At 68.1% G+C, this 41,779-nt stretch carries 36 protein-coding genes and 2 pseudogenes; 28 read left to right on the forward strand and 10 right to left on the reverse strand.

All coding sequences use genetic code 11. The features are described 5' to 3' along the window. From AX709_RS05685 to AX709_RS05695, 3 genes and pseudogenes are all read right to left on the reverse strand, one after another. A pseudogene (locus AX709_RS05685) lies at positions 1 to 204 on the reverse strand (hypothetical protein); the annotation flags it as partial. A gap of 31 nt (positions 205 to 235) precedes the next feature. Beyond that, positions 236 to 1,780, reverse strand: coding sequence for a class I adenylate-forming enzyme family protein (locus AX709_RS05690; RefSeq protein ID WP_082731645.1), 1,545 nt, complete (start codon positions 1,778 to 1,780; stop codon positions 236 to 238). Positions 1,781 to 1,912: 132 nt separating this feature from the next. Beyond that, the gene (locus AX709_RS05695) at positions 1,913 to 2,584 is read right to left on the reverse strand and encodes a Crp/Fnr family transcriptional regulator (RefSeq protein ID WP_066483159.1); all 672 of its coding nucleotides are present in this window, start codon (positions 2,582 to 2,584) and stop codon (positions 1,913 to 1,915) included. 296 nt (positions 2,585 to 2,880) lie between these two features. Between AX709_RS05695 and AX709_RS05700 the strand changes: the two genes are divergently transcribed. From AX709_RS05700 to AX709_RS05750, 11 genes are all read left to right on the forward strand, one after another. Beyond that, positions 2,881 to 3,498 (forward strand): TetR/AcrR family transcriptional regulator, encoded by a 618-nt coding sequence (locus tag AX709_RS05700; RefSeq protein ID WP_066547752.1) that lies wholly within the window; start codon positions 2,881 to 2,883, stop codon positions 3,496 to 3,498. 298 nt (positions 3,499 to 3,796) lie between these two features. Beyond that, positions 3,797 to 6,457 (forward strand): TonB-dependent receptor, encoded by a 2,661-nt coding sequence (locus AX709_RS05705; RefSeq protein ID WP_197432017.1) that lies wholly within the window; start codon positions 3,797 to 3,799, stop codon positions 6,455 to 6,457. A gap of 30 nt (positions 6,458 to 6,487) precedes the next feature. Further along, the gene (locus AX709_RS05710) at positions 6,488 to 7,945 is read left to right on the forward strand and encodes an aldehyde dehydrogenase (protein WP_066547762.1); all 1,458 of its coding nucleotides are present in this window, start codon (positions 6,488 to 6,490) and stop codon (positions 7,943 to 7,945) included. A gap of 18 nt (positions 7,946 to 7,963) precedes the next feature. Further along, positions 7,964 to 9,070, forward strand: a complete 1,107-nt coding sequence (locus AX709_RS05715; protein WP_066547765.1) for an NAD(P)-dependent alcohol dehydrogenase — start codon at positions 7,964 to 7,966, stop codon at positions 9,068 to 9,070. A 90-nt stretch (positions 9,071 to 9,160) separates the two neighbouring features. Next, on the forward strand, positions 9,161 to 9,622 hold the full coding sequence (locus AX709_RS05720) for a hypothetical protein (RefSeq protein WP_066483148.1): 462 nt from the start codon (positions 9,161 to 9,163) through the stop codon (positions 9,620 to 9,622). After that, positions 9,612 to 10,007 carry an MAPEG family protein gene (locus AX709_RS05725; protein WP_066547769.1) on the forward strand — a complete coding sequence of 132 codons (396 nt, stop codon included), beginning with the start codon at positions 9,612 to 9,614 and terminating at the stop codon, positions 10,005 to 10,007. The genes AX709_RS05720 and AX709_RS05725 overlap by 11 nt, the downstream gene beginning before the upstream one ends. A 133-nt stretch (positions 10,008 to 10,140) precedes the next feature. After that, on the forward strand, positions 10,141 to 10,947 hold the full coding sequence (locus tag AX709_RS05730) for an enoyl-CoA hydratase/isomerase family protein (protein WP_082731649.1): 807 nt from the start codon (positions 10,141 to 10,143) through the stop codon (positions 10,945 to 10,947). After that, positions 10,944 to 12,203: a thiolase family protein gene (locus AX709_RS05735; RefSeq protein ID WP_082731261.1), complete on the forward strand. Its 1,260-nt coding sequence runs from the start codon at positions 10,944 to 10,946 to the stop codon at positions 12,201 to 12,203. Before AX709_RS05730 ends, AX709_RS05735 begins: the two co-directional genes overlap by 4 nt. A 1-nt stretch (position 12,204) precedes the next feature. Further along, positions 12,205 to 12,975, forward strand: a complete 771-nt coding sequence (locus AX709_RS05740; protein WP_066547778.1) for an SDR family NAD(P)-dependent oxidoreductase — start codon at positions 12,205 to 12,207, stop codon at positions 12,973 to 12,975. Next, a complete protein-coding gene (locus tag AX709_RS05745; RefSeq protein ID WP_066547780.1) occupies positions 12,972 to 14,165 on the forward strand; it encodes an acyl-CoA dehydrogenase family protein in 1,194 nt (397 codons plus the stop codon). The genes AX709_RS05740 and AX709_RS05745 overlap by 4 nt, the downstream gene beginning before the upstream one ends. Further along, the gene (locus tag AX709_RS05750) at positions 14,149 to 15,744 is read left to right on the forward strand and encodes a class I adenylate-forming enzyme family protein (RefSeq protein WP_066547782.1); all 1,596 of its coding nucleotides are present in this window, start codon (positions 14,149 to 14,151) and stop codon (positions 15,742 to 15,744) included. Before AX709_RS05745 ends, AX709_RS05750 begins: the two co-directional genes overlap by 17 nt. 343 nt (positions 15,745 to 16,087) lie before the next feature. On the opposite strand, the gene AX709_RS05755 is transcribed toward AX709_RS05750, so the two are convergent. Next, a complete protein-coding gene (locus AX709_RS05755) occupies positions 16,088 to 18,763 on the reverse strand; it encodes a sensor histidine kinase (protein WP_066547784.1) in 2,676 nt (891 codons plus the stop codon). Positions 18,764 to 18,863: 100 nt separating this feature from the next. Between AX709_RS05755 and AX709_RS18545 the strand changes: the two genes are divergently transcribed. The 6 genes from AX709_RS18545 to AX709_RS05780 are packed head-to-tail and all read left to right on the forward strand — an operon-like array spanning position 18,864 to position 24,163. After that, positions 18,864 to 19,010 carry a hypothetical protein gene (locus AX709_RS18545; protein ID WP_156454170.1) on the forward strand — a complete coding sequence of 49 codons (147 nt, stop codon included), beginning with the start codon at positions 18,864 to 18,866 and terminating at the stop codon, positions 19,008 to 19,010. A gap of 3 nt (positions 19,011 to 19,013) precedes the next feature. Beyond that, positions 19,014 to 19,115, forward strand: a complete 102-nt coding sequence (kdpF, locus tag AX709_RS05760) for a K(+)-transporting ATPase subunit F (protein WP_066547786.1) — start codon at positions 19,014 to 19,016, stop codon at positions 19,113 to 19,115. A 10-nt stretch (positions 19,116 to 19,125) separates the two neighbouring features. Next, a complete protein-coding gene (gene kdpA / locus AX709_RS05765) occupies positions 19,126 to 20,829 on the forward strand; it encodes a potassium-transporting ATPase subunit KdpA (RefSeq protein WP_066547787.1) in 1,704 nt (567 codons plus the stop codon). Positions 20,830 to 20,839: 10 nt separating this feature from the next. After that, positions 20,840 to 22,864, forward strand: a complete 2,025-nt coding sequence (gene kdpB / locus AX709_RS05770) for a potassium-transporting ATPase subunit KdpB (RefSeq protein ID WP_066547789.1) — start codon at positions 20,840 to 20,842, stop codon at positions 22,862 to 22,864. An 11-nt stretch (positions 22,865 to 22,875) separates the two neighbouring features. After that, a complete protein-coding gene (gene kdpC, locus AX709_RS05775) occupies positions 22,876 to 23,457 on the forward strand; it encodes a potassium-transporting ATPase subunit KdpC (protein WP_066547791.1) in 582 nt (193 codons plus the stop codon). 10 nt (positions 23,458 to 23,467) lie between these two features. Continuing rightward, positions 23,468 to 24,163, forward strand: coding sequence for a response regulator (locus tag AX709_RS05780; RefSeq protein WP_066547793.1), 696 nt, complete (start codon positions 23,468 to 23,470; stop codon positions 24,161 to 24,163). A 69-nt stretch (positions 24,164 to 24,232) separates the two neighbouring features. Here the strand turns inward: AX709_RS05780 and AX709_RS05785 are convergent, their stop codons facing one another. After that, positions 24,233 to 25,396 carry an acyltransferase family protein gene (locus AX709_RS05785; RefSeq protein ID WP_066547794.1) on the reverse strand — a complete coding sequence of 388 codons (1,164 nt, stop codon included), beginning with the start codon at positions 25,394 to 25,396 and terminating at the stop codon, positions 24,233 to 24,235. 233 nt (positions 25,397 to 25,629) lie between these two features. On the opposite strand from AX709_RS05785, the gene AX709_RS05790 reads away from it, so the two are divergent. The 4 genes from AX709_RS05790 to AX709_RS05805 all read left to right on the forward strand — a co-directional run bounded on the left by AX709_RS05790 (position 25,630) and on the right by AX709_RS05805 (position 29,155). Beyond that, a complete protein-coding gene (locus tag AX709_RS05790) occupies positions 25,630 to 26,181 on the forward strand; it encodes a carboxymuconolactone decarboxylase family protein (RefSeq protein WP_066547795.1) in 552 nt (183 codons plus the stop codon). Positions 26,182 to 26,247: 66 nt separating this feature from the next. After that, positions 26,248 to 27,222, forward strand: a complete 975-nt coding sequence (locus AX709_RS05795; RefSeq protein WP_066547796.1) for a DMT family transporter — start codon at positions 26,248 to 26,250, stop codon at positions 27,220 to 27,222. A gap of 5 nt (positions 27,223 to 27,227) precedes the next feature. Beyond that, complete coding sequence (locus AX709_RS05800; RefSeq protein ID WP_066547799.1) at positions 27,228 to 28,310, forward strand: alkene reductase; 1,083 nt, start codon at positions 27,228 to 27,230, stop codon at positions 28,308 to 28,310. After that, the gene (locus AX709_RS05805; RefSeq protein WP_197418932.1) at positions 28,307 to 29,155 is read left to right on the forward strand and encodes a DMT family transporter; all 849 of its coding nucleotides are present in this window, start codon (positions 28,307 to 28,309) and stop codon (positions 29,153 to 29,155) included. Before AX709_RS05800 ends, AX709_RS05805 begins: the two co-directional genes overlap by 4 nt. An 11-nt stretch (positions 29,156 to 29,166) precedes the next feature. Here the strand turns inward: AX709_RS05805 and AX709_RS05810 are convergent, their stop codons facing one another. After that, on the reverse strand, positions 29,167 to 30,054 hold the full coding sequence (locus AX709_RS05810; protein WP_066547829.1) for a LysR family transcriptional regulator: 888 nt from the start codon (positions 30,052 to 30,054) through the stop codon (positions 29,167 to 29,169). A 272-nt stretch (positions 30,055 to 30,326) separates the two neighbouring features. On the opposite strand from AX709_RS05810, the gene AX709_RS05815 reads away from it, so the two are divergent. After that, positions 30,327 to 31,004 (forward strand): peroxiredoxin-like family protein, encoded by a 678-nt coding sequence (locus tag AX709_RS05815; protein ID WP_066547802.1) that lies wholly within the window; start codon positions 30,327 to 30,329, stop codon positions 31,002 to 31,004. A gap of 19 nt (positions 31,005 to 31,023) precedes the next feature. On the opposite strand, the gene pcaF is transcribed toward AX709_RS05815, so the two are convergent. Beyond that, entirely contained in the window at positions 31,024 to 32,226 is a 1,203-nt protein-coding gene (pcaF, locus tag AX709_RS05820) for a 3-oxoadipyl-CoA thiolase (protein WP_066547805.1), read from the reverse strand. Between the two features lie 85 nt (positions 32,227 to 32,311). Here pcaF and hisS point away from each other — a divergent pair, with 85 nt between their 5' ends. The 6 genes from hisS (at position 32,312) to AX709_RS05850 (ending at position 39,556) form a co-directional block, all read left to right on the forward strand. Then, positions 32,312 to 33,559, forward strand: a complete 1,248-nt coding sequence (hisS, locus tag AX709_RS05825) for a histidine--tRNA ligase (RefSeq protein ID WP_066547806.1) — start codon at positions 32,312 to 32,314, stop codon at positions 33,557 to 33,559. Beyond that, positions 33,556 to 34,632, forward strand: coding sequence for a peptide chain release factor 1 (prfA, locus tag AX709_RS05830; RefSeq protein WP_066477127.1), 1,077 nt, complete (start codon positions 33,556 to 33,558; stop codon positions 34,630 to 34,632). Before hisS ends, prfA begins: the two co-directional genes overlap by 4 nt. Continuing rightward, on the forward strand, positions 34,632 to 35,441 hold the full coding sequence (gene prmC / locus AX709_RS05835) for a peptide chain release factor N(5)-glutamine methyltransferase (protein ID WP_066547833.1): 810 nt from the start codon (positions 34,632 to 34,634) through the stop codon (positions 35,439 to 35,441). The genes prfA and prmC overlap by 1 nt, the downstream gene beginning before the upstream one ends. Before the next feature lie 266 nt (positions 35,442 to 35,707). After that, on the forward strand, positions 35,708 to 36,442 hold the full coding sequence (locus tag AX709_RS05840) for a DUF4167 domain-containing protein (RefSeq protein ID WP_443026158.1): 735 nt from the start codon (positions 35,708 to 35,710) through the stop codon (positions 36,440 to 36,442). A 158-nt stretch (positions 36,443 to 36,600) separates the two neighbouring features. Beyond that, positions 36,601 to 38,037: a DUF4139 domain-containing protein gene (locus tag AX709_RS05845; protein ID WP_231727437.1), complete on the forward strand. Its 1,437-nt coding sequence runs from the start codon at positions 36,601 to 36,603 to the stop codon at positions 38,035 to 38,037. Between the two features lie 13 nt (positions 38,038 to 38,050). Further along, positions 38,051 to 39,556: a DUF4139 domain-containing protein gene (locus AX709_RS05850; protein ID WP_066547816.1), complete on the forward strand. Its 1,506-nt coding sequence runs from the start codon at positions 38,051 to 38,053 to the stop codon at positions 39,554 to 39,556. Between the two features lie 168 nt (positions 39,557 to 39,724). Here AX709_RS05850 and AX709_RS05855 read toward each other — a convergent pair whose 3' ends face one another. The 3 genes and pseudogenes from AX709_RS05855 to AX709_RS18860 form a co-directional block, all read right to left on the reverse strand. Continuing rightward, positions 39,725 to 39,922, reverse strand: a complete 198-nt coding sequence (locus AX709_RS05855) for a DUF1289 domain-containing protein (protein WP_066547817.1) — start codon at positions 39,920 to 39,922, stop codon at positions 39,725 to 39,727. A gap of 8 nt (positions 39,923 to 39,930) precedes the next feature. Next, a complete protein-coding gene (locus AX709_RS05860; protein WP_066547818.1) occupies positions 39,931 to 41,376 on the reverse strand; it encodes a DEAD/DEAH box helicase in 1,446 nt (481 codons plus the stop codon). Between the two features lie 118 nt (positions 41,377 to 41,494). Next, positions 41,495 to 41,779, reverse strand: a pseudogene (locus tag AX709_RS18860) (hypothetical protein); the annotation flags it as partial.

The raw sequence follows: 41,779 nt of genomic DNA on the forward strand, positions 1-41,779 counted from the left end.
GCCGACGAAGTTTCGCACCACGTCGGCGCCGGCGCAGAAATGATCGCCTTCCGCCAGCGTCAGGAACGCGCGCGCCTTGGCATCCAGGGCCGAATTGATTGCGGCTTCAAACCCCTCCAGCCCTTCGAGTGCGAACAGGTTCATCGGCGGGTCGCTGAACGTGGCGATGGCGAGCGCACCGTCCATTTCGAACTTTACGGTCATCAGATTGCTCCTGGCGTTGAAGGGGACGACGTCATGAAACCTGCCGTTCCATCCCGCGCCAGAACGGCTCGCGGAGTTGGCGGCGGAGGATTTTGCCCGTCGGATTGCGTGGCAGGTCGGCGACGATGTCGATCGCCTTGGGCAGTTTGAAACCGGCCAGGCGCGGGCGGAGAAAGTCGATCAGGCCGTCGAACGTGATGCTGGCGCCTGGCCGTGTGACGATCGCGGCACGTACTGCTTCGCCCCAACGGGTGTCGGGGACGCCGAACACCGCCGCGTCGGCGATCGCGGGATGGTCGCGCAACACGTGCTCGATTTCGCCAGGATAGATGTTCTCGCCGCCCGAGATGATCATGTCGCGTTTGCGGTCGACGATGAAGAAATAGCCGCGTGCGTCGCGCAATCCGACATCGCCGGTGCGGAACCACCCATTGGTCAGGACAGCGGCGTTCTCGTCGTCGCGCCGCCAATAGCCGCGCATGACCTGGGCCGAACGGCACCAGAACTCGCCCACCACCCCGTCGGCGCACGGATCGCCGCGCGAGTCTGCGACGATCAGTTCCGCGCCCGGCACGGGTCGGCCGCACGAGCCAAGCAATGTCGGATCACGATGATCCTCCGGCCGCAGCCAGGTGATCGGTCCGCTCGTCTCCGTGAGACCATAGAGCTGGGTCAGTCGCAGATGGGGCAATTCCACGATCGTCCGGGCCAGCAGTTCGGCGGGGATCGGCGCACCGGCATAAGTGAGCGCGCGCAGGCACGCCGTGCGTCCGGGCGTCTCCGCTTCAAGCGCCAGCAGCAGCGGGATCATGGCCGGCACGACCAGGATGAAGTCGGGACGATGCACGTCGAGCGCGCGACCGACCTCGGCGGGGCTGAATTCGCGCAGGAGGATGTGGCAGGCCCCGCGTGCCAGCCCGAGCAGGACGAGGCCAAGCCCGGCGATATGGCCATGCGGCAGGGTCACGAGCGACACGGTGTCGCCGGTGACCGCGTCCCATGGCGAGTCGGCGTCGGCGGCGCCCGCAGCGCCGAAGGCAAACAGGTTGCGGTTGGTTAGCTGTACGCCCTTGGCGACGCCGCTGGTCCCGCTGGTATAAAGCTGAACGCAGACGGCGTCGGCATCGCCGCCGCCGCCTGGGTCAACCGGCGCGTGAGGTGCACGCCACGCCGCCAGCGCCGCGCCGGTTTCAATGACGCATGCAAAGCCGTGATCGGCCTGCAGTGCTGTCGCGATCGGCGCGAAGCGGGCATCGAAGAACAGGCAGCGCGCGTCGCAATCCGCGATGATCGCCGCCACCTCCGTCAGCGACAGCCGGGCATTGATCGGCACCGGCACCACCCCCGCCCGCGCCGCGCCGATACAGATTTCGTAGAATTGCGCCGAACTGTCGGCAAGGATGGCGATGCGATCGGCCGGCTGGACTCCGGCAGCGACGAGGGCGGCGGCGACCTGGTTGGCGCGCCGGTCAAGCTCGGCGTAGCTGAGGGCGCCGGCAGCATCGATCAGTGCGTTACGTGCAGGGTCCTGCTGCGCCTCGGCGCGACCCAACCCGGCAAGCGTTGCCTGTGCCATGATCCGTCTCCGGACCGCTTTTTGGCTCTGACGGCGCGGCCCGAACGGATGAGACCCTTTTTCCGGCGATACGACTGTCGGCCAGACGACAAAGTTGGAAAATTTCCGGAGCCCGCGGGGCAGCCCGGCACGTCAGCGTGACGTGGCGCGCCGATGACTTGCCCGGAATGCGACCAGCCCCGGCCGGTCGAGAATGGTCACGCGGCCGTATTGCGTGGCAATCAGGCCGCGTGCGCGAAGCGCGGCGACGATTTCATTGACGCTCGCCCGCGTCACGCCGGACATCATTGCGAGGTCGGCCTGGGAAACCTGCAGCCGCGTCTGCCCGCTTGCTTCAGCCAGCGCCAGGATGCGACCGGCGACCCGCGCCGGCATCGGCAACGTGCAAAGCTCCTCGATCAGCATCAGGAAGGCGCGCATCCGTTTCGACATTTGTCGTGCCAGCGCCGCGTCGATTTCGGGAAATGCGGCACGCAGCCGGGCGAGCGTGTCGACCGACCAGACCCGCAACACGGTTTCGCCGCGGGTTTCGATGAACACGGGATAGGGCTCACCGTCGAGCGCCGAGCTGTCCGCCACGACGTCGCCGGCGCGGTTGATGTAGAGCAGCACCTCGCGCCCATCCTCGTTCAGCAGGAACTGGCGGACTTCGCCCGAGACGATCTGGAAGAATTCGCGGGTGTGGTCGCCCTGCTGATACAGCATTGTCGCAGGCGCAAGCGTGCGGGTCTGGGCCGCGTCAGTGACCGCGCTTGCAGCCATCGGCGAAAGCTCGGATAGCCAGTTGAAGCCCGGTTTCATCATGGCCCCGCAATCACGCTCCCTTGTCCTGCGAAGGTCGGCCGCAGGCCACCGGCGCAAACCGATACGACATTCACGTCCCGCGTCCATCGCGCGAAAATGTCCTGGGTGGCCAGAGGATGGTTGGACACCGGTCGAACCGGCCGCCGCCGGACCGGACGTCGACCCAGGATTGAAAAGGGGTTGCACGCGTTGCACGCGGCGGCGCAAATGGCACAGTCTGCGCGGTCAGGCGCGGCGAAACGGCAGCACCGGGTAGTCGGACGGGGAAAACCAGCGTGCGTATGCAAAGCGGCGGGATGAGGGAGCGCAAGAAGGCGCAACGCCGCCAGGAAATCATGCGATGTGCGAAAAGCCTGTTTGTGCGCCACGGCTATGCGTCGGTGCTGTTCGACGATATCGCGCTTGCCGCCGATGTGTCGGTCGGCACCGTCTACAATTATTTTCCAACCAAGTCCGAGTTGCTTTTTTCGCTGTTTGAAGCCGAAGCCCGCGATCTGGCTGACACGGTCACGAAAATGCCGCTTCGCGGCACGCTCGAGGATCAGATCGTCGGCACGTTCGAACAGGCCTTTTCAGCCATCAGCCATATCGAGCCCGTGCTGTGGCGGCATGTCGTTGCCGAAGTGCTGCTGGCGCCTGAGACGTTCGTGAAGCGGTGGCTGGTGGTGGAGGATCACCTGACCGTGCGGATCGGCGAGATGATCGCGCGGGAACGCGGTGACATCGTGGCCGTCGGGCCCGCCCTGACGGCGACGCCGCACGAGCTGGGCAGAGCGTTCTACGCCATCGGAAAAGCGGGCTTTTACGCCTATATCGGCATCTCGCATCACGACAAGGAAGCCGCACTGGCCACGATGTTCCAGCAGCTTCGCTGGCTGGCATCCGCCCTGTTCGGTACCGCGCAGGCCGGCTGACGCCGGCCCCGCTGCCGCCCAATCACGTTCCAACCCGGATAAAGCGCGCGGCGCGCCACGCGCGTGGTGTGTTCACGCGTGCCGACTGACGGGCATCCGCGCGACAAAATATTGATAGCTTAAATAATAGAGCTGGGTTAAGCTTTATCTGCGCGGACGCACCGAGATGTGCCGCGCCAGGGAGGGAAAGCGCGACGACGGCAGGGGCCGATCCGCATGCAATTGCCGGAGGTGCCGATCCGCCATTCCTCAAAAACAGCAGCAAACAGAAAACGATATGCAAGAGGGGATTACGATCATGACCGCAGCAAGCCGCCGTCATTTCCATTTGGGCGACTCGCGTCGCCGTCGGTCGCGCACCTGGTTGCTTTCGACGCTCGGGCTGGCGGCACTGGGATGGTCGACCGGCGCGCTCGCCCAGGACACGCCGCCTGCTGCCGAAGACGAGGGTAACATCGAAGAGATCGTCGTCACTGCCACCGGCCGACAGCAAGCGGTGCAGGAAATTCCGGTCGCGGTGAACGTGGTCAGCGGCGATCAGATCGTCAATGCCGGCGTCGTCGACATCCGCGGCATCCAGCAGCTCGCGCCGTCGCTCAAGACGACCACCGGCCAGTCCTCGGCCACCGGCGTCGTCCTGACTATTCGCGGCATCGGCACCGCCGGGGACAATCCGGGGTTCGAGCCTGCGGTCGGCGTGTTCGTCGACGGCGTGTTTCGCGCGCGCGCCGGGTCGGCGCTTTCCGAACTGCCGCCGCTCGATCGTGTCGAGGTGCTGCGCGGGCCGCAAGGCACCCTGTTCGGGCGCAATACCTCGGCCGGCGCACTCAATATCGTCACGGCCGGTCCGGCCTTCGATCTGGGCGGCTATGTCGATGCCAGCTACGGCAATTTCGACGAGGTGGAAATCAAGGCGGGGGTCACCGGCCCGGTGTCGCAGCAGGTGGCGTTGCGGTTCGACGGCGGTTATCACCGCCGCGACGGCTTCATCACCGACGTCAACAGCGGCAACGACATCAACAATATCGACCGCTATTTCCTGCGTGCGCAGGCCCTGTATGACACCAGCGACGTCACCTTCAGGCTGATCGCCGACTATGCCGCCACCGACGAGCGATGCTGTGGCGCGATCAACACGCTCAGCGGCCTGAGCCTGCCGTTGGACAATACCAATGCGATCATCGGGCGTATCGCCACGTCATCGCTCAATCCCATAGCCAGCACGCCGGCGCTCAACGGGGTGCCGGGCCGCATCGGTCTGCCGGCCTATGAGCGCGGCAGCCGGCTGATGGCGGTCTCGCCCGGGCGCAGCCTGTTGGAACAGGTCGATGAATGGGGCGTGTCGGGTGAGTTGACCTGGGATCTTGGAAGCGTCGCGATCAGTTCGATCACCGCTTATCGCGACTGGGAAGCGCGGCGCGGTCAGGACATCGATTTCAGCGGCATCGACCGCGCCTATCGTGACGGTTACCAGACGGGCCTTTCGGATTTCACCCAGGAGGTCCGCCTGCGCGGGTCTGCGTTCGACGACAAGCTCGACTGGCTGGTCGGTGCGTTTTACCTGAACGAGCGGCTGTTCGTGAACGACCGCATTCAGCTCGGCGCGCAGGCCAACCAATATGTCGACACGATCATCAACGGCCTGACCCGCAATCCCGCGACCCTGCCCAACGGCCTGCAGCTGCACGGCACATTGGGCCCGACAGTGCCGCTGTTCGGGCAAGTCGCGCTGGCGTCCAACCCCGCGCTGCGCGCGCAGGCATTGGCCGATCCGGTGCTGTTCAACCTGTTCAACAGCCCGGTGCCGGGAAATCCATCGGGTTCGGGCCACCAAAGCGAAGCCTATCGCGTCAATACCGATGCCTTTGCGGTGTTCACCCACAATATCATCGAGTTGACCGACCGGCTGTCGCTGACCCTGGGCCTGCGCTACAATTACGAGCGCAAGACGCTGAACGCGAACCAGAACGCGGTGACGCCGACCTGCGATTTCCTGCAGCGCACCGACCCGCGCGGGGCGGCATACCGTGCCGCGCTGATTTCGGTCGCCCAGTCGGCGACCAATCCGCTCGGCCTGTTTGCGCCCGCCTATCTGCTTGGGTGCAATCCGGTCATCAACTCGGAATTCAACGGCGTGCGGTCGGACAGCCGGACGGAAAACGAGTTCACGGGAACCGCGAAGCTGTCGTTCAAGCTGACCGACGACGTGCTGCTCTATGGCGGCTATGACCGGGGCTACAAATCCGGCGGCTATAATCTCGATCGCGGCAGTTACGACTCGGTCTTTCTGGGCGGGAACGGACCGCAGGCCACGGATCTCGAGTTCGGCAATGAAACCGTCAACGCCTATGAAGTCGGGGTCAAGACGACGATCGGGCAGCGCGTCCGGCTGAACGCGACATTGTTCTACCAGGATTTTGCCGGTTATCAGTCGAACCGCTTTCTGGGCAGCAACTTCGTCGTGCTGAACTATGCGCAGTTCATCTCGCAGGGCATCGAGCTTGAGAGCTCGGTCCGGGTGACGCCGGACCTGAACATCGAGGCAGGCTACACCTATATCGACTCCGAGGTCACCGATCCCCGGGCGGGTCCCGACGACGGGCAGCAGGGGGCCAATACCCCCGAACACACGATCACAGGGTCGGTGACCTGGACGCCGCCGATCGCCGACGGCATCGACGGCCTCGCCCATATCGATGCGCGCTATCAAAGCGAGACGTTCCCGCTCAACGATCTGGCCGCGCGGCCCTTCACGCGCAACGGCGACTTCGTGATCGTCAATCTGCGCGCCGGGGTCAGCTTCAACGACGGCAAATACACCGTCGAGGGGTATGTCGAGAATCTCTTCGACACCTATTTCAACATCACCGCGCTGCCGGTTCCCGAACAAGGCTCCAGTTTCGCCAATTACCCGTCGCCGCCGCGTTTCTACGGCCTTCGCGTCGTGGCGAAAATGTGAGGTGGGACCGATGGGTCGGAGGGGCAGAGAATGACGCGCGATTGCACGCAGTTCTATGTTGACGGCGCGTGGGCGGATGCGGTCGAGACGAACTGTATTGACGTCATCAATCCGGCGACCGAAAGGCCGGTCGGATCGGTTGCGATCGGCGACGCGCGCGACGTGGATCGTGCCGTTGCCGCCGCCCGACGGAGCTTCGACAGTGGCGCGTGGCGGATGCTGCCGGCCGTCGAGCGTGCAGCCGCGCTTGACCGCGTCTGCGACGAATTGGTGGATCGGCGCGACGCCATCGCCGATCTGCTGATCGCCGAAACCGGGCTGCCACGACAGATCGTCCCCATCCTGCATGTCGATCACGCGATCGGGTTCATTCGCTATTACGCCGATCTGATCCGCACGACCGCCTTTGTCGAAGACCGCGCGATTCCGGGCGGAACCGCGACGGTGCAGCGGCTGCCGGTCGGGGTCGTCGCGGCGATCGCGCCGTGGAACGTGCCCTTGCTCGCCGCCTTCAGCAAGATCGGGCCCGCGCTGGCGGCGGGATGTTCGGTCGTGTTCAAGCCATCGCCGGAAACCCCGCTGCACGCATTTCTGGTTGCCGAAGCCTTTGCAGCCGCGGGCCTGCCGGCCGGCGTGTTCAACCTGGTGGTCGCCGACACCCCCGGCAGTGCGCATCTGTGCGCGCACCCGGATATCGACATGGTCGCGTTTACCGGCAGCACCCGGGTTGGGCAGTCGATCGCTGCCGCCTGTGCGCCGGCGATGCGGCGTTACGCACTTGAACTCGGCGGCAATGCCGCGGCGATCGTGCTCGATGACGCGCCCGCTGAGTTGCTGGCGGCGGGCCTGACCGTAACCGGGCTGGCGCTCAACAATGGCGAGGCGTGCATCGCGCAGCGCCGTGTCCTGGTACCCCGCCGTCGCCATGATGAAATCGTCGAGCTGCTGGTCGCCGGCGCGCGGGCGTTGCCGATCGGCGATCCCGACGATCCGGCGACGGCATTGGGGCCGATGATCAACGCCGCGCATCGCGACCGGGTGCTCGCGTACAGCGACATCGCGTCACGCGAAGGCGCGGTCGTCGCGACCGGCGGCGGCAGGGTTCGCGATCGCGACGTCGGTTATTTCGTCGAGCCGACCGTCTATGCCCGGGCGACCAACGCCATGCGGATCGCGCGTGAGGAGATTTTCGGCCCGGCCATTTGCGTGATCCCCTATGACAGCGAAGCCGAAGCAATCGCGATTGCGCAGGATACCGAATTTGGATTGTCGAGTTCGGTCTGGACCGCCGATCACGCGCGCGGCACCGCGCTCGCGCGCCGGCTTCGCGTCGGATCGGTATATGTCAACGCGTCGCTGGGGCTGCATGCGAACGTGCCGTTCGGCGGGTTCGGCCAATCGGGGGTCGGCCGCGAACTCGGGCCGGAAGGGCTCGACGAATATCTTGAAACGCAGGTGGTGATCTGTCCGCAGGTCGGCGCGCCCTGAGCGGGAAAGGTTCTTCACATGGAAATCACGGCCGCAGTCACCCGCGCGAAATCGGCCCCCTTCCAGATCGAGCAGGTCGAGCTGGAAGCGCCGCGGGCGAATGAAGTCCTGGTGCGCATGGTCGCATCGGGTATCTGCCATTCCGACATCGGCGCGCGCGATCAGATCCTGCCAATCCCGCTGCCGATCGTGCTGGGCCATGAGGGCGCCGGCGTGGTCGAGGCCGTCGGCACGGCGGTGACAAAGCTCAACGTCGGGGATCATGTCGTGCTCAGCCGGTTGAGCTGCGGCCAGTGCGGCGAATGCGCGGCCGGGCGATCGAACTTCTGCGTGCATATCACCGGGCTCAATCTGGGCGGATGCCGACCGGACGGGTCAACGGGGCTGTGCGCGGCGGGCGAACGGCTGAACGGGCGCTTCTTCGGGCAATCGAGCTTTGCCACGCACGCCCTGGCGCATGAGCGCAATGCGACGCCGATCGATCCCGGGTTCGACCTGCGGCTGGCTCCGGCATTTGCCTGCGGCACGCTGACCGGCGCGGGCGCGGTGCTCAACGGGCTCAAGCCCGAAATCGGCAGCTCGATCGCTATTTTCGGTGCCGGCGCAGTGGGACTTGCGGCGCTGCTGGCCGCGGTCGCGGTGGGTTGCACCACGATCATCGCCATCGATCGCAACGCGCAGCGACTGGCGCTCGCGCGCGAGCTGGGTGCGACCCATGTCGTCCAGGCGGGCGATGTGCCGCTGGCGCAGGCGGTTCGCGCCATCGTGCCGACGGGGGTCGATTTCAGCATCGAAGCAACGGGCGTTGCCGATGTCGCCCGGGCAGCCGCGGACTGCCTGTGCGCGGGCGGCACCTGCGGCTTGCTCGGCATCGGGCCGATGGGACAGGAAGTTCGCTTCGACCATCTGCAGCTCGCCCTGATGGGGGTGGCGGTACGCGGCTTTCCCACCGGCATCGCCGAACCCGACCTGCTGATCCCGCGCCTGATCGCGCTGCACGCGGCAGGACGCTTCCCGGTCGAACGGCTGGTCACGCATTTTCCGTTCCACGAAATCAATGCTGCCGCCACGGCATCGTGCGACGGCTCGGCGATCAAGCCGATCCTGTTGTTCGACACCGCCTGATCCGCGCGGTGAGATATCGCCCGAATGCATTGATGACCGCCGCCAGATGCTTTATGTAGCGTGTGCTACATTATTGGGGGGCGAGTTCAGATGCAGACGCAGGATAAGGAAACGACCGGCCGGGGCGGCGTTTGGGACGCGCGCGGCCTCGCGCTGACGCCTGTGGCGACTTGTGTGTTGCTGTTCCAGGGTGTGGTGGAATGGTATCTCGCCGCACTGTTCATCAAGCATCTCGGTCCGATGGGTGTGTTCGAGGGGGTGTGGCTGCCGCTCCTTTACGGCCTCGCGGTTCCGTTCATCCTGCCGGCGGTGCTGCTCGCGCGCTGGTCGGTCGGCTATCCGAAGGCCGCGACGGTCGTGCCGGTCGCGATCGTTTCCGCGACTGCCACCCTTTGCGACGGCATCGCCATCGCCTGGTTCCAGTCGGCGATCTACGGCCCGGACCCCGCAATCGTCGCGCTGGGTGGCGGCTGGCTGCTGTGGGGCATCGGCGTGGGCCTGTTCATCTCGGTCGCCATGTCGCTCCGGCCGAGCGTCAAGCGTGGCGACTGAGCTCAAAATGCTGGCGCTGGCCGGGCTGCTGACGCTCGGCCTGTCGCTGCTGACGATCGTCGCCTATTTCTTCAGGTTCGGCGGTGCGGCGTTGCGTGATAATCGTGAGGGCGACGGGCCGCTGCCCGGGCTGGTCGGTCGCACGGTGCGAACGCACCATAATCTGATCGAGGCGCTGGTTCCGTTCGCGGCCGTGGTGGTCGCCGCCCAGCTTGCCGGCATTTCCAATCCGGTCACGGTCGAGGCCTCGGCGATATTCCTCGCGGCGCGGATTGCCCATGCGGCCCTCTATCTGGCGGGCGTTCGCGTTTTGCGGTCGGCTGCCTTCTATGTCGGGGTCGGATCGACAATTGCCATCGCCATCCAGTTGCCGCTGGCCCCTTGATCCCGACACGCACCGCGCGCTGATCCGTCCGCAGAGGCTGAACCCGACACGCGCCGACAATATGCTTGTAGTGAACCATAATTATATGCTTAGGTAGATATAATGTGCTGATGTAGAGGAGGGAGGCGTGACCATGGCAGACGTTGCTCCCCCGGTGTTGGTGACCGAGTTTGACGGCGGCGTGCGCCTTACCCTCAACCGCCCGGGGCGGCGCAACGCCGTCGATGAAGCGATGCTCGACCTGCTCGACCAGGCGTTTCGCGCGGCAGCGACAGACCCCGCCGTCCGGGTGGTCACGATCACCGGCGCCGGAGCCGCATTTTGTGCGGGTGCCGACCTTCACCACGCGATGCAGGCGGGCCCGGAGGGCATCGCCGCGTTCGTTGACCGCGCGGGCCGGGTCTACAACGCCATCCGCAACTTTCCCAAGCCGGTGGTCGCGGCCTTGAACGGGCTGACGATCGCGGGGGGATTGGAACTGGCGCTTGCGTGCGACATCATCGTTGCGGTCGATGGCGTGATGATCGGCGATGGGCACGCCAATTTCGGTATGTTCCCGGGTGCCGGCGGCGCCGCGTTGCTGCCGACGCGGATCGGTTATCATGCCGCGATGCACCTGTTGTGCACGGGCGCGCTGGTGCCGGCGGCGCGCATGATGGAACTCGGCCTGATCCAGCAGATCGCCACGGCCGCCGATTTTCCCGAGCTGCTCGCACGCATCGAGCACGACGTCGCATCAAAAAGCGCAACGGCCCTCGCCGCGATCAAACGGTTGGCGCGCCACGCAAGCTGTGCGGGCGATGAGGCGATGCTGGACGCCGAATATGAGGCGTTCGCCGCGCATCTGGATTCGGACGATTTTGCCGAAGGCCTGCAAGCCTTTGCCGAGAAGCGCGCACCTCGGTTCAACGCCGCGGCAAATCGGCGAGTTGCGCGATGAACGCTGCGTCAAAGCCGATGATCATCGGAGTCGGCATGACCGAGTTCGGCCGGCACCTTACCCGCCCGGTGCGCGATCTAGCAGGCGAGGCGATCCGGCTGGCGCTGGCGGATGCGGCGCTGTCGATCGGTGACATCCAGATGGTCTATTTCGGCAACGCGACCCAGGGCGCGACCGAGGGCCAGGGCAGCATTCGCGGCCAGGTGGTGCTGCGCCATTTGGGCTTCGAGGGCATCGGCGTCGTCAATGTCGAAAACGCCTGTGCGACCGGGGCGACCGCGCTGATCGAAGCGGCCAAGGCCGTGCGTGCCGGCGCATGCGACATCGCGCTGGCGGTCGGGGTCGAGAAGATGGTGTTCGAGGACCGCGGCAAAATGGCCGGCGTGTTCGAAGGCGGCATGGACGTGACGCGCATCGACCAGACCATTGCCGATATGGCCGCGCTGGGCGATGGCGTGACGGTGCCGGACGACTTCACCGGCATGGCGCAATACAGCCCGTTCATGGATGTCTATGCCGGGTTGGGCCGGATGCACATGCGCGAATATGGCACCACGATCGAACAGATCGCCGCCGTCGCCGCGAAGAACCACCAGAACAGCGTGCTGAACCCGCACGCTCAGTACCGGCGAGGCATGACCGTCGAGGAGGTGCTGAACGCGCGCGGTGTCACCTATCCGTTGACGGTGGCGATGTGCGCGCCGGTCAGCGACGGGGCGGCCGCGGCGATCGTCTGTTCCCCCGCCGTCGCACGGCGGCGGGGGCTTTGCGGCCGGGCGCTGGCGATTGAGGGGACGGCGCTGCGCAGCGGCGTGGATCGCGATCCGCGCGACCTCGACCGGCATATCTCCGCGCTGACCGCGCATGACGCCTACGCCGCCGCCGGCATGGGGCCGGGCGACATGTCGCTTGCGGAGGTGCATGATGCGACCGCGGTCGGCGAAATCATGCAGATCGAGCATCTCGGCTTTTGCCCGCGCGGCGAGGGCGGGCCATATTCGGCGCGCGGCGCGACACGGATTGACGGCCGCATCCCGGTCAATCCCTCTGGCGGGCTCGAGGCAAAGGGGCATCCGATCGGGGCCACCGGATTGGGCCAGATTTATGAGCTGGCAACGCAGCTACGCGGTGAGGCGGGCGCACGCCAGGTTGCTCAGGCGCGGTTCGGCATCGCCGAAAATGGCGGCGGCGTCCTGGGTGCCGAAGAAGCGGTGTGTGCCGTCACCATCCTTTCCGCACCAACCAAGGGGCTTTGACATGGATATCGCCGGACGCGTGGCAGTGGTCAGCGGCGGCGCATCGGGCCTTGGCCTGGCGACGGCGACGGCGCTCGCCCGGGCGGGGGCTAAGGTGGCGTTGCTCGATCGCGATGGTCGTGCTGCAGAGGCCGCCGCGGCGGGTATTGGTGGCGATGCGATCGGTATCGCCTGCAATGTCGCTGATGAGGCCGAGGTCGCGGCCGCGCTCGCGCTCAGTCTCGACCGGCTCGGCCCCTGTTCGGCGGTCGTTACCTGCGCCGGCGTCGGCGATTCGGCAAAGACGCTGAGCAAGGGGGTGGCGCATCCGATCGATCGCTGGCAACGCGTGATCGACGTCAACCTGACCGGCACGTTCAACGTCCTGCGGCTTGCCGCCGAACAGATGGCAGCGCATTCGCCGGATGCGAATGGCGAGCGCGGCGTCATCGTCTGCTGCGCGTCCGGCGCGGCGTTCGAAGGGCAGATCGGTCAGGCCGCCTATGCCGCCAGCAAGGCGGGCGTGGTCGGCATGGTGCTGCCGATCGCGCGCGACCTGCATGACATCGGCATCCGCTGTGTCGCGATCGCGCCCGGCCTGTTCGACACGCCGATGGTCGCGGGGCTGCCCGATCCGGTGCGCCAGGCGATGATCGACCGCATGATCGTGTTCCCCAAGCGCATGGGCCATGCCGAGGAATTTGCGCGGCTGGCCTGTCACGTGATCGACAACCCCTACATCAACGGCACCACGCTTCGCGTCGATGCCGCGGCCCGCCTGACGCCGCGATGATCGACGCCCCGGCCGCGCCGCTGTCCCATGTGACCGGTGACGGGATCGGCTTTGCGCCAAATGCGGAGCAGCGGCTTGCCGTCGACAGTTTCCGGCGGTTCCTGAGCAGCGAATTCGCGGCGTTCGTGACGGATGCCGGCGACCGGCTGGTCACGCGCGACGCGCTCGCGCACTGGCTCGGTGCCTGTTCGGCCTTTGGCATGTGCGGCGGCAAGGTGCGGCCCGATCATGGGGGCGACGGTCTCGACTGGCTGAGTTTCGGCTTGCTGTTCGAGGAACTGGCGGCGGTGTCGATGGATTTTGCGGGAGCCGCGTTCATCCAGTCGATGGCGGCGAACCTGATCGATGCGATCGCACCCGAGCCCTTACGGCGCGCCTATCTGCCTGACCTGATCACCGCGCGCCGGATCGCGTCGATCGGCATCAGCGAACCCGGTGCGGGATCGAACATCGCCGAGATCGCGTGTCGGGCCGAGCCCTGCGCCGGCGGCTATCGCCTGACGGGCGAAAAAATCTGGATCACCAACGGCGGCCATGCCGATCTGAACCTGTGCCTCGCCCGGGTCGGGCCGGCGGCGAACGATCTCGACCTGTTTCTGGTCGAGCGCGCCGACGGGTTTTCCGCGCGGGAGATTGCGACGCTGGGCTGGCGCGTAACGTCGACGGCGCAGCTGACTTTCGATCGAGCCTGGGTTCCGGAGGCACGCCGCCTGACCCATGGAAGTCAGGGACTGCGCACCTTTGCCACGCTTTTCGCGGCGGCCCGTCCACTGGTGGGTCTGGCGTCGGTCGGGGTGGCGCGCGCGGCACTCGATCGCGCGATCGGCTATGCACAGACTCGGGTCCAGCACGGCAAGCCGATCGCCGCGCATCAGCTGATCCAGGCGAAGATCGCCAACATGGCCGTGGAGGTCGACGCGGCGCGACTGCTGTGCTGGCGCGCGCTCGCCATCATCGACGCGGGCGGGCGTGGCGAAGTGGAAGCGGCGATGGCCAAATATTTTGCCACCGAAGCCGGCGTGCGCGTGACCAGCGACGCGGTCCAGATTCACGGCAGCAACGGGATCGCCGTCGATACCGGGATCGAGCGGCTGTTTCGCAACGCACGCATGGCGACGATGCCGGAAGGCACCACCGAATTGCAGCAACTCATCATTGGCAGGGGATTGACCGGTGTCCGAGCTTTCTGACGCGCAGATCGATGTCGCGGCATTGATGGCCGGCGTGTTTGAACCGCGCGGCGACGCGGACGCCCTGATCCACAGCGAGCGCGACCGTCGCTACAGCTTTGCCGAGCTTGACCTGCTCTCCAATCGTATCGCCAATTTCCTCGACCAGGGGCTCGGGCTGGGCCGCGACGATCGCTACCTGCTGATCCTCGACAACGACAATCTCAGCCTGATGCATGTCTGGACGTTCCTGAAAGCGGCATCGACCCCGGTGTTCTGCAATTTCCGGGATACGCCCGACGAGCATCTTCGCATTGTCGATTATGTCGCGCCGCGCGCCGTGTTCATCGAGGCGGCGATGCTGCCCCGGTACAGCGACGCGCTGCGCGCCCGCGACGTCGCCGTGATCGTCTTCGATCATCCGGGCGATGCGGCGAACGGCGTCATCGGTTTCTGGCCCGAAGTGCAAGCGATGCCGGCGACGCCGACCCGCCGCACCATTGCGGCGCGGGGCGAGGCGGTCTTCTGCCGCTTCACGGGTGGCACCACCGGCGTGCCGAAATGCGCGATGTATGACTGGGCGAACCTCGCCTTCACGTGGGAGGGGATGGCGGCATTGTCCTCGCCACCCTTCGACAGCGCCACCCGCGCTATTCATGTCACGCCGCTCAGTCACGGCACGATGATGGTGCTGTTGCCCACCTTCATGGCCGGCGGCTGCAACATCACTCAAAACAGCGCCGACCTGACGCTGTGGCTCGCCAATGTCGAGAAATATCGCGCGACGCTCAGCTTTCTGGTGCCGACGTTGCTGTATCGCCTGGCCGAGATGCAGGCGGCGCAGCCCCGCGACCTCGGGTCGCTGCGGACGCTGATTTACGGCGCGGCACCGATGGCGGCGGCGAAGCTGGCCGATCTGCACCGCGCATTCGGACAGATCCTCGTCCAATTCTATGCCGCGACCGAAGCGATCGGCCCTGGGCTGTGGCTGCCGCGCGAGTGGCATCGCGCGGACACCGAGCGCGATCGCGAGCGATTGTCCTCCGCGGGCCTGGTCTGTCCCGGTGTGGAAATCCGGCTGGTCGGCGACGATGGCCGCGACGTTGCGACAGGCGAAGTCGGCGAGTTATGGATTCGCCATCCGGGCGTGATTTCGGGCTATTATGCCAATCCGGATGCCAGCGCGGCGGAGATCATCGACGGCTGGTGGAAATCGGGCGATCTGTGCCGGATGGACCATGAAGGTTTTGTCTATCTGGTCGATCGCAAGAAGGACATGATCATCACCGGCGGCTTCAACGTCTATGCAGTCGAAGTGGAAGCCGCACTCCTGAAGCAGGCGGACGTGGTGATGGCCGCAGTTGTCGGTTTGCCCGATGCAGAATGGGGTGAAGCCATCCATGCCGAAATCGTGGCGCGACCGGGCAGTACGATCGATCATGCCGCACTTCTTCGAGCGGTAAGCAACGATATCGGGCCGTACAAGGCACCCAAGAGCCTGAAAATCGTCGACCAATTGCCGCTGTCGCCGGTGGGCAAGGTGCTGAGACGTGAGGTGCGTGCGCGGTACCGGTCTGAAATGGCACCGGGAAGCAATTAACGGCATCAAATCATCTTTCCCGTCACGTCCCTGCTGCTTGGTTCACCTGCAATCGCAGCAACTGGACGTTGCGGCTGACCGGGGGCGCCGAAGGCCGACGACCCTCGGCCGATTTGCCCAGGGGCGCGTCGCCGGCGGCGCAGGGCTCATTCCACGCCCCGGCGCCCGGCGCGCCGTTCCCGCCGGCGCCGGCGCCGGCGCGCGAGACTGGCCTTGCCGATGACGTGCGTCGAATCGGGCTGGAACGTGCAGGCCGAAGCGGGAGTCGACACGCCGCGCGCAGAGGGGCGGCGGCATCCGCCCTTGGGTGCCGGGCGGCCGCCGCTAATGCCCGGCGGCACCATCACGCCCCGCTCGACCGCTCCCCTGGCACCTCGGCGGGCTCGCCCGGTGCTGCGACGTCGAACCGCAATCCGAATTCGGCCCCGCCGCCCTGCGCGTTGCGCGCCTCGATCCCGACCTGCATCGCGTCCGCGAACCCCTTCGCGATGGCGAGGCCCAGGCCGCTGCCGCCCTTTCGGTCCGACCCCGTCCCGCGCACGAAGGTCTGGAAAATGGCGTCGGGCGGGCTTTGCGGCAGGCCCGTCCCCTCGTCCCGCACGATCAGCATGATGGCATCTGGCGTGCGTCGGCCGATGACGCTGATCCGCCCTTGCTCGGCGCCGTGGACGGCGGCGTTGGCCAGCAGGTTGATCAGCACATGGTGAAGCAGGCCCGGATCGGCGCGGACCAGGGGCAGGTCGGGCGGCACCTGCAGGTCGATGGGGTGGCCGTCGAGCACGCTCTTCAGGTCGTGCACCGCGGCGGCGACCGCATCGGTCAGGTCGAGCGGTTCGGGATGCACCTCGAGCGCGCCGGTATCGATCCGCACCATGTCGAGCAGGTTGTCGAGGACCCGCCGCAGCCGGGCGACTTCGGTGCGCGCGGTCGCGACTTCGGGCGCGCCGGGATGCGCTGCCCCGATCGCATCGACGGCGGCGGTGACCGAGGTGAGCGGCGTGCGCAGATCATGGCCGATCGACGACAGCAGCGCCGCGCGAAGCCGGTCGCGCTCCTTGAGCACGGTCACTTCGCGCACCTGGTCCTCGAGCTTCAGCCGCTCGTGCGCCAGCGCGGCTTGCCCCAGCAGCGTCGCGAGCAGGACCGCGCGATCCGCGGTCAGCGGCGCGCCGCCCTCCGGGCTGGCGATGCCGACCACCGCGAGGACGCCCAGGCTGGTCTTGAGCGGGTGGAACTGCCAGTCGGACGCCACGAGGGTCGAGGTGCCGATCCCGGCGGGCTCGCCGCGGTCGAACGCCCAGTCGGCCGCGGCGCGGTCGAGCGGCGTCAGCGCGCCGACGCTCTCCGGCGATGCCGCGCGGCGGACGATCTCGCCCTCGACCCGCGCCAGCACGACGACGGCGAGGCCGAGCAGCTGCGCAATCTCGTCGGCGATCACCGCGCTGGTCGTCTGCCAATCCGACGCGCGGGCGAGCGACTGGCCGAACGCGGCGATCGCCGCATTCTCCTGCGCGCTGCGCGTGCCGAGCGTCGCGCGCCGCCGCAGCCGCCAGGACAGGTTGGCGGTGAACAACGCGACGCCGATCAGCACGAACTGGGTCAGCACGCTCTGCGGATTGGCGATGGTGAAGGTGTAGAGCGGCGGCAGGAAGAAGAAATTATAGGCCAGCCCCGCTGCGAAGGCCGCGAAAATGCCCGGGCCGAGCGATGTCCGTGCGGCGACCATCACGATCGTGGGCAGAAAGAGCAGGTCGACCCCCTCCACGCCGATCAGCGGCACGGCGAGCCGGCCGAACAGCACCGTCGCCGCAACGGTGAACGCGGCGATCAGATAGTCGCGGCCGCGGCCGATGTTCGCCGTTCGCACGCGGGACGGCCGGGCAACCGGGTCGGTCGCGACCGGGATGACGTGCGCCGCCAGACCGGCATGTTCGCGCAGCATCCGTTCGACGACCGATCCGTGGCGCAGCGTGAACCACCAGCTGCGCGTCGACTTGCCGATGACCAGCTGTGTCGCGCGCATCCCGTCGATCTGGGCGCGCAGCCCCTCCGCCACCGTTTCGGCCGGAACGGTGACGGCGGTCGCGCCCAGGCTCGCGGCGAGCGCGAGTGCCTCTGCCACGCGGCGCTTGTCGGCGTCGGCGAAATAGCTGCTCCGCGGCGTTTCGATATGGACCGCCTGCCACGGGGCACGCAGCGCGTCGGCGAGCCGCTTGCCGGCGCGCACGATGGCGTCGCCACCGGGCAATTCGTTGACCGCGACCAGGACGCGCTCGCCCGCGGCGAACTTGCCCGGCAGCGCCTGCGCGTCGAGATGGTCGAGCATGGCGCGATCGACATTCTGCGCGGCGCGGCGCAGCGCCAGCTCGCGAAGTGCCGACAGGTTCGCCTTTGAAAAGAAATGGCCGAGCGCGCGGCTCGCCTCGGCGGGGACATAGACCTTGCCGTCCTTCAGCCGCTCGATCAGCTCGTCGGGCGGCAGGTCGACGATCTCGATCTCTGCATCGTCGAACACGCGATCGGGCACGGTTTCGCGCACGCGCACGCGCGTAAAACTAGCGACGACGTCGTTGAGGCTCTCGACATGCTGGATGTTGAGCGTGGCGAAGACGTCGATGCCGGCGTCGAGCAGTTCCTCGACATCCTGCCACCGTTTCGGGTGGCGGCTGCCCTCGACATTGGTATGCGCATATTCATCGACCAGCGCGAGCGCCGGCCGCCGGGCGAGCACCGCGTCGAGGTCCATCTCCGCGAGCGCGTGGCCCTGATAGGCGATCGTGCGGCGTGCGATCACCTCGAACGGCGCGACCAGCGCCTCGGTTTCCGCCCGCCCGTGCGTCTCGACGACCGCGACGACGACATCCACGCCGCTGCGCAGGCGCGCCGCACCCTCCAGCAGCATCTCATAGGTCTTGCCGACACCGGGCGCCGCACCGAGAAAGATCTTCAGCCGCCCGCGTTGCTCGCGCCGCGCCAGCCGCAACAGCGCATCGGGATCGGGGCGTTCGGGATCGGCCATCGTTCGCCGGTCTAGCGGCGGCCTGGGGGCGGCGTCCACGCCAACCCGCCGACGCTATGGAATCTTAATGCGGTCGGCGCGCTTTCGCCCGCGAAACTTAATGCCAGGCGGGTCTAGCTCCCCGGATGCCGCCACCCACGGGCGGCTGACGCGAGGACGCCCCATGGCCGACATCTTCTGGCTCGCTCTGCTGGGCGGGCTCAGCCTGCTCACCTTCGCCTTCGTCCGGCTGTGCGACGAGGCCTGACCGATGCCCCAGACCGATCCGCTGCCGCTGATCATCGCCGGGTTCACCGCGCTTGCGCTGCTCATCTATCTCGTCGCCGTGCTGATCCGGCCCGAGCGTTTCTGAAAGGCCGCACATGACCCTCCAGGGCTGGGCGCTGATCGCGCTTTTCGTCGTCGTCCTCGCGCTGTCGGCCAAACCGGTCGGGCAGTGGCTGTTCGCGCTCTACGAAGGGCGGCGGACTCCGCTCCACCGCGTGCTCGGGCCGGTCGAACAGGGCTTCTACCGGCTGGCGGGCATCGACCCGGATGCCGAGCAGGACTGGCGGCGCTATGCGCTGCACCTCGTCTTGTTCAACCTCGTCCTGCTGCTGTTCACCTATGCGGTGCTGCGGCTGCAGGGCGTGCTGCCGATGAACCCGCGCGGCCTGCCCGGGCTCGGGTCGGACGGCGCGATGAACACCGCGATCAGCTTCACCACCAACACCAACTGGCAATGGTATTCGGGCGAGGCGGCGCTGTCGAACCTCAGCCAGATGCTCGGCCTCACCCTCCACAATTTCCTGAGCGCCGCGACCGGCATCGCGGTCGCCTTCGCGCTGTTCCGCGGCTTTGCGCGCCGCGAGGCCAAAAGCGTCGGCAATGTCTGGGCCGACATCACGCGCGTCACGCTCTACCTGCTGCTGCCGGTTTCGGTCGTCTACGCGGTGTTCCTGATCGCCAGCGGCGTGCCGCAGACCTTTGCCACCGCGATCGACGCGACGACGCTGGAGGGCGCGCGCCAGACGCTGATCGTAGGCCCTGTCGCCAGCCAGGAAGCGATCAAGATGTTCGGCACCAATGGCGGCGGCTTTTTCAATGCCAATTCGGCGCACCCGTTCGAGAATCCGACCGCGCTGACCAACCTCGTCCAGATGCTGTCGATCTTCGCGATCGGCGTCGGCCTGACCTGGACCTTCGGCAAGGCGGTCGGCGATACGCGTCAGGGCTGGGCGATCCTGGGCGCGATGGCGGTGCTGTTCCTGGCCGGCGTGACCGCCGCCTATTGGGCGGAAAGCAACGGCAATCCCGTGTTGCACCAGCTCGGCGTGCCGGGCGGCAACATGGAGGGCAAGGAGACGCGGTTCGGCATCGCCGCCTCGGCGCTGTTCGCGGTCGTCACCACCGCGGCCTCTTGCGGCGCGGTCAACGCGATGCACGACAGCTTCACGCCGCTGGGCGGGCTGGTCCCGCTGTTCAACATCCAGCTGGGCGAGATCGTGGTCGGGGGCGTCGGTGCCGGAATCTATGGCTTCCTCCTGTTCGCGATCCTGTCGGTGTTCGTCGCGGGGCTGATGGTCGGCCGCACGCCCGAATATGTCGGCAAGAAGATCGAGGCGCGCGAGGTGAAGCTGGCCGTGCTGGCGATCGCGGTGCTGCCGCTGTGCATCCTTGGCCTGACGGCGGTCGCCAGCGTGACCGGGGCCGGGCTCGCCGGGCCGCTCAACCGGGGTCCGCACGGCTTTGCCGAAATCCTCTATGCGTTCAGCTCGGCCGCGGGCAACAACGGCTCCGCCTTTGCCGGTCTCAGCGCGGGGACGCCCTTCTACAACGCCCTGCTCGGCATCGCGATGTGGCTGGGGCGGTTCTTCGTCATCGTGCCCGCGCTCGCCATCGCCGGCAGCCTCGCGGCGAAAAAGCACATGCCGGCCGGGCCAGGATCGTTTCCGACGACGGGCGGCCTGTGGGTCGGGCTGCTTGTCGGCGTCATCCTGATCCTTGGCGGGCTGACCTTCCTGCCTGGCCTCGCGCTCGGTCCCGTCGCCGATCACCTCGCGATGATCCGCGGCCAGCTTTTCTGAGGGGGATATCATGACCACCGCCCCGACCTCGATCTTCTCGGCGCAGCTGCTGCTGCCGGCGGGCCGCGACGCCGTTCGCAAGCTGGATCCGCGCCAGCTCGTCCGCAATCCGGTGATGTTCGTGACGGCCAGCGTCGCGCTGCTGCTCACCGTCCTGCTTGCCATCGGCGGCGAGCCTGTCCCCGTCGGGTTTCAGGTCCAGCTGATCGTCTGGCTCTGGCTGACCGTATTGTTCGGCACCTTTGCCGAGGCGCTGGCCGAAGGGCGCGGGCGGGCGCAGGCGGCATCGTTGCGCGCGACCAAGGCGGACCTCCAGGCCAAGCGGCTCACCGGGGTCGGCGAGACCTGGAGCCTCGTCGGCGCCCAACGGCTCGAGCGCGGCGATGTCGTGCTGGTCGAGGCCGGTGACCTGATCCCCGCCGACGGCGAGGTGATCGAGGGGGTGGCAAGCGTCAACGAGGCCGCGATCACGGGTGAAAGCGCGCCCGTCATCCGCGAAGCGGGCGGCGACCGTTCCGCCGTCACCGCCGGCACCCGCGTCATTTCCGACCGGATCAAGGTGCGCGTCACCCAGGATCCCGGACGGGGCTTTCTCGATCGCATGATCGCCCTGGTCGAGGGCGCCGAGCGGCAGAAGACGCCCAACGAGATCGCGCTGACCATCCTGCTCGTCGGCCTCACGATCATTTTCCTGATCGCGGTCGGCACGATCCCGGCCTTCGCCGCCTATGCCGGCGGCGCCGTGCCGGTCGCGCTCTTGTGCGCGTTGCTCATCACGCTCATCCCGACGACGATCGCAGCCCTGTTGTCGGCGATCGGGGTCGCGGGGATGGACCGGCTGGTGCGGTTCAACGTGCTCGCCAAGTCGGGCCGCGCGGTCGAGGCGGCGGGCGATATCGACGTGCTGCTGCTCGACAAGACCGGCACGATCACCATCGGCGACCGCCAGGCGAGCGCGTTCCGACCGCTGGGCGGGGTGACCGAGGCCGAGCTTGCCGACGCGGCCTTGCGCGCCAGCCTTGCCGACGAAACGCCGGAGGGTCGGTCGATCGTCGTTCTCGCGCGCGACCGGCACGGCCTGTCCGCCACGCTGTCCGCCGATGCGGAGGTGATCGCCTTCACCGCCCAGACGCGCAGTTCGGGCGTGCGGATCGGCGATCGCACCGTCCTCAAGGGCGCGGTCGATTCGATCCTGAAGGCGCTGCCCGCCGACGCGGCGGGGGCCGGCGAGCTCAAGCGGATTACGCAAGAAGTCGCGCGCGCGGGACAGACACCGCTCGCCGTGGTCGAGAATGGCCGCCTGCTGGGCGCTGTCGCGCTCAAGGACGTCGTCAAGGCCGGGGTGCGCGACCGCTTCGCCGAATTGCGCCAGATGGGCGTCCGAACGGTGATGATCACCGGCGACAATCCGCTGACCGCCGCAGCCATCGCCGCGGAGGCGGGGGTCGACGATTTCCTCGCCGAGGCGACGCCCGAGGACAAGCTCGCGCTGATCCGCCGCGAGCAGCAGGACGGGCGGCTGGTCGCCATGTGCGGCGACGGCACCAACGATGCCCCGGCACTGGCGCAGGCCGATGTCGGCGTGGCGATGAACACCGGCACCCAGGCCGCGCGCGAGGCGGGCAACATGGTCGACCTCGACAGCGATCCGACCAAGCTGATCGAGATCGTCGGGCTCGGCAAGCAGCTGCTGATGACGCGCGGGGCGCTGACCACCTTCTCGGTCGCGAACGACGTCGCGAAATATTTCGCGATCATCCCGGCGATGTTCGTCGCGCTCTATCCCGCGCTCGGCGTGCTCAATGTCATGGGGCTGGCCAGCCCGCGCTCGGCGATCCTGTCGGCGGTCATCTTCAACGCGGTCATCATCCCGCTGCTCGTGCCGCTCGCGCTGCGCGGCGTCACCTACCGGCCGATGGCGGCGGGCCCGCTGCTCGCGCGCAACCTCGCGATCTACGGCCTGGGCGGGCTCGTCGCGCCCTTTATCGGCATCAAGCTGATCGATCTCGCGGTCAGCGCCCTTCACCTCGCCTGAGGAACCCTGCCATGCTCACCGACATGAAGACCGCGCTGCGTCCCGCGCTCGTCCTCACCCTCCTGTTCGTGCTGCTCCTCGGGCTGGCCTATCCGCTGGCGGTCACCGGCATCGGCCAGGCGCTGTTCCCCGCGCAGGCAAACGGCAGCCTGATCCGCGACGGTGGCCGGGTCATCGGCTCCGCGCGCATCGGCCAGGCCTTCACCGGCGCGCGCTACTTCCATGGCCGCCCGTCCGCTGCGGGCAAGGGCTACGACCCGACCGCCTCGTCCGGGTCCAACCTCGGCCCGGCCAGCAGGACGCTTGCCGACCGGGTCCGCGCCGACGTCGCCACGCTTCAGCCATCACCAGGTTCATCCGTTCCTGCCGATCTGGTGACCACTTCCGCCTCGGGGCTCGACCCCCATATCAGTCCCGAGGCGGCCTTGTTCCAGGCACCGCGCGTGGCCGCGGCGCGGGGCTTGCCGGTCGGGGAAGTGCGCGCGTTGGTCATGGCGCACGTCGAATCCCCTTTGCTCGGCGTGCTGGGCGAACCCGTGGTCAACGTGCTCGAACTCAACCTCGCCCTCGACGCAGGCCGGCGGCGACCCTAATCCCGGCGGCATGGGGCAGACCACACGCATCCTGGTGATCGAGGACGATGCGGCGATCCGCCGGCTCGTGCGCGCCGCGCTGATGCGCGGGGGCCACGTCGTCGTCGAGGCCGCATCCGCGCGCGAGGGGTTGTCGGCGCTGGCAATCGACAAGCCCGATGCCGTGCTGCTCGATCTCGGCCTGCCCGATCGCGACGGGCTCGAGCTCGTCCAGCTGGTCAAGCGCGCGGGCGCTGCGGCGCTGGTCGTCTCGGCCCGCAACGACACCGCCGAAAAGGTTGCCGCGCTCGATCTGGGTGCCGACGACTATCTGACCAAGCCCTTCGATACCGAGGAATTGCTGGCGCGCATTCGCGCCGCCCTGCGCCACCGCCTGTCCGCCAGTGCCGAGCGCGAACATGTGACCGTCGGCGAGGTGGCGATCGACCTGGTGCATCGCCGCGTCCGCCGCGCGGGCAGCGAGGTGCATCTGACGCCCAAGGAATATGGGGTCCTTGCCCGCCTCGCCGCGCAGCCCGATCGCGTCATTCCCCATGGCCGCCTGTTGCGCGAGGTGTGGGGCCCGGCGCATGAGCGGCAGCTCGATTATCTCCGCATCGTCGTCCGCAACCTGCGCCAGAAGCTCGAGGCCGATCCTTCCGCGCCCCTGCTCATCACCAATGAACCCGGCGTCGGCTATCGCCTCAGCGCGCCCGACACGCCCTGACGCCGGGCCTCGGCCAGATCGCCCTGCCGCGCGCCGGCACTCCGTCCCGCTCCGCGATCCAGCTGGGGTTCACGCGTCCTCGCGCGCCCGCACATAGGTGAACCGGGATTTGAGGCGGATGATCGGCCGTTCGAAATAGCGGAACGACAGACGTGCCGCGCCGATGCTCAGCAGCAGGACGGCGGCTGTCGCACCGGCGTTCACGGGCAGGCTCCGCGTGCTCAGCGCCAGCCATGGCAGCGCCTTGTCGAAGATCAGCACGAAGAGCAGCGAATGGATAACGTAGAGCCCGAACGAGATGCGCCCCAGATAGGTCAGCCATTTCGGAACCGCCTGCGCGTCGATCCCGAGCGTGCCGCAGAAGAAGAGGAGCGTGCCGACCAGCACCAGCAGCCAGCCCGCAAATGCGCCGGCAAAACTCGGCTGGGGGTCCCAGCTGCGCACGTCGAACACTGCCACGGCGACCAGCCAGCAGGCGAAGCCGAGGATGAACGCCCCCCAGCGCATCCACGCGGCCAGCCGCGGCAGCTGCCCGCGCAACCGCACCGCCAGCACGACCCCGGCGGCGAAGAACTGGAACTGGAAAAAGCTGTTCGTCCATTGACCCTGGTCGCCGGGTAACGGGCGCCAGGCATAGATGCCGATGGTGACATAGGCGCCGATCAGCATCAGCGCGGCCGCCGCCATCAATGCGCGGCGTCCCCCCTTCGCGATCAGCACGGGAATGATCAGGTAGAACTGCTCCTCGACGGAAATGCTCCACAGCGGGTCGATCGGTGCGGCGATCCAGCCCTGGATCGTGACGTACCAGTTGCCCGCGAAGAGGCTGAACGCCAGCCATGCCAGCGGGTCGCGCGTGCCGACACCAGGCACTGCGAAATCGAGGATCACAAGGAAATAAAAGGCAGCGAAATAAAGCGGCCAGATACGCAGGATACGGCGGATGTAGAAGGCACCGATATCGACCCCGCCCATCCGGTCGCGCTCGCGCAGCAGCAATTCGGTGATCAGGAAGGCGCTCAGCAGAAAGAAGACCGGCAATCCGAAAGCGCCGATCGTGCCCAGCCGCCATGCCCAGGCATCGGCCACGCGATTTGTCGGGAGATGCGCCATCCGATGCCAGACGAAGGTGAGCAGGAACGCGAAAAAGCGCAGCGCGTCGAGTTCCGGCCGATAATATCGGTCGGCATTCGCGCCGGTTCCGGCGTGCTCGTCCATGTTCGTATCGCGCATCGCATTCCCCCGTCCCGGCGAGGGCTAGCATGCGGCGCGGCCATGACACCGATCGGCATACGTATGTGTCACCGGACCGGCGACGTCCGGGCCGCCATCCGGATGCCGGGCCGGGCGCGCGCTCATTCCGCTCAGGCATGGATGCTATTGCTACGGCCGGGCTGCCGCGCGCGGCCTCGACGGGGCATCTGGAGCTCACGGCACTTTCGCCGCCCCGCCAAAGGATTTGCCCCATGACCGCCATCACCGTTCCGACCCGCGACAGCGTCAGCCCCTCGAACCAGGCGTTGTTCGACGCGCTGCAGGGTCAGCTGGGCTTCGTCCCCAATCTCTATGCGACGCTCGCCCATTCCGAAAATGCGCTCGGCACCTATCTCGCGCTGCAGTCGGCCAAGTCGTCGATCAACGCCAAGGCGCGCGAAGTCGTCAATCTGGTCGTCAGCCAGGTGAACGACTGCGAATATTGCCTCGCCGCGCACACCGCGCTCGGCAAGATGAACGGCTTCACCGACAGCCAGATCCTCGAGATCCGCGCCGGTGGCGCCGGGTTCGACGCCAAGCTCGACGCGCTTGCCAAGCTGACCCGCTCGATCGCGATCAATCGCGGCCATGCCGATCCGGCGCTGGTCGATGCCTTCTTCGCCGCCGGCTGGACCAAGGAAAACCTGGTCGACGTGATCGTCACCATCGGCGACAAGACCGTCACCAACTATCTGCACGCCACCACCCGCGTGCCGGTCGACTTCCCCGCCGCGCCGGCGCTGGATGTCGCGCTCGCCGCCTGAAGACCTTCTCCGGGCCCGGCGTCGCCTTTCCCCCTCGACGCCGGGCCGACCCTTCGGAGCCCCGCCATGGCCCTCTTCCTTTCCTCCCGGAACGTGCGGCATGGCGGGGCTTCCCTTGTCCCTTCGCCCGTCCTGGCCGGCATCGCGGCCGGCGTCACCGCCGCGGTGATCTGGGCGACCTATCTCGTGGCTGCCAAGTCGGGCACCGCGATCGGGCTGTTGCCGCAGGATTTCGTCCTGCTCCGGTTCGGCACCGCCGCGCTCGTCATGCTGCCGTGGCTGCTGCGCAACGATCCGCGCACGCTGGGCGGGGTCGGCTGGCGGCGCGCGATCATCCTCGCCCTGCTCGCCGGCCCGCCCTTCATCCTGCTCGGCACCGGCGGCTATGTCTTCGCGCCGCTCGCGCATGGCGCCGTCATCCAGCCCTCGACCATCACGCTCGCATCGATGTTCGCGGCCGCGCTGCTCCTGAAGGAGCGGCTGACGCGCGACAAGCTGGTCGGCGTCGGCCTGATCGTCGCGGGGCTTGCCGTCATCGCCAGCCACGCCAGCGCCATGGGCGGCGGCCATGTGTGGATCGGCGACCTTCTGTTCATTGCCGCCGGGCTGAGCTGGGCCGGCTTCACCGTCCTGATCAAACGCTGGCAGCTCGGCCCGTTGGCGGTCACCGCCGCGGTATCGACCGTCTCGGCGATCGTCGTCGTGCCCGCGACGCTGGCCTGGGGCGATACCGCCCGGATCACCGCGTTGCCGGCGGGGACGCTGGTCGCGCAACTCGCCGTTCAGGGTCTGCTGTCCGGCGTCCTCGCCGTGATCGCCTTCGGGGTTGCCGTGCGTCACCTCGGCGCGGCGAAGGCCGGGCTGTTCCCCGCGATCGTCCCGGCCGCGACGCTGGTCGTCGGCATCGTCGTCACCGGCGCGGTGCCGACCGTGCCGGAATGGACCGGGGCCGGGCTGGCGACCCTTGGTCTGGTGACCGCAATCGGCCTTTTCCGCCCGCTTTTCACGCACCCGCGTTCGTCAACGCCCGTCGAAGGATAATCACGATGACCGACGATCCCCTGTTCCAGCCGATCCGTTATGGCGCGATCCAGGCCCCCAACCGCATCGTCATGGCCCCGTTGACGCGCACCCGCGCCAACGCCGACGACGCCCCGCACGAATTGCAGCAGACCTATTACACCCAGCGCGCCACCGCCGGGCTGATCGTGTCCGAAGCGACGCACATCTCGCAGCAGGGCAAGGGCTATGCCGGCGCGCCGGGCATTCACAGCCAAACCCAGGTCGATGGCTGGCGCGGCGTCACCGATGCCGTCCATGCGGTCGGCGGGCGGATGATGCTCCAGCTCTGGCATGTCGGCCGGCTGTCGCACCCCTCGCTGCAACCCGGCGGCGGGCTGCCGGTGGCACCCAGTGCTGTCGGACTGGAGGGCCATGCCTTCACTTATGAAGGGCCACAGGATTTCGTCGTCCCGCGCGCGCTCGAACGCGACGAGATCCCCGGCATCATCGAGGATTATCGCCGCGCCGCGATCAATGCCAAGGCGGCCGGATTCGACGGGGTCGAGGTGCACAGCGCCAATGCCTATCTGCTCGACCAGTTCCTGCGCGACGGCACCAATCACCGCACCGACGATTATGGCGGCAGCATCGAGAACCGCACCCGCCTGACGCTTGAGGTCACCGACGCGGTGATCGGCGTGTGGGGCGCGGACCGGGTCGGCATCCGCTTGTCGCCCTCGCTCACCATCAACGGCATGAGCGACAGCGATCCCGCGCCCTTGTTCGGCCATCTCGCCGAACAGCTCGGCAAGCGCGGGCTTGCCTATCTCCACTGCGTGGAGCCCAGCGATCCGCGCGGCGACCCGTTCGACCGGATCGTCGACCCCCAAGTGGTGCGGCGCGCGTTCGGCGGCAATTACATCGCCAATGGCAGCTATACCGGCGATCGCGCCCGCGCCGCGCTGGAAGCGGGCGAGATCGATGCGGCATCGTTCGGCCGCTTGTTCATCGCCAACCCCGACCTGCCCCGTCGCCTGGCCGAGGGGTTGCCGATGAACCCGCTCAACGCCGCGCGCATCTATGGCGGCGGCGCGGACGGCTATATCGACTATCCGTTCGCCGCGTGATCGAACCGGGGGGATCGGCGGCGCGGGTGCGCGGCACCACGGTCGTGCTGGTCGCGCTCGCCATCCTGGCGTTTGCGGGCAATTCACTGCTGGCGCGCGCCGCGCTCGGCACCGGCCAGATCGGCTGGGGCAGCTTCACCGCAATCCGGCTTGCCGCCGGCGCGGCGATCCTGCTGCCTTGGTTGCTGCGTGGCCCGCGCGAACGCCCCAGCTGGCGGGGCGCGCTGGCGTTGCTCGTCTATTGCGGCGCGTTTTCCTTTGCCTATGTCCGCCTGAACGCCGCGACCGGCGCGATGGTCCTGTTTGCCGCGGTCCAGGCCACCATCCTTGTCGCCGGCGCGCTGTCGGGCAATCGGGTTCGGGCCATCGACCTGGCCGGGGTGGCAATGGCCATGACCGGGGTCGTCGTCCTGATCGGCGGCCGTGCGGAAGCCGGGCCGGTGCTGGCAATGCTCGGCATGGTCGTCGCGGGCATTGCGTGGGGGCTCTATTCCGTGCTGGGCCGGTCGGCAGCGGATCCCGCGCGGCGGACGGCGGGTAACTTCCTGGTCGCCGCGCTGGTGGCGGCGCCGTTGCCGCTGCTCGATGCCGGTCCCGCCCCGGCCTTTGGCGGCGTTGCGCTCGCCATCGCCTCGGGCGCATTCGCGTCCGGCCTCGGTTACGTCGCGTGGTATCGTGTGGTCCCGCGCCTGCCCCACGCGACCGTCGGTGCGGCCCAGCTGGCGACGCCGGTCGTCGCGGCGCTCGCCGCCGCGGTGCTGCTCGGCGAGCCGCTGACGGTGCGGCTCGCGGTTGCGGCGGCGCTGATCCTCGGTGGCATCGCGGCGACGCTTCGTCGCGCCTGAGCCCGCCCGGGTCAGGCTTCGCGCATTGCCGCGGTGATGAAATCGGCAAAGGTCCGCGCTTTCGCGCTCGCCAGCCGGCCGGTCGGGAACACCGCCCACAGGTCGATCGGCGGCAATGCCCAGCCGTCCAGCAGGCGCACGACGTGGCCGCTCGCCAGTTCGGGCGCGAACATCCAGTCGGACGCGACCGCGATGCCGATATCGGCGAGCACCGCGGCGCGCAGCCCCTCTGCCGCGGTCACGTGCAGCCGCCCGCCGACCTTGACCGACGCCTCGCCGCCGGCGGCGTTGCGAAAGGTCCAGTGGTGCGTGTCGTAATGCGTGTACACGACCGCATTGTGATCGGCGACATCGGCCGGGCTTTGCGGCGCGCCGGCCCGCGCCAGATAGGCCGGGGTGGCGAGCAGCGACCGCCGGCCCGTCGCGATTTTCCGCGCGGTGGCGGTCGAATCGGGCAGCTCGCCCATGCGCAGCGACACGTCGATCCCTTCCTCGACCATGTCGATCACCCGATCGTCCATGACGACCTCCAGATCGAGTTCGGGATGTTCGCTCAGGAATGCGGGCAGCCGGGGCACCACGTGGATTCGGGCAAAGGTCGTCGCCGCCGAAATGCGCAGCCGTCCGCTCAGGCCCCGCCCGGCCCCGCGCGCGGCGAGTTCGGCCTCGTCGGCTTCCTCCAGCGCGCGGCGGGCGCGTTCGTAGTAACGCTGCCCGGCCTCGGTCGGCGACAGCCCGCGCGTGGTGCGCGTGATCAGCCGGACGCCGAGCCGGTCCTCGAGCTGGGCGATCAGCTTCGACACGGCCGGCTGGCCGACATTGGTCTGTCGCGCCGCCGCCGAGAACGAGCCGGTGTCGACGACGCGGATGAACGTGGTCATTGCCTGGAATCGGTCCATCACCATTCCCCCTTGGAATGAATACTATTGCCCCAACCCGGCTGCCCTGTCGCGCCGCAATCGCGCATCCGTCTTTCACCAAGCCGGCGGATCGCCCGTCGGCACGCCGGCAGGAGCGACGATGATGCTGCGACAGATGGTTCGGGACGCGATGTTCACGCTGCAGGTCACCGGCAGCCTCGCCACCGCGATCATGGTCGCCGCCGCACCGCTCGCGCGCCACGCCTTTCGACGCTGACCTTCGCTTTCGCCTTACCCCAGGGAACCATGACATGACGCTTCAGGACCGCCTCGACGCCTTCAAGGCCGATTTCAAATCCGGCAGGCCGCCGTTCAACGCGCCCGCCCATATCCATCCGATCATGGCGCGTGCGACCGCCGAGCTGATCGCTTCGGGCGCGGCGGGACGCGCCCGCAAGGCGGGCGACCGCGCGCCCGACTTCACGCTTGCCGCACCCGACGGCACAGCGGTGTCGTCGGCCGCGCTGCTGGCGCGCGGCCCGCTGGTCCTCAGCTTCTATCGCGGCGTGTGGTGCCCCTATTGCAACATGGAGTTGCAGGCGCTGCAGGATGCGCTGCCCGCGTTCCAGGCGGCTGGGGCCGGCCTGGTCGCGATTTCGCCGCAGACCCGCGTCAACAGCCGCAAGTCGGTGCGCGAGAATGCGCTTGATTTTCCGATCCTGTCGGACCCGCACAACGACGTCGCCGCCGCGTTCGGCCTGCGTTTCGCGCTGCCCGATTATCTGGTCGATCTCTACAAGTCGCTCGGTAACCAGCTGCCCGCGTTCAACGGCGATGACAGCTGGACGCTGCCGATGCCCGCGCGCTTCGTGATCGGCAGCGACGGGATCATCACCTATGCCGAGGTCAATCCCGACTATACCCGGCGCCCCGAACCCGCCGAAATGCTGCCGGCGATCCGCCGCGCCGCCGCCCCGGCGCTGGCCTGACCCGCATCGGGCGGGGGTGTCAGACCCGCTCGATCACCATCGCGATGCCCTGGCCGACGCCAATGCACATGGTGCACAGCGCCCGGCGGGCACCGCGACGATGTAGTTCCTCGGTCGCGGTCAGCACGAGGCGCGCGCCCGACATGCCGAGCGGATGGCCGAGCGCGATCGCGCCGCCATTGGGGTTCACATGGGCCGCATCGTCCGCGACGCCCAACTGGCGCAGCACCGCCAGCCCCTGTGCGGCAAAGGCTTCGTTCAGTTCGATCACGTCGATGTCGCCGATCGCCAGCCCCAGCCGGTCGAGCAGATTGCGCGATGCCGGCGCCGGGCCGATCCCCATGATGCGCGGCGGCACGCCCGCGACCGCACAGCCCAGGATGCGCGCGCGCGGGGTCAGGGCGTGACGCGCGGCCGCTGCCTCGCTGGCGATGATCAGCGCCGCCGCGCCGTCATTGACGCCCGACGCGTTGCCCGCGGTGACGGTGCCATCGGCGCGCACGATCGGCTTTAACCGGGCGAGCGCCTCCAGGCTGGTTTCGCGCGGATGCTCGTCGCGGTCGACGATCACCGCGTCGCCCTTGCGCTGGGGAATGGTGACGGGGACGATCTCGGCGGCGAGGCGACCCGAGGCTTGCGCGGCGGCGGCGCGGCGCTGGCTTTCGACCGCGAACCGATCCTGGTCCTCACGGCTGACCCCGAACTCGGCGGCGACGTTCTCCGCGGTCTCGGGCATCGAGTCGATCCCGAATTCGGCCTTCATCCGCGCATTGACGAAGCGCCAGCCGATCGTCGTGTCATGGATGTCGGCGCTGCGGGAAAAGGCGCTGTCCGCCTTGCCCATCACGAAGGGCGCGCGGGTCATGCTCTCGACCCCGCCCGCGACGATCAGTTCCCCGTCGCCCGCGCGGATCGTGCGCGCCGCCATCGCGACCGCGTCCATCCCCGATCCGCACAGCCGGTTGATCGTCGTGCCCGGCACATCGGTGCCGACGCCCGCAAGCAACGCGGCCATGCGCGCGACGTTGCGATTGTCCTCCCCCGCCTGGTTGGCGCAGCCCAGGATCACGTCGTCGACCCCGCGCCAGTCGAGCCCCGGATTGCGCGCCGCCAGCGCCGCGATCGGCACCGCGGCCAGATCGTCGGGGCGCACGCCGGCCAGCGCGCCGCCATAGCGCCCGATCGGGGTGCGCACCGCGTCACAGATCAGCGCGTCGGTCATGGTCGAAAGCCCCTTAATATCGATTGCGGTTTCACACCGCCGCCACTGGCGTTTGTCCCCTGACGCAATTAAGGAACGCGCGCAAATGGCGAAGATACAGACCCCGGGCCGTATTCGCGGCACTCAGGACATTTTCGGACCCGAGCAGCGCCGCTTCGCAACGGTGCTCGCCGCGTTCGAGCGCGTGCGCGCGCTTTATTGCTTTCAGCGCGTCGACATTCCGGTGTTCGAATCCACCGCGGTTTTCGCACGCTCGCTGGGCGAGACCACCGATGTCGTGTCGAAGGAAATGTATACCTTCGAGGATCGCGGCGGCGATTCGATCACGCTGCGCCCGGAGTTCACCGCCGGCATTGCGCGCGCCTATCTGACCGAGGGGTGGCAGCAATATGCGCCGCTGAAACTCGCCACGTCGGGCCCGGTGTTCCGCTATGAGCGCCCGCAAAAGGGCCGGTTCCGCCAGTTCCACCAGATCGACGCCGAAGTGATCGGCGCGGCTGAACCCGCCGCCGATGTCGAATTACTGGCGTTCGCCGACCAATTGCTGCGCGAGCTGGGGATCAGCGACGGCGTGACATTGCAGCTCAACACGCTGGGCGACGCCGAAACGCGCGACGCATGGCGCGCGGCTTTGGTTGAGCATTTTCAGAGCCACCGCGCGGACTTGTCGGAGGACAGCCTGGCGCGGCTCGACAAGAACCCGCTGCGCATCCTCGACAGCAAGGACCCGCGCGACCGGCCGATTGCGGACAGCGCGCCCGACATCGACCAGTTCCTGACGGGGGCGGCGTCGGATTTCTTCGGCGCGGTGACGGCGGGACTGGACGCGGCGGGCGTCGCCTGGACCCGCAACGCCCGGCTGGTGCGCGGGCTCGATTACTACCGCCACACCGCGTTCGAGTTCGTCACCGACCGTCTGGGCGCGCAGGGCACGGTGCTGGCCGGCGGGCGCTATGACGGGCTGATCGAGAGCCTGGGGGGCCCGAGCACACCGGGCGTCGGCTGGGCGGCCGGGGTCGAACGGCTGGCGATGCTGATTGCGGAGCCGGAGAGCGCATCAAATGACCTTGTGATCGCGCTCGAGGACGACACGCTGCTGACGATTATGCCGACACTTCTTCGGAAGGTTCGCGATGCGGGTTACTCTGCCGAGGCGGTAACATCGGGGTCTCCCCGCAAGCGGTTCGACAAGGCCGCGCGATTGAACGGACGCATCCTGATCAGCCTTCGGCGTGACGGCGGCAATCCAAGCTACTCGTTCAACACCAAACTGGCCCACGAAGAAGTTGCGCCAATCCGCGCGATCATCGCGGGGATAATGAACGCGCAATGACCCGCATCCCCCCCGACCGCATCGCCGCGATCGAGGCGCGGCGCGATGAGTTGCAGGCGCTGATGGCGACCGGCGACCTGGCGGGCGAACGCTTCGTCGCGGTGTCCAAGGAATATGCCGAGCTGGAGCCGGTCGCGACCGCCGCGGGCGCGGTGCGGCGGCTGCGCGCCGAGGCGCGGTCGCTGGAGGCGATGACGCGCGACGGCGATGAGGAGCTGCGCGCGATGGCGGCCGACGAGCTGCACGCCAACCGCGTCGCGCTGGAGACGGCGGAGCGGCACCTGGCACTCGCGCTGCTGCCGCGCGACGCCGCCGACGAACGCCCCGCGATGCTGGAAATCCGCGCCGGCACCGGCGGCGACGAAGCCGCGCTGTTCGCCGGCGACCTGTTCCGCATGTACCAGCGTTACGCCGACGCCCGCGCCTGGCGGGTCGAGCTGATCTCCGCCAGCGCGTCCGAAGCCGGCGGCTACAAGGAAATCGTCGCATCGGTCACCGGCCAGGGCGTGTTCGCCCGGCTGAAGTTCGAAAGCGGCGTTCACCGCGTCCAGCGCGTGCCGGTCACCGAAAGCGGCGGGCGCATCCACACCAGTGCCGCGACCGTCGCGGTGCTGCCCGAGGCGGAGGATGTCGACGTCCAGATCGACGACAAGGACCTGCGCATCGACGTCTACCGGTCGTCGGGGCCGGGCGGGCAGTCGGTCAACACCACCGATTCGGCGGTGCGCATCACCCATCTGCCGACCGGGCTGGTCGTGATCCAGCAGGACGAGAAGTCGCAGCACAAGAACAAGGCAAAGGCGCTGAAGGTCCTGCGCACCCGCCTGTACGAGGCGGAGCGCGAGCGGCTGGCGAGCGCGCGGGCGGGCGCGCGCAAGTCGATGGTCGGATCGGGCGACCGGTCGGAACGCATCCGCACCTATAATTTCCCCCAGGGCCGTGTGACCGATCACCGCATCAACCTGACGCTGCACCGCCTGCCCGAAATCCTGCAGGGCGAGATGGACGAGCTGCTCGACGCGCTGATCGCCGAGGACGAGGCCGAGCGGCTGGCGCAGCTCGACGCGGCGTGATCCGCGCGGCGCTGAACGCGGCGACGGCGCGGCTGGCATCGGTCAGCGACACACCCCGGCTCGATGCCGAACTGCTGATGGCCCACGCGCTGGGCTGCGCGCGGCAGGATCTGCTGCTGCGCCATCTCGACGCGCCCGAACCCGCGGGCTTTGCCGGGTTGGTCGAGCGTCGACTGGCGCACGAGCCGGTCGCCTATCTGACCGGATCGCGCGATTTCTGGACGATCACGCTGGCCGTCGGGCCGGGCGTGCTGATCCCACGCCCGGACAGCGAAACGCTGATCGAGGCGGCGGTCGACCATTTCGGCGCTGCGGCACCCGCACGCGTGCTCGATCTGGGCACCGGACCCGGGACGCTGCTGCTCGCCGCACTTGCCCAATGGCCCGATGCGGTCGGATTCGGTCGCGACACGTCGGACGTCGCATTGGACTATGCGCGCCGTAACGCGGCGATGCTGGGGATGTCTGGCCGCGCCCGCTTCGGCTGGGGCGACTGGGCGGAGGGCATTGACGACCGGTTCGACCTCGTGCTCGCCAACCCGCCCTATATCGGGGTGGACGAGCCGCTGCCCGATCAGGTCCGCGCGCACGAGCCGCCCGAGGCGCTGTTCGCGGGACCGGACGGGCTCGATGCCTATCGGCGGATCGTCCCCGAACTGCCGCACCTGATCGCGCCCGGCGGGATGGCCGCGCTCGAGATCGGACATTGCCAGGCGGACGCGGTGACCGCGCTGGTGCGCGCGACGGGGCTGGCGACCGCGCTGCGCCACGACCTGGCCGGGCGACCGCGCGCGGTGATCGTGCGTTGAAACGGTTGCGGCCAATACCATATTTCACTTGGCGATCGGTGCGCGCCCGGCTAGAGCAGGGGCGGGGCTAACGAGTTTCGACCACGCCGGCTGTCGGCGGTTGAACGAAATGATCGCCGCTCCACCCCACGTCATGACAGTCGCTGCAGTCCGGCGGCCATGGCTAGCGGATCGCGTCGGCTCGCCGCCGCGTCTCGTGACGAACCACGCAATCCTGGATCGAGTGGATCAGCGAACAGGCTTTAGGACAGGACCAGATTATCTTGATGAACAATCGTCAGGCCGGCCGCCGTCGCGGTCGTGGCGGGCAACGCTCGCAGGGTGGCGGGAACCCCAATCGTCCCGACAACGGCAACCGCATCGACAATCGTGCCCGGGGCAACGCCGCGCAGTTGCTGGAAAAATACAAGAATCTGGCGCGCGATGCACAGATGCAGGGCGACCGGGTCAACGCCGAATATTATCTCCAGTTCGCCGATCACTATTTCCGCGTGCTCAACGAATCGCGCTCGCGCTTCGAGGAAAATCGTCGTGGCCGCGAGGAGCGCGACGACAATTCGTCCTTCGACGATGAGGATGACGACATCGAATTCGACGGCGACGGTCAGGATGAGGAGCGCGAATCGTCGCGGCAGCCCGCGCGCGCGCAACGCGCCGAACGCCAGCCGCGTGAGGAGCGCCAAGCGCGCGAGGATCGTCCGGTGCGCGAGGATCGTCCCGCCCGCTTCAACGGCAATGGCGCAGGTCACGGCGTCGATGAGGGCGCACGGGCCGAAGCTCCCGCCGCCGGTGATGCCGAAGCGCCGCGCCGCGGCCGTCGCCCCCGCCGCGAAATGCCGGCGGTCGAGATGAGCGATGCGGCACCGGCCGGGATCGAAGCCGACCGGCTGCCGCCCTCGCTCGGCGCGGAGCCCGTCGATGCGCGCGCCGACGATGCGGACGAGGCCAAGCCGCGTCGCCGCCGCCGCACGCGCACTGCGGAGGAAGACGCGGTCGCCTGAACCCTGGTCCGCTTGATTCAATCGCGTAACGGCCGGTGCCCCCTGGGCATCGGCCGTTGTCGTTCCAGCCGCGCGCCAGTCATGTTGCCGCAATGATTTCCGTGGCATGTGGCGATCCGACCCGCCATCCTGGCGGCGGGTGCAAAAGGAGGATGGCGATGCGGCAGCGGGTTTCGACGGTGATCTGGATGGTTGCCGGATGCATCGCCGCGGCGGGCGCGGCGGGCGCGCAGCAGCTTCCCGGCAATGGCGCGCCGATCGACAAGGGCGCGCAGGGTGACGTTGCGGTCACCATCTACAACAATGATCTCGCGCTGATTCAGGACCGGCGACAGCTCAACCTGCCGCGCGGCGTCTCCGCCCAGGAGTTCGCCGATGTCTCCGCCGCGATTCGCCCGGAAACCGTGACCTTCGCCGCCGACGGCGTCAGCATCGTCGAACAGAATTTCGATTACGACCTGCTCAGCCCGCAGCGCCTGCTGCAAAAGGCGGTCGGGCAGGACGTGACGCTGGTGCGCACCAATCCCGCGACGGGCGCGGAAACCAGCGAAACCGCGCGTGTGCTCGCCAATAATGGCGGCATCGTCGTTCAGATCGGCCGCCGGATCGAAGTGCTCAATCCCGGCCAGCAGCGCATCGTCTTCCCCGCGCTGCCCGCCGGCCTGCGTGCGCGCCCGACCCTGTCGGTGACGCTCGACGCCGACAGCGCGGGCACGCGGCCCGGCACGCTGACCTATCTCTCGCGCGGCTTTGGCTGGAAGGCCGATTATGTCGCGCTGTTCGATGAACAGGCGGGCAAGATCGACGTCCAGGGCTGGGTGACGCTGACCAACAACAGCGGCACCAGCTTTGTCGATGCCAGGACGCTGCTCGTTGCCGGCGCGGTCGGCGAGGCGCAACCGGTGCGGCGCTATTCGCGTCCGGCATCCCCGCCGCCGCCGCCGCCCGGCAACCGGCCGGGCACCGAAACCGCTGATCGCGAGCGGCTGGGCGACTTCTACGTCTATCCGATCGCCGGGCGCACGACGATCGCGCAGGCGCAGCAGAAACAGGTCAGCTTCCTCGACGTCGCCGGCGCGCCCGCGGCCAAGGCCTATTATTTCCGCAACGACTGGCTGGGCAGCAGCGACGACGCGCGCAGCGTCGACACGGTGCTGCGCTTTTCCACCTCGCGCCAGGGGGGGCTGGGCGATGCGCTGCCCGCCGGTACGGTTCGCGTCTATATGCGCGACCAGCGCGGCGCGCCGCAGTTCATCGGCGAGAACGGCATCGGCCACACCCCGATGGGATCGGCGCTGGCGCTCAAGACCGGCGAGGCGTTCGACGTGAAGGTCAAGCCCACCGTCGAAACGCGCGAGCGGATCGGGCGCGACCGCTGGCGCACGACGATGCGCTACACGCTGACCAATGCGCGCGCGCAGGCGTCGGTGGTCGAGCTCGAACAGGCGGGGCTCGACAGCTATTGGGACGACAGCCGCATCCTGAGCGAAAGCCAGAAGAGCGAACGCGTCGATGCCGACCGCGTGCGCTGGCGCGTCGAGGTGCCCGCCAATGGCGAGGCGAGCGTGACCGCGACCTTCGACACGCGCTACTGACCGGCCGGCGGTGATGCGGCGTATCCTGGCGATGGCGGCGCTGGTCGCCACCGTGCTGCCCGCGGCGGCGCAGCAGGTGATGACCTCGCCCGCGCCGGAGGGCGTGCAGGTGACCGTCTATCGTGCGCCCGACCGAGGTGCGGACCAGCCGATTGACGCAAACTGGCTGGCCGGTTACGCGCTGATCACCGAACGCCGCACGATCGACCTGCCCGCCGGGCGCGCAGTGGTGCGTTTCGAAGGGGTGGCGGGCGGCATGTTCGCCGAAAGCGCGATCCTGACCGGGTTGCCTGGCGGGGTGCGCGAAAAGAATCTCGATGCCGACCTGTTGTCGCCGCGCAGCCTCTATGCCCGCGCGCTCGGCCGGCCGGTGACGATCCGGCGCACACATCTGAAATCGGGCCGGGTGGTCGAGGAGCCGGCGATCATCCGGTCGGGGCCGGACGGCGCGGCGATCGTCCAGACGCGCGACGGCTTTTTCGCCGCGGACTGCGGGCCGACCGACGACGACATCGTCTATGACGGCGTGCCGCCGGGCCTGTCCGCGCGCCCGACCCTGTCGGTGGAACTCGACTCGCCCATGGCACAGCGCGTGACGATCGGCCTGTCCTATCTCGCCTGGGGGTTCGACTGGCAGGCGGATTATGTCGCGACCCTCGCCCCCGATGGCCGCAGCCTCGACCTCACCGCCTGGGTGACGCTGGCGAGCGGCGATCCGACCAGCTTCGTGGCCGCCGAGACCGGCGTGGTCGCGGGTCGGGTGAACCGCGAGGATCGTCGCCCCTATCGCGACGCCGCCGCCGCGCCCCTGCAGATCACCTGCGGCGTGGCGCCGCCGCCCCCGCCTCCGCCGCCGTCGCCGCCTCTGCCGCTGCCAGTCGCGGCGCCGCCGATCGCCGATTATGCGCAGGAAATCGTCGTCACGGCCAACCGGGTGAGCCGTAAGGTGGTTCAGGAGGAGCTGGGCGACCTCAAATTCTATCGGGTCCCCTTCGCCACGACCGTCGCCGCCAACGCGCAGAAGCAGGTCGCGCTGCTGGAAAAGTCGGCGGTGCCGGTCGAACGCTATGTCGCGATTGACGTGTTCGGCGGTGGCGCATCCGCACCGATGACGATGCTGCGCGTGCAGAATCGCACCGACCGGGGACTTGGCGTCGCGCTGCCCGCCGGTCAGGTCGCGGTGTTCGCGACCGAGGGCACGCGCCGGCTGCTGCTGGGGCAGGGAAGCGTCGAGGACAAGGCGGTGGGCGAACCCGTCGAGATCGGCGTCGCCCCGGCGACGCAGGTGACACAGGAGGTCGAGGCGGTGAGGTCGGACGGCGACTGGACCGACCATCGCCTGACCCTGCGCAATGCGACGCCCGATCCGGTCCGGGTCGAAGCCCGTTTTCGGATTGGGGACAGCAATCTGTCCCGGACGTCGGCCCCGCTCGGGCGCAAGGATGGCGATGCCATCTGGATCGTCGAGGTGCCCGGCAACGCGACTCGCGCGCTCAGCTATCGCGTCACCGCACGCTGACCATCAGACCGCACGTCGGCATTCGGGGGCACGCTTACCCATTTCCCCGTCACCCCGGGCTTGACCCGGGGCCCCGCTGCTTCTCGCGTCAGAGCAGGCAGGGAGACCCCGGATCAAGTCCGGGGTGACGCGGAATGCGAGACGAGCAATGATGCGTCGCTTATTGGATCAACTTCCCAGCATCGCCAGCCGCGCGGGCAGCTCGGCCAGGATCGCGCGCCGCGCCGCCGGGTCGGACCGTACCCAGCCCGCGATCTCGGTCAGCGTGCGGCCACAGCCGGCGCACCATCCGGTCGCGTCGTCGATGCGGCAGACGTTGATACAGGGACTGGCGACGAAATCCCGGGAGTCCGGCTGGGGGACCATGCCAACGTTCAGCGCGCGAGCGTCACGTCCAGGAACGCCGGCACCGGGCCGTTCCAGCCTTCGTCGGGTCCGTCGACCCGATTGGCCTCGCGGCGGATGTCGCGACGTGGCGACTTGTCGGCGGTGCGTTCGGCCTCGGGCGCGCTGAACGGTGCCGGGCGACGGGACGGCGCGGGCGGTGCCGGCGCGGCCACCACCACTTCGGATGCGGTTTCGCGCGGCTCGACCGCCTTGTCCTTGCCCCGTCCCTTGCTGCCGCGCGTCCGGCGCTTGGCCGGCTTGTCTTCGGCATCCTCGACCGCGGGCGCTGGCGCATCGCTGGTATCGCGCCCGGTCAGCGCGCTGAACTTGACGCGCTCGATCTGCTGGCCGGTCAGCTTCTCGATATTGGCGATGTTCTCGGCATCGTCGCTGGTGACGAAGGTATAGGCGGTGCCGGTCGCGCCCGCGCGGCCGGTGCGGCCGATGCGATGGACGTAATCGTCGGGATGCCACGGCGCGTCATAGTTGAAGACGTGACTCACGCCCTTGATGTCGAGCCCGCGCGCGGCGACGTCGGAGGCGACCAGGATGTTGACGTCACCTTTCTTGAACCGGTCGAGCTCGGCGAGCCGTGCCGACTGGTCCATGTCGCCGTGGATTTCCGCCGATCGGAACCCCTGGCGCTGCAACGCCTTGTTGAGCTCGCGCACCATCGTCTTGCGGTTGCAGAAGATGATCGCGGTGCGGACGTCCTCCTCGCGGAGCAGGTGGCGCAGCACGTCCTTCTTCTGGTCGGCCTTCACCGGCACGACGCGCTGGGCGATGTTGAGGTTGGTCGATGCCGGGCGCGACACCTCGATCGTCTTGGGGTTGTCGAGGAATTTGTCGGCCAGCTTCTTGATCGGCGGCGGCATCGTCGCGGAAAACAGCAGCGTCTGGCGCTGCTTGGGCAGCTTGGTGCAGATTTCCTCGATATCGGGGATGAACCCCATGTCGAGCATCCGGTCGGCCTCGTCGATCACCAGCAGCGAACATCCGGTCAGCAGGATGTTGCCGCGCCCGAACAGGTCCATCAGCCGCCCCGGCGTGGCGATCAGCACGTCGACGCCCTTTTCCAGCGCCTTGACCTGATCGCCCATCGACACGCCGCCGATCAGCAGCGCCATCGAAAGCTTGTGATACTTGCCGTACTTCTCGAAATTCTCGGCGACCTGCGCGGCAAGTTCGCGCGTCGGCTCGAGGATCAGCGAGCGCGGCATCCGCGCGCGGCTGCGGCCATGCGCGAGGATGTCGATCATCGGCAGCACGAAGCTGGCGGTCTTGCCGGTGCCGGTCTGGGCGATGCCGATCAGGTCGCGCATCATCAGCACGGACGGGATCGCGCTCGCCTGAATCGGGGTCGGCTCGCTATAGCCGGATTCGGTTACAGCCCGCAGCAGTTCGTCGGAGAGGCCGAGATCGGCAAAGGTCATGGAGTTTCCGGGGAACGGGCGTCCGGTATTGGGCCTGCGTTCAGCCCCCGGCGCTCGCGGATTTGGCCGCATTTGTCAAGCGCGCGGCCTCCGACGAACCCGGTCGGCGGGCGCAGTTTCAGCGTCCCGGCACCAGCGCGCGCAGCGCGGTGATGCGACACTGGCCGCCCGAACGCGACCGGATCGTGTCGCGCTGGGCACAGATCTGTCCGTCGCTCGTGCCCTTCAGATAGACGCCCGAGTAGAAATCGAGCGCCGGGCATTCGCTTTCCAGCCGCGCGCGCAGCCGGCTGCCGCCGGTCAGCAACAGGTCGATGCTGCCGCTCTGTGAAATCGTTGCCGCCGCCAACCGCGCGAGCGGCACGCATTTGGCCGACCGCTGCTCGACCCAGTTCATCGGCGG

Origin of the sequence: Sphingomonas sp. CCH15-F11 (assembly GCF_001557005.1) — a bacterium.
Taxonomy (GTDB): domain Bacteria; phylum Pseudomonadota; class Alphaproteobacteria; order Sphingomonadales; family Sphingomonadaceae; genus Sphingomonas.

Coding starts and splice junctions, on each gene's coding strand:
- kdpC (WP_066547791.1), top strand. CDS start 22,876: ATGCTCACCGACATGAAGACCGCGCTGCGTCCCGCGCTCGTCCTCACC.
- prfA (WP_066477127.1), top strand. CDS start 33,556: ATGACCCGCATCCCCCCCGACCGCATCGCCGCGATCGAGGCGCGGCGC.
- AX709_RS05700 (WP_066547752.1), top strand. CDS start 2,881: ATGAGGGAGCGCAAGAAGGCGCAACGCCGCCAGGAAATCATGCGATGT.
- AX709_RS05740 (WP_066547778.1), top strand. CDS start 12,205: ATGGATATCGCCGGACGCGTGGCAGTGGTCAGCGGCGGCGCATCGGGC.
- AX709_RS05735 (WP_082731261.1), top strand. CDS start 10,944: ATGAACGCTGCGTCAAAGCCGATGATCATCGGAGTCGGCATGACCGAG.
- AX709_RS05810 (WP_066547829.1), bottom strand. CDS start 30,054: ATGGACCGATTCCAGGCAATGACCACGTTCATCCGCGTCGTCGACACC.
- AX709_RS05690 (WP_082731645.1), bottom strand. CDS start 1,780: ATGGCACAGGCAACGCTTGCCGGGTTGGGTCGCGCCGAGGCGCAGCAG.
- AX709_RS18545 (WP_156454170.1), top strand. CDS start 18,864: ATGCCAGGCGGGTCTAGCTCCCCGGATGCCGCCACCCACGGGCGGCTG.
- AX709_RS05815 (WP_066547802.1), top strand. CDS start 30,327: ATGACGCTTCAGGACCGCCTCGACGCCTTCAAGGCCGATTTCAAATCC.
- AX709_RS05790 (WP_066547795.1), top strand. CDS start 25,630: ATGACCGCCATCACCGTTCCGACCCGCGACAGCGTCAGCCCCTCGAAC.
- AX709_RS05695 (WP_066483159.1), bottom strand. CDS start 2,584: ATGATGAAACCGGGCTTCAACTGGCTATCCGAGCTTTCGCCGATGGCT.
- AX709_RS05855 (WP_066547817.1), bottom strand. CDS start 39,922: ATGGTCCCCCAGCCGGACTCCCGGGATTTCGTCGCCAGTCCCTGTATC.
- AX709_RS05730 (WP_082731649.1), top strand. CDS start 10,141: ATGGCAGACGTTGCTCCCCCGGTGTTGGTGACCGAGTTTGACGGCGGC.
- AX709_RS05785 (WP_066547794.1), bottom strand. CDS start 25,396: ATGCGCGATACGAACATGGACGAGCACGCCGGAACCGGCGCGAATGCC.
- AX709_RS05745 (WP_066547780.1), top strand. CDS start 12,972: ATGATCGACGCCCCGGCCGCGCCGCTGTCCCATGTGACCGGTGACGGG.
- hisS (WP_066547806.1), top strand. CDS start 32,312: ATGGCGAAGATACAGACCCCGGGCCGTATTCGCGGCACTCAGGACATT.
- kdpA (WP_066547787.1), top strand. CDS start 19,126: ATGACCCTCCAGGGCTGGGCGCTGATCGCGCTTTTCGTCGTCGTCCTC.
- AX709_RS05850 (WP_066547816.1), top strand. CDS start 38,051: ATGCGGCGTATCCTGGCGATGGCGGCGCTGGTCGCCACCGTGCTGCCC.
- AX709_RS05720 (WP_066483148.1), top strand. CDS start 9,161: ATGCAGACGCAGGATAAGGAAACGACCGGCCGGGGCGGCGTTTGGGAC.
- AX709_RS05710 (WP_066547762.1), top strand. CDS start 6,488: ATGACGCGCGATTGCACGCAGTTCTATGTTGACGGCGCGTGGGCGGAT.
- kdpB (WP_066547789.1), top strand. CDS start 20,840: ATGACCACCGCCCCGACCTCGATCTTCTCGGCGCAGCTGCTGCTGCCG.
- pcaF (WP_066547805.1), bottom strand. CDS start 32,226: ATGACCGACGCGCTGATCTGTGACGCGGTGCGCACCCCGATCGGGCGC.
- AX709_RS05845 (WP_231727437.1), top strand. CDS start 36,601: ATGCGGCAGCGGGTTTCGACGGTGATCTGGATGGTTGCCGGATGCATC.
- AX709_RS05800 (WP_066547799.1), top strand. CDS start 27,228: ATGACCGACGATCCCCTGTTCCAGCCGATCCGTTATGGCGCGATCCAG.
- AX709_RS05755 (WP_066547784.1), bottom strand. CDS start 18,763: ATGGCCGATCCCGAACGCCCCGATCCCGATGCGCTGTTGCGGCTGGCG.
- kdpF (WP_066547786.1), top strand. CDS start 19,014: ATGCCCCAGACCGATCCGCTGCCGCTGATCATCGCCGGGTTCACCGCG.
- AX709_RS05715 (WP_066547765.1), top strand. CDS start 7,964: ATGGAAATCACGGCCGCAGTCACCCGCGCGAAATCGGCCCCCTTCCAG.
- AX709_RS05705 (WP_197432017.1), top strand. CDS start 3,797: ATGACCGCAGCAAGCCGCCGTCATTTCCATTTGGGCGACTCGCGTCGC.
- AX709_RS05860 (WP_066547818.1), bottom strand. CDS start 41,376: ATGACCTTTGCCGATCTCGGCCTCTCCGACGAACTGCTGCGGGCTGTA.
- AX709_RS05840 (WP_443026158.1), top strand. CDS start 35,708: ATGAACAATCGTCAGGCCGGCCGCCGTCGCGGTCGTGGCGGGCAACGC.
- AX709_RS05795 (WP_066547796.1), top strand. CDS start 26,248: ATGGCCCTCTTCCTTTCCTCCCGGAACGTGCGGCATGGCGGGGCTTCC.
- AX709_RS05780 (WP_066547793.1), top strand. CDS start 23,468: ATGGGGCAGACCACACGCATCCTGGTGATCGAGGACGATGCGGCGATC.